Origin of the sequence: Psychrobacter sp. TB67, from assembly GCF_000511065.1 — a bacterium.
GTDB classification, from domain to species: Bacteria; Pseudomonadota; Gammaproteobacteria; order Pseudomonadales; family Moraxellaceae; genus Psychrobacter; species Psychrobacter okhotskensis.
In genome coordinates, this window is the sequence record NZ_AYYA01000015.1 from 1 (window position 1) to 57,671 (window position 57,671).

Below are 57,671 nucleotides of genomic sequence, written 5' to 3' on the forward strand. Positions count from 1 at the left end.
GCAAAGTTGTGAATAGCTCACAGATCAGCCGCTTTGGCTGGTGCTATATTGATCATCTACTCAGCAAGCACTACTCACCTGAGCAAATCACAGGGCGACTGAGAATGCTGGGTTGGCAAGAGGTCCCAAGCCATGAATCGATATATCAACACATCTATACTGACAAAAAGGCAGGGGGTAACTTACATAGCGCCCTTAGATGTCAAAAGCGCTATAGGAAACGCCGTCTGCAAGGTTATGATAGGCGCGGAAAGATAGCGAACCGCTGTGATATCAATGACCGTCCCAGTATCATTGAAGCGCGCAGTCGTATGGGCGATTATGAAGGGGATACGGTGGTTGGTCGTGGACATCAAGGTGTGCTTGTCACTCTAGTGGATAGAACAACTCGAGAGACTAAGATCAAAGCGCTACCCAATCGCAAGGCAGTAGCCGTCACACAAGCTTGTATTGGCATGCTAAAAGGTGAACAGGCGTTAAGTATCACCTTTGATAACGGTAAAGAGTTTGCTGACCATGAAACGATGGCAACAGCGTTGAAGGCTGATATTTACTTTGCTCAGCCTTATCATTCTTGGGAGCGTGGAACGAATGAGAATACCAATGGGTTAATTCGTCAGTTTCTACCGAAGTCAATGCGTCTGGATAACCTATGCATGCACTTAGTTCAGTCGATTGAAGACAGTTTTAGCAGATATTTTGCAAACCTTGATTCCAGTGACGTCTCAGCATAAGCCACTTAGAGAATTATTAAAAATGGATCAACAATCGCAAATTGTATTTGGCGAGGTAATGAGCTTGTCAGACAATTGGTCGGGGCAGGTACATATCGAGCGCGGTTTTGAGAATGCCAGTGTGATAATCAACATAGCGGAACAAGATTAGGGATATCGTCGTTTAAAGTGAAAAACTACCGAATGCATTTATAACAGTATCAACAAATACAAAAAACCCGCTAAGGCAATAAGTCTTAGCGGGTTTATTTTATAAAGCTATTTTCTATTGTTTAATAGCGTTAGACATTCTTACCGTGTTGCTTTTGCTGAATGTCTTTTGCAAGCTTGTAGCACTCATTGATATGGTCATTGGCGATTTTTTTGAAAATCATATAGCCCATGGTGGCTGCAACCATTTGACCACCCAGCGGGATGAACTTCGTCACTTGCTTGGCAGCGATACGACCACCGAAACCTTGTACCGTCTTTTTGACGATACCGCGTGTCGCCATTAAGCCTGCAAAATCGACAGTACGATCTTTCAGCGCGCCCCAGTGAATCGCGCGCGACTCTAGATCAACTGCTGATTGACGGCCTTCAATCAAACCAAAGCGTTCACTGATTTCTGGCAATAGCTGAGTAAGCATGCCTGCATCCACAGCGACATCAAAGAAGGGTACAGGAACGATGGCGACACCAGCAGAATATTTGGCACGTTTTTTGACCAGCTTTTGGCAGTCTTTCTTTACTTTTTCCAAGTCTAAGCTAGGATCGATGGTATTTGGTAGTTTTTCAGCCAGTGGTGTGGTTTTCATAACGCATCCTTATAAATAGTTAAAATAAAAAAATCAGATTAAAAGTCTCAATAGATAACAAGTCTCTCAGTTGGTTACTATTTTATGGATTTATAAGCGGCATACAATCATTGCTTTGTAGCAAAATGCAGAAAAATACGGTCACTATGCACCGTTTTTGTAAATGCGCAGTTATGTGCGCTAGACAGGTAAGCATGGATAACTTGGTTTATGCAGGCAGTAGAGTATGATTTATTGCAATGTAATGCAATAAAAAATGATAAACCAAGCCGCTAAATTTTATCATTGTGACCCTCTGCCAAAGCCAGTAGAATAGCACCATGCTAAATTTAACCCCCCGTTATACCAGCACTCGCACTGACGAGCTGCCCACCGCGTTGCAACCACTTGCCGCCCAATCATTAACGCTCGCTCGCTTGTATGCCGCTCGCGGTATTACCCAGCCTGATGAGCTTGAGACTGGGCTTTCTGGTCTTCTGCCCGCTGAGATGTTGCACGGTGTCACTGAGGCGGTGCGGCTATTAGATGTCGCTATTGATAGGGGTCAGCGTATCCTAATCGTTGGTGATTTTGATTGTGATGGCGCGACCAGTACCGCGCTGATGATGCGTGCACTCACGAAAATGGGTGCAGTCGTCGATTTTTTAGTACCTGATCGCTTTAAGTACGGCTATGGTTTGACGCCAGAAATTGTCGAATTAGGCATTAAGACGTATCAGCCAGAGTTGATCGTCACAGTAGATAATGGTATCTCAAGTCATGAAGGCGTGGCGCGTGCGCAGGCCGACGGCATCACTGTCATCATTACGGATCATCATCTGACGACCAAAGAGACACCACCTGCAGAAGCGGTGGTCAATCCCAATCAACTCGATTGCAGTTTTACTAGTAAAGCGCTCGTAGGGGTCGGTGTGGCTTTTTATGTGCTCGGACGTTTAGCCAAGCTGCGCCGTGAAGCCAATAAATCTACCGTGCAAGTCAGCCAATATTTGGATTTGGTGGCGCTCGGAACGATTGCGGACGTTGGAGTGCTTGATAAGAACAATCGCATCTTGGTGCATCATGGACTGACGGCTATCCGCCAAGGGCGCTGCTGTCTGGGTATCTTGGCATTGCTTGAGCAAGCGGGCCGTGATCCCAAAAAAATGCAGGCGCAAGATTTTGGTTTTGTGTTAGGACCTCGTATCAATGCTGCCGGACGTATGGACAATATGCGCATTGGTATCGAGTGTTTATTGACCGAAGACTGGAGTACGGCGCAGCGCTTGGCGCAAGAGCTTGAGCAGCTAAACCGTACCCGTCGTCACGTAGAAGGCGAGATGCGCGCGCAAGCAGATAATATTGTGCAAGCATTAGCTACTGTTGCAAATGAAAACGATGAGAATACTGCTACTGACGAGAGCGATGAAATCCTTATTCAGTCTAAAACTGATAAAGAGACTGTGAATAATCAAACCCGCAGCATTGTTTTATATCAAGATGACTGGCATCAAGGCGTTATCGGTATCGTCGCTGGACGTTTGAAAGAAAGTCATTATTTGCCCAGTATCGTTTTTGCACCAGCAGATACAGAGCGTACAGGTGACGACGATGCCATTAAAGGTTCGGCGCGGTCTATCGCTGGCGTGCATATTCGTGATGCGATTGAGCAAGTTGCTGAACGCTATCCTGATCTAATCAGCCATTTCGGTGGTCATGCGATGGCTGCTGGGCTAACCTTGAAGCGTCGCAACTTTGACGCCTTCGTGACGGCTTTCGATGCTGTTATGGCAGAGATGGAGGATGAGGTTTTTGCCGAGCAAAAATTCACCGATGGCCCCTTGCAAGCAGGCGACTTTAGCTTATGGTTTGCTGAGCATTTGGCCAATGCCAGTATTTGGGGTCATGGCTTTGCACCGCCGATATTTGATGGGGTGTTCGAAGTATTGAGCTTTAAGATACTAAAGGACAAGCACCTCAAATTATCACTGCGTTATCCTGATGTGCAGTATCCGATTGAAGCGATTTATTTTAACTTCGATAGCGAGGTATGGGATTATCGTGCCGAAAAAGTGCACGTATTGTTTCAGCTAGACATCAACGAGTGGAACGGCAAACAAAGCTTACAGCTGATGGTAAGGGATTTAGCTGTGGTCAGTGAATAAGCATATTGCTTTATTATAAGACCACGAACAGACAATAATAAGGCGTCAACTGAGTTTAAAGTTGACGCTTTTTTAATATTTGCATTCTAGGGCGTGTCTTCATTTCAGAAATGGCGATAAAAATGAGATAAATTGCCGTCAAACAAGAAAAATAGCGTAGATAATATCGGGATATTAACAAGCTATTCGACGATATTTGGCCATTTTTAGCCCATTTAGATGACTATCGAATGAATTGAAGACACACCCTAGGGTTTAGTATTTCCATTCAAGAGCAGGAAATTGCCAATCGTAGCGAATGGCGAGCATTCTTATCGTAAAAATCGTCATCATGGCAGAGATGTCAGCAACCCAATCAGTCACGCCTAGGTTGTGCAGGGCAAAGTAGAGAATGCCGCCCGTCAAAGCCGCCGTGATATAAATCTCTTGCTGCAATACCAGCGGAATCTCGTTGCAGATCATATCGCGGATGATACCGCCGACAATAATCGTAATCACCCCAAGTAATAATGCCACGGGTACATTGGTGCCCATGCTATCAGCAACCTTGATACCAATTAGGGTAAAGGCAGACAGACCGATGGTATCGGAGAGCTTGAGGAACTTATCAACGCGCCTTGAGTTGGGATGAAAAAATATTTGCGTTGCTAATGAGCAGAAGGTAATGACGGTCAGATAGCTCATATCTACCATCCAAAACAGCGGATGACGATCCAAAATCACATCACGGACGGTGCCGCCGCCGATAGCAGTGACGATCGACACCAATAAACAGCCAAAGACGTCGAACTTTTTATGTTTTGCCAGTATCGTCCCTGAAATACTACAGGCCACAATGCCAATCATGTCAAACAAGTAGAGCAAAGAACGCGGGTCGAACGTCGTGATCAGTTCCGTAGGATCCAATGCGATAGTCAACATGAGCGAGTCTCAGTAAGTTTTTATGATAATTATATAATCATTGTAAATCAGGGTCTGTTGAACATTCAAATATTAGGACTGCTGATTGCTAAAATCGTCCCAAACCTTTTATCAAATCAGGCGTAAACCGACGATAATGTCGAGACCTTAGCTAGGTTTACAACAACGTTTGGGGTGATTTTAGTATCAGCCTTTCAGGGCAGGGCTATTTTTTGCCAATACATGGCGAAATTATCTAACCTAGAATGACTAGGCGTCAAAAATTTCACTGCGTATTGTCTAAAAAATAGCCACTGCCAGTGCCACATTTGAATGTTCAACAGACCCCAATACAACAGCGCTTACTTTTTAAACCCTATAAACTGGTCTTATTTAACCAAGCGAATAGAAGGAAGATGCCAATCAAAGCGCAGCGCTAACATCCGTACGGCAAAGATAACGCCCAGCATCACAAATTCATTCAATCCAGCATCCATGCCCAAACTGTCAAGCAGCAGATAAGTGACCGAGCCTGCGATACTGGCAGAGATATAAATCTCGCGCTGCAGCACCAACGGTATCTCATTACAAATAATATCACGCAGCATACCACCAATAATGGCTGTCCAAACGCCCATCATAATGGCAATCACTGGTGACATATCTTGGGTCAATGCTATCTTAAAACCGATGACACTAAAGGCTGCTAGCCCAATAGCATCAAAGAGTTTGAGGGCGTTATCAATCTTATGATAGAGATGAAAAAAGATCTGCAGGATAAGGGAGGTGATAGTGATGACAATCACATAGTTGAGATCTGACATCCAAAATAGCGGATGACGATCTAGCGCCATATCACGTAGCGTACCACCGCCAATGGCATTGACCATTGAAACTAAGATGCAGCCAGCAATATCAAAGCCTTTATGCTGAGCGAGCAAAGTACCGGCGATAGCACAAGCAATCACGCCAACCATATCGAGCAAATACAGCAGAATATCAGGAAAAATAAAATTATTCATCATAGCGTTATTTTGGTCTCACCCATCTTTGGCAAATAGTACCAATCCCAACATAATCAATCCAATACCTACCAACCCCAGTGCCGAAGGTATCTCGTTATTGAGTAATAATATACCGCCAATCAAGGCAAATATCACCTCGCTGGCTTGGGTAGAATCAACGCCCGCCACTTCACTGGAGGTGACGGCTTGTTCGCGCGCATATAAAAAAATACTGGTTGCTGCTACCCCTGCTAACAGAGCCACGAGCAAAGTATTGAACAGCTGTGTGCTTTCGGGTAACTCAGGACGCACTATAATGCCTAAAACCAGCCAAAATGGCAAACTACCTAGAGTCATTAGCCATACTTTATTAAAGGCATTTTGCAGCAGCACCGTTTCGATAGCGGGGATACGAGCAATCAAGGTTTGTAAGGGTGAGTGCGTTTCAGCCGCCGTTTTGGCTTTTAGCTTTTCAGGGTCAATATCAGTGTCGGTTTTGATACTAGAACTATCAGCATCCGCTGAGTGAGTGCTATCGACAGGTAAAGCGTAGGCTTCTGTGACGAGTGGTTGGTTATGAGTGTCAATAGTACTTTGCAGAAGGCTGTTTTCTCTGACCTTATGCAGCGCAGCGCTATGCTTGCGAGCGTTGTGAGATACCTGCCAGACCAACTGATTGCCGATTGGATAGCTAAAAGCGGCTATCAGTGCAGGCAGCGCACCATACAGTAGCATCTCTGCCATTGGGGTGGCATTTGTACCTCCGAGCGCAGCAGCGCGCAGACCTTCGCTGACATTGACCAGTATCACTCCGATGAATACCAGTATGGCGTAAAAAATGAATTTTTTGTCAAAGCGTTGCCCAAATGCCAGTAGGACGAGGAGGCTAGTCACCACGGTAAACATAAATGTCGCCGCCACCACCCAACCGGCGACATGATCACCGGCATAACAGATGCCCGTGTAAAAGATACCAAAACCAATACTGCCAGTGATACACCAAAAGCGCCAATGCTGACGAAAGATAATCGCCAATTCTTTGATACGACTAAAACCATGCTGCATAACGATAATAGCGGTGATAATCAGCCACATAAAGACATAGCGGAGACTGGCTGACCAAAACCAGTGACCACCTGCATCACTCATCAGCTCGTTTAAAATAAAAGTGGAACTAAAGAACGCACCCGCCAACAAGCCGAGTAAAATGAGTTTGACCATCCTTGAATCCTTACCGTCGGCTATATGTCGGTTCGTTTAGCGGTTTTTACCTGCTTTTTTATGTGCTTTTCTATTTGCCTTTGGCATCTGCCCAGATGATTTTGTGCAGTTGTAATTGAAAGCGCACGGGCAGGGCATCGGCCAATATCCATTCAGCCAACTCGCGCGCCAATACTGGCACATCGGGGCTGGCCTCTTCGTCAATATCGTCTGCGACATTAAACATCGGAGAAAACCAAACGGTGCTGACCAATTCATTTAGCTTATGCTCGATCAACATAGCTTTTGCCCACTCATAATCGGCATGGTTCATGATGACGAACTTAAGCTGATCATGCTGAGTCAGATAGTCCAGATTTGACCATAGGTTTTTATCGACTTCGCCTGAGCTTGGCGTTTTGAGATCCATCACTTTACTGACTGCTGGCGGTACGTTTTCTACCGTGAGCGCGCCTGCAGTTTCAAGCGAGATTTCATAATCATCACTCAGTAAGCGCTTCATCAGTTCAATGGCATTCGGCTGTGCTAATGGTTCGCCACCCGTCAGACAAATACGCTTGCAAGGATAGCTTTTGATGGTCTCTATAATGGCTTCTAGCGACTGACGTTCGCCGCCCGTAAAGGCATATTCGGTATCACAATAAACACAGCGCAGCGGGCAGCCGGTCAAGCGTACGAATATCGTCGGCAAGCCTGAGGTCAGTGCTTCACCTTGCAAAGAATAGAAGATTTCTGTCAAACGTAGACCTGCTTCAGGATCAGTGACAGGAATGGCGGCGGTGCGTAATAGTGATTCACTCATAATATGTCAAATACAGTTAAAGATTGATAATGAGATTAAGCATTTATCAATCGTAATAAAAAGGCAGGTTCTGGTATGGGAGTTTTGCGTTTGGATAAAGCCAAATCAAAAAAATGGATTATAACGCAACAGCCTATATTAAGCTGCAAAAAAGATGCTGGAGGATGACTCCAGCATCTTTATGTAAAACAATGATTGTACGTGCTAAATGATTATACGCTGTACATATTTAGGCTAAACGTAATAACTCATTTACTGATGTTTTAGCACGGGTTTGTGCATCGACTTTTTTGACGATGATAGCAGCATATAAGCTGTGTGTGCCATCTTCTGATGGTAGGCTACCTGGTACGACAACTGAGCCTGCTGGTACACGGCCACGATGAATCTCGCCCGTTTCGCGATCATAAATACGCGTTGACTGACCGATAAATACACCCATCGAGATGACTGAGCCTTCTTCAACGATAACGCCTTCAACGATTTCAGAACGCGCACCGATAAAGCAGTTGTCCTCAATAATCGTTGGATTGGCTTGTAATGGCTCTAATACACCGCCGATACCAACACCACCTGACAGATGCACGTTTTTGCCGATTTGAGCACATGAACCTACGGTCGCCCACGTATCTACCATCGCGCCTTGATCGACATACGCGCCAATATTAACATACGACGGCATCAATACCGCACCGGCTGCGATGTATGAGCCTTTACGGGCCACGGCTGGTGGCACTACGCGTACGCCAGCTTCTTTGAACTGTGCTTCGGTCCAGTTGGCAAACTTAGTTGGCACCTTGTCATAAAACTGTATGTGCTCACCAGCGGCTTGCACGTAATTATCGTTTAAGCGGAACGATAGTAAGACGGCTTTTTTTGCCCACTGATTGACGACCCACTCGCCATCCTTTTTTTCTGCAACTCGCAGTGTACCGTTATCTAACTGCTCAAGCACTTGCTCGATAGCATCACGCACATCTTGTGGCATAGTAGATGGGCTGTATTCGTTGCGGTTTTCAAAGGCTTGTTCGATGGTTTGTTGTAATGACATGGATAAAAATTCCTAAGATGAATGAAAAGTAAATAAATGAATCTTATAGTTAAAGATAGCGTCAAAAATCGACTAAAAATATTGCCTGCCACATTGTCGCTAATTTGACGACTTTTAGCAAATAAGTTGGGCGCAAAGGTCTGTATTGATAATAAGTAATGCCATTTAGACAGATGGGCTATTGCGCTCTATCCATTCTAATATATCGTGATACACCACCTTGTTCGCCTGCTCGTGAAGGGGCTCATGGCGCATGTTTGGGTAGAGCTTTACTTCCACATTATTGAAGTTTTGTTTCTTTAGGCGACTGACAATGTTGCGAATGCCGCTGCCCATATCACCGATGGGATCACTTTTGCCACTGACAAAGAACAGGGGAAAGTCTTTTGCAATCGTCGCAGCCCAGCCTTTATGGAGACCTGTTGTCATCAAGGTGAATAGCGTCATAAAACCATTGTTAGTAAAGTCAAAACCGGTGAGTGGATCGGCTTCATAAGCGGCGATATTGGCGGGATTTTCACTGATCCACGCAAACTGCGAGTCAGAAATACGGTTATCAAGTTTGCTATTCAGTACTTTGTTCATTACTTTAGCAAATACAGTATTTGGTTTTTTTGGTGCCGCTTTGGCCAATAGTTTATTAATAGGTAATAGTACTTTGGTCAATGGGTTGGCGTCTGCAGTGCCCATTAAGATGGCCCCAGCAAAGTCTTGTGCGTGATGTTTGAGTACATTACGGACGATAAACGAGCCCATAGAGTGACCCATAACAAAGTGCGGCACATGAGGATGACGCGATTTTAGGCTATCAGCCATAACGATGACGTCTTGTAATAAAGACTGCACTGGATGCTCATTGCCAAAAAATCCCAAATCAGCCTTTGTTTTTACCGTTTGACCATGACCGAGCTGATCGTAGGTTGCTACTGCAATACCATTATCAGCCAAAAACTGAGCAAAGTCCGCATAGCGACCGCTGTGTTCTGACATGCCGTGGACGATTAGTAAAGTGGCCTTAATTTTTTTATCACTATCACGCGGCTCAAAAAATGTATGATTCAGATAGTGGGTATTGTCAGAAGAGGTGATCTGGTCAGAGGTACTCATATCAGAGGTACTCATAAGCGTAGAATCCTTGCATGGTTAGAGAATGAAAACAGACTGTTTCTAAATTTTTTAAGCATTGAGCGATGGGTGCTAAATGCATGGTCAATATGACTTATTTACAAATTAAGCAGCCAGTCAGGTTTTATAATTGGGATGAATGATTGCTACCATCAATTTAATCATAAAGCCTTATCAGGTCAATATTATTTACTGCGGCGTCGTTATCGTACAATAGTCTTGCTTTAAATGCTTTTAACTTATGTTTTAATTTCGATAGCGTTTTTATCTTTCCTAAGTTTCCAGCGTTGGTACACCCTAGTAAACCAGTCAAAACTATTTAAAAGTATCAAAAACATTGAGCGATAAAATGCCCATAAAAAATATACCTATAAAAATAATGCCCTTAAAAAAGTTGCTCTTGGTAGGTGCTGGTCATGCGCATATTGGTCTGTTGCGTCGAATCCGTGGGACGCCTCTAATAAATGCGGATATCACATTAATCAGCGAGCAACCGCAGTCGATCTATTCAGGTATGTTGCCTGGCTGGATGGCGGGGCACTATATACTAGATGATATCCGTATAGATATTGCGGCACAATGCAAGCAGGCTGGCGTGCATTTCATTCAGCAGCCAATCGTAAAGATAGACGCCAAATCACAGCGAGTCATGACCGCTGACGACTATGATCATAGCTATGAGGTAGTGTCGTTAAACACTGGCGCGGATACGGATATGCACTGGTTAAATAATGCTGACACTAATAATGCTGAAACTAATAATGCTGACACTAATAGTGTCATTGCGATTCGTCCGTTACATAGCTTTGTGAATCAGTGGTCGCAAGTGCTTGCTACCGCTCAGCGCTCAGCACATTATCAATTGGCTATTATCGGGGCTGGCGCAGCGGCAATCGAGCTGGTTATGGCTGCCCAAGTCGCCTTGCAGCGTATTCACCCGAATCATCAAGTGTTTTTAATCTGCGGTGATGTGCTATTGGCTGGTTTTAATCAAAAGTTTAGACATCGTGTTATCAAGCAGCTTAATCGTCTGAGTATTGAAGTTATCTACGAGCGCGCCATCGCCTATCAGAGTGGGACATTGATTACTGAGAGAGCGTCATTGCAGCAATCCTTTTTAATGGATGCGGTTATCGCTGCCACTGGCGTGACTGGTGCAGCGTGGACAGCCAGTACGGATATTGCCACAGTTGACAACGGCTTTATCGCAGTAAATGCGCTGCAGCAAAGTGTCTCTCATAATAATGTATTCGCCGTCGGTGATGTGGCAACGCGCGTGGATAAAGATGTCGCGCACTCAGGGGTTCATGCCGTACATGGCGGTGCAGTCGCAGCAGATAATTTATTAACTTTTATGGTAGATCAAAATAAACCCTTACAAAGCTATCAGCCCAAAAATCGCACTTTGTATTTATTATCTTGTGGCGATAAGTATGCCATTGCCAGTTGGGGCAGTGTGAGTTTGCAAGGTCGCTGGGTTTGGTATCTTAAACGCTATATTGATAAGCGTTTCGTCAATGCAAATTAAGCTATAGTCAAATCCATATAAATCCGCCACACCGTTATCCTCGCTAAGCGTGCTCATGTATCGCTTACACCCAGCTTTCTTGTATCGTAATAATTTGAATTCAACTATGACTGGCACTAATACTGCGAGCTATTCTCTCAACATATTTTCGATAGCTTATAAAGATTGAATATATTTATTGAATACACAATGATTAAAAATGCTAGTGACATAATAGGGTATCATTGATTAGATAAACTTGATCTTAACTGCAAATCGATTAGAAGAATAGTAAACAGACCCTAAGCAGTTGAGTAAATATCACAACACGGATTCTATAATTTTATGAAATCTACCATTGAACTACTCGAATTTACTGACTTTCCAGCCATCAAACGTCGTGAGTCAACTACGCTACAAGTGAACATGGGCTATTTGTGCAATATGTCCTGCGTACATTGCCACGTGGCAGCCAGTCCTTATCGTACGGAGATGATGTCGCGTGAGCTGGTCGAGCTGATACTGGACGTACTAAAAGTACAAGATATGGATACGCTTGATTTAACCGGTGGCGCGCCTGAGATGCATGAAGACTTTAAGTATCTGGTTACCGCCGCGCGCGCTTTGGGTGTCAAAGTGATTGATCGCTGTAATTTAACGATTCTGATGGCAGAAGGCTATGAGGATATGGCGCAGTTTTTGGCAGACAATGAAGTCGACGTGGTGGCATCAATGCCTTGTTATTCATTAGAAAACGTCGATAAGCAGCGCGGCAAGGGTGCGTTTGACGACAGTATATTGGGACTGCATAAGCTCAATGCCTTAGGTTATGGCAAAGCTGGCTCAAACTTAACGCTGAACCTCGTTTATAACCCGCAAGGCGCCACGCTACCGCCCAATCAGCAACAGCTAGAGGCGGACTATAAACGTGAGCTAAAAGAACATTTCGATATCGAATTTCATCAGTTATTTGCTTTGACCAATATGCCGATTCAGCGCTTTGGTGCGGTGCTATTGGCCAAAAAACAATTCCATCTCTATATGGACTTGCTCAAGGCCAATTACGTGGCTGGCAATTTAGCCGAAGTCATGTGCCGCTCGACGATCAGTGTCAATTGGCTGGGAGAGTTATTTGATTGTGACTTTAACCAGCAGTTAGAGATTCCAGTACCCAACAAGTCCCGTCGGCATCTGAGCGATTTATTAACGCAAAATCCTACTGGCGATGATATTGCGATTGCAGATCACTGCTATGGCTGTACAGCAGGACAGGGAAGTAGCTGCGGTGGCGCGCTGGAAGAAGAGACAGCAGGGCAGACAATAGCAAAAACATCCTCGATCTAAACAGAGTTAATTATGAACATCTTTAATAACATAAGTAAGAGTACAGGTAGTTTTTCAAGCAAGCGTTTACTGATTAAGACAGCAGTAGCTACTTCTGTGCTATTGGCTAGTATAGCAAGTTATGCTGATTTTAATCATAGTACTTGGGATAGCTTGCTGAGTAAAAATGTCACTATGACCAATGGTGGTAAAGCCTCGGTCGTTAATTATAACGGTATGAAAGCGGATCAAAGCAAGCTTGATAGCTATATGGCAGCAACTAGCAAAGTCAGTCAATCAGAGTTCAATGGTTGGAGTAAAGATGAGCAGTTGGCATTTTTGATTAACGTCTACAATGCTGGCACGGTAGAGTTGATACTGACTAAGTATCCGAATCTCAAATCGATCAAAGATATCGGTGGGATATTTGGCTCGCCATGGAAACAAGATTTTGTCACGCTATTAGGCAAAAAGCGTTCACTTGATGACATCGAGCACAATCTAATCCGTGGCTCTAAACGCTATAATGAACCGCGCATTCACTTTGCGGTGAATTGTGCTAGCATCGGCTGTCCTGCGCTATTAAATGATGCTTTTACCGGTAGCAAACTGGATAAGCAATTAGAGCAAGTCACAAGTAAATTCCTCGCAGATAGTAGTCGTAACCGTCTTAAAGGCGGCACGCTTGAGGTTTCTCCCATTTTTAAATGGTATAAAGAAGACTTTGAGTCGAATTGGCGCGGTACCAAAGATTTGGAAGGATTCTTAGCTCGTTATAGCTCATCTTTAGGGCTTAATAAATCGCAAAGCGCTGATTTAAAAAGTGGCAAAACTAAGATCGACTATACTAGCTATAATTGGAATCTGAATAAGAAATAATACTGATAAAACATAACAGCGAGCACTGCCAATTATGACCGCTATAGCTACGGTTTCTATTATTATTCCAGTAATAAATGAGGCGAATAATTTGCCTCATTTGTTTGCCAATATTAACAGTCTAAAGCCAATGCCACAGCAAGTTATCTTGGTCGATGGGGGCTCAAACGATGATTCTATTGGCATCGTTCGAAGTTTTATTAATGAGTTAGTGCTTGGCAGTGAGTGTAAAATTGATTGGCAAGTTATTACGTCCAAAGCAGGGCGTGCGCGGCAAATGAATGCGGGTGCAGCATTAGCCACTGGCGATGTTTTGCTATTTTTACATGCCGATACGCGGTTGCCAATTGACGCTATCGATAGTATTTCTAGGGCGATGACACTAGCAAACTGGGGACGTTTTGATGTGCAGCTAAATAGTCGTCAGCCGATGCTTTGGGTGGTCAGTGCCATGATTAATTGGCGCTCACGTTTAACTCATATCGCTACAGGCGACCAAGCTATTTTTATCAGTCAATCTTTATTTGCGCAAATGGGCGGCTATCCTAATCAAGCGTTGATGGAAGATGTTGAATTATGCAAGCAACTAAAAGGTATTGCTAAACCTGCTTGTCTGAAAAATAAAGTCATCACATCAGCAAGACGTTGGCAGCAGTATGGCACATGGCGGACGATTGTCTTAATGTGGCAGTTACGTTTTGATTATTGGCGTGGCGTGTCGGCTGATAACATTAACGCGCGTTATTATAAATAATAGAAAAATTTCAATATGACTCAAAATCAAAAAACCTGAATTATTATTTTTGCAAAATTCCCTGCACAGGGCATGGCAAAGACCCGTTTGCAACCTGCGCTTGGCATTGATGGTGCAGCGAGAATGGCACGGCAATTACTTTTACATAGTATCGAGCAAGCTGTGGCTACGGGCTTTAGCATTGAGCTGTGTGTCAGCCCTGCGCCAAGCGATCCATGCTGGCAAACGCTTGGTTTGCCTGACTCGCTGCGATGGTCAGAGCAAGCAGATGGTGATTTGGGTTTGCGTATGTTCACGGCGAGTCAACAAGCATTAGCGCGTTTTAAGCAAGTGATTTTGATAGGCACAGATTGTCCTAGCCTTAGTTCTATCATCATTCAACGGGCTGCACAGCGATTAGACACTCAGGATAGCGTGATGATACCAGCCTTTGATGGCGGTTATGTGCTGTTTGGCTTTAAACAAGTTGCTGCTCGTTTATTTAATGATATCCAATGGAGCACGCCGAGCGTAGCAAAGATTACTCAACAGCGCTTGGCAGAATTAAACTGGTCATTGGCCTTTTTAGACTCTTTGCCTGATATTGATGAGCCTGAAGATTTGCAGTATTTGCCTAAAGGCTGGCTTGATGGTGACGAAATTGCTAATTTTTGACTTATTTTTCCTTCTCTTGCTTAAACCAAAAAAGCCATCAAACAGTTTGATGGCTTTTTTATGCGAATAGAATTAATACTACTTTTTATATTATTTTTGATATTACCTTTAATTTTACTCGGGCAACAGCGCTGCAAGTTTAGTTTTAACCTCAATACTCATCGCTTCAATAGGTGTCACTAACGCTTGAGCAAGCGCATGATGAGCAATTGATTTAGGTTGTTCAACGGCTAACAAAGCAACCGCTTCTTTAATGACTGATTGAGCATTATCGGCATTTTTCATGAGGTTTTGAATCGCATAATCGGCGCTGACGTCTTCTTCAGTAGGATGCCAGCTATCAAAATCTGTGACCAAAGCTAAAGTTGCGTAAGCGATGCTAGCTTCCCGCGCCAGCTTGGCTTCTGGCATATTCGTCATGCCGATGATGTCAGCGTTCATTTGGCGATACCAGTGTGACTCTGCACGAGTCGAGAATTGCGGGCCTTCGATACACACATAAGTCGCTTGTGCATGACATTGCCCTTCATTGATATTCGCTTGAGTGTAAGCGCGATTCAGAATATCAGCGACTTTCGGGCATAAAGGATCCGCCATCGAGACATGCGCAACTGCACCTTTACCAAAAAATGTGCTGGCACGATGTTTAGTCATGTCGATCATTTGATCAGGGACGACCATGTCTAACGGTTTAAGCTCTTCTTGCAATGAACCCACCGCTGATACTGAAATGATATAGCGCACGCCTAGAGTTTTTAGCGCATAAATATTGGCGCGATAAGGTACTTTAGAAGGTGTAAATTTATGCCCTTGACCATGACGGGTCAAAAAAGCAACGGTCACACCATTCAATTCCCCTAAGACGATATCGTCAGAAGGTTTGCCATAAGGGGTTGCGACACTAATGCTGCGTTTATTCGTTAAGTCCTGCATTTGATACAGACCGCTACCGCCAATAATAGCGATGTCAGCAGAGTGTTTTACAGTGTCTTCTTCTTTTAAAGTCATAAAACGTTTCCAGATGTTTGACAATAGGTATTTAACTAAAAAAACTTAATAAGGAAGATAACTAGTCTTTTGAACGGATACTGCTAGCGCTTAGTGACTCTCTTATACATTCCTTGAGCCAGCTCCTTAACCGCCATTGTCTGACTTTGCACAACACCGTTATATTTAGGCAGATTATCATCCACATCTTTAACGCGGCGATTGTAAAACAGATGCATCGTCGGTTCAGGTAGAGCGGCTGCATTAGGATAGTTATCGGTAGGAATGAAGACCAGAGCACCGCCCACAGCCATCTCTATACTGGGCTTATGACAGCGCTTACACAGTCCACGGCTGATATTCGGTGGCATTTTCCAACGACGAAAACGCGTTTTATTGATGTCCATTTCGCTGAGATCTGACTTAAACAAAACCGTGACATCGTTATAAGCCTTACCCGTATAGTCCTGACAGATAGTGCAGTGACAAATAAAGCGAGCTATCGGAGTATGGTTAATCGTATAAGTGTTGCTATAACAAGCGCAAGAGCCTTCTTGCGGCGTAAATTCGGTGCTCATCGGTCAATCCTTTTTTTATAAGAGAGATATCATTATTTTCGATTCTAAACTATGGTTTCAAAATATAGCACGATAGTCAGTTCTATATAACTTGGAGACTATTAAGACGAGTGAAAGTACTCGCAATAGTAGATTAATCGAGCCTGACAGCGTATATAACTTATATGGTATTGACCATATCCTAGCTTGCTAGTGTAGCCGCTTTCGATAAGGGTAGTATTATTATTCGTTGATTTTCAGTTATTTAGAATGTTTTTCTAAGGTACAGTTAATCCTAAGAGACTATCTATTACAGACACAAAATAAATGCAGAAATATAGTTTAAAGCGTGTCTTCATTTCAAAAATGGTAGTAAAAATGAGATAAATTGCCGTCAAACAAGCAAAATAATGCAGACAATATCGGGATACTAACTAGCTATTTGACGATGTTTGGCAAGATTTAGCCATTTTTAACCCATTTAGATGACTATCGAGTGAACTGAAGACACGCCCTATTCATTCTTGGTAAGCATTTTTTGACTCCGTAATAAATAACCTTGATGCTATTAAGACGATGATAAAGGTTTACACTGTGCTTAATTTTTGTTTAAATAGCTTGAATAATGAAACTTTGTTTCGCATAGCAGAACTTTACTAAACAAATATCAATACTCCGAATCGCTATTTTTAACTCAAGTTGCTTTATCTACAAGGTTTTGAGACATAAAAGGCTTTGGTTTATTTATGGTGGGAATTGCTATACTATTACAGGTCTGTAACGCATTAATATTTATATAGTGATGCCGTTAGAGGTATTAAATCGATTATTTCAAGGATGAATGCAATGTTCAACTCTCTAAAATCTCCGTTATTTTTATCAGCGATGCTAAGCGCCACTTTAGGCCTAACCGCATGCTCATCACCAAGTTCAGAAAATACTGACAGTACGGCAACAGATAGCGCTGCTACTGACACTGCCGCCGACAAGCTGGATACCAAGTTTCTTACCATCGCTACTGGCGGAGCATCTGGCCCTTACAACATCATTGGTACTTCATTATCAGAAGTCTATGTCAAAACCTTTGGGGTGAACTCAAAGACGCAAACCACCGGCGCTTCAGTCGAAAACGTCAATCTATTGACCCAAGGTAAAGTCGACATGGTATTGGCGCTCAGTGATGTGGTCACCGACGCGGTCGAAGGCAAAAACAACTTTGATAAGCCAATTACCAACATCCAACAAATTGCGGTCTTGTACCCTAATGTGGTGCAAATCGTCACCACCAAAAAATCTGGCATCAAAAATATTGAAGACTTACGTGGTAAGCGTATCGCTGTGGGCGATCAAGGCTCTGGCACAGAAGTCAATGCTCGAACGTTATTAGAAGGTTTCGGTATCACGTACGATGATATCACTGTCGATTATTTGGGTTTTTCTGAAGCGGCGGATGGCATGAAAGCGGGTAAAATTGAAGCAGCTTTCTTTAGTAGTGGTCTACCGAACTCTTCATTGATGGAGCTAGAGCAGGGCTTGGACTTACAGTTAATCACCATTAATCAAGACAAGCTAAAAGAAATCATTGCAAGTAAGCCTTACTTTAAAACCTTTGAGATTCCTGCTGGCACTTATGGCAATGACGCCGCGATTCCAACCGCAGCGATTATGAATGCTCTATTGGTAAGCTCTGAGTTGTCTGAAGCAGATGGTTACAAGTTGACCAAAGCGTTATTTGATAATTTAGACGGCCTAAAAACAGCACACCAAGCGGCCAATGATATTAGCTTAGAGACGGCTCGTGAAGGCATGGTTGCACCTATCCATCCTGGCGCCAAAAAATACTATGATGAACAAGCCGCTAAATAAGCAGTTATGGTTACTAAAAATAAGACATTATGGTTAATAGCTGGCGCAGTGCTCATTGCTGCGCTGGTTTTTTTTATGCTGTGGCATCTCTTTGTCCGTCAGCCTGTGGTGGAAGTTCGCGTCGCAGGTGTTGACGGTGCTAATGACAAGGTTTGCTATTTCGTCGAGCCTGACTTTCAATTGCGCTGGATACATTCTGTAGAAAAACAATGGTGGGAAGAACAGTATCAGCGTATAGACGGCAGCAGTACAGAAGACGCTGAACTGCTGCTGACCACCACTTATTTTGAAGCTTTTGGCGCAGGTACACCCTCTACTGAGGCGCTTGCTCCCATACAAAAACCTGGCTATCTGGGTTATCAAATCAATGAGAAACTGCCCAAGCTTAATTGGGTGGTCTCACGGCTTACCAAAGGTGAGATTGACTATGGTAACTATCGGATACGCATTCACCGCTGGGTGCCAGACTATTCTGAAGTAACGATCATGCCGACAGCGTATGGTTTCATTGATAGATTTAACAAGGACTTGTGTCATGAACTCCCAAGTGACGGATCACGATAATTTGACAACGATGTCAGATAACCATATCAATAACGATAGCGACTCGCCTATACATTCTCATCCTGACGTTGAGACTAATGTCGACGCTGAGCTTGAGGCGCAAGCCCATAATAAAGCCATATTAGAAAAGTACGACCGAGAGTCCATCACGCGCCATATCACTCAAGGACCAGTGAAGTATTTTATCGCTGCAATTTGCATTTTTTATTCTCTTTTTCATTTGTATATCACTTTTAATCCCATGCCTGCGCTGTTACAACGCTCTGTGCATGTTGGTGTTGGATTTGCTTTAATATTTCTTATTTTTCCAGCCAGTAAAAAAAGCAGCCGACAGCGGGTGGCTTGGTATGACTGGATTTGGTTTGCGCTGTCCTTATCTGGGATGGCCTATCTCATATACGAGTACCAAGACATTGTGACCTCGCGTGGTGGCATGGCCAATCAGGTTGATGTGATATTTTCTATTATCACCGTTATCTGTGTACTTGAAGGCAGTCGGCGTATCACTGGTTGGATTTTGCCTATATTAGCATCGATATTTTTGGCCTATCCATTTGTCAGTCATTTGGATTTTATGCCAGACCGGCTACTGACTCGTCCTTATGACATGGGTGATATTTTTGGTCAATTATTTCTAAAAACCGAAGGTTTATATTCTGTTGCGATTGGTGCATCGGTCACTTTTATCTTCTTATTCATTCTTTTTGGTGCATTTTTAGCACGTTCTGGAATGGGACAGCTATTTAATGATTTGGCATTGGCCATTGCAGGTCATAAAAAAGGAGGTCCGGCAAAAGTGGCGGTCATCTCCAGTGGCTTTATGGGTAGTATTAATGGCTCTGCTTTATCGAACGTGGTCAGCACTGGTGCCTTTACCATCCCTCTGATGAAAAAGGTTGGCTATCATAAAGACTTTGCAGGTGCAGTAGAGGCGAGCGCTTCTGTGGGTGGGCAGATATTGCCACCGATTATGGGTGCCAGTGCCTTTATCATGGCAGAGACGACAGGGTTACCGTACAGTACGATTGCGCTAGCGGCATTATTACCAGCGATATTATATTATCTTGGCGTTATCGCGCAGGTGCATTTTCGCGCTGGTCGTCGTGACTTAAAAGGCATTGCCAAAGAAAACTTACCAGCAGTCAAAGAAGTCTTAAAAGCACGCGGTCATATGCTGCTACCGATTGTCTTTTTGGTCTTCTTATTAATCAAAAACGTGCCCGTCGGCTATGCAGCGGCATATACCATTGGTTTTACCGTCGTGGTTAGTATGCTGCGCAAAGAGACCAGAATGGGTTTTTCTGATATTTTGGGTGCGCTAGAAGATGGTGCTCGTCAGTCGCTCGCCGTGATGGCTGCCTGTGCGGTCGTCGGTATCATCATCGGAGTTGTGAGTTTGACCAGCTTTGGAACGGTGATGACCTCATCAATTGTCACACTTGGTGCAGGGTCGCTATTTTTCACGCTGATTTTAACGATGCTTGCCTCGATGGTATTGGGCATGGGACTACCGTCTATTCCTGCTTATATCATTACGGCAACGATGGCAGCACCAGCTTTAGCAGGGTTTGATATTCCGATTTTGTCAGCGCATATGTTCGTCTTTTACTTTGGTATTTTTGCCAATATTACGCCGCCTGTGTGTTTGGCTGCTTTTGCCGGTGCAGGCATATCCGGCGGTGATCCGATGAAAACAGGGTTTTTGTCGCTCAAACTGGCACTTGCCGGATTTATCGTGCCGTTTATGTTTATTTATAATCCGACGATGTTGATGATAGATCCTACGGGTCTGGCAGTCACAGCGAAAGATTTCCCATTGCCGCCTATTATCGCTATCATCACGGTCGTAGTCACTTCGATCACGGGTGTTATTGCCTTAAGCTCGGCGCTGGAGGGGTATTTTAAAGGTACTATGAATTCGGTGACGCGTATTATATTGGCTATTGGCGCTTTATTACTGATTTATCCTGAGATTACCACGGGATTATTAGGCGGCGTCATTGTCCTTAGTATTGCTATATTCAATATAAAAACAGCTGGCAAGCCAACGCCAACTTTAACCGTGTAAAGCGTTGGGTTTGGAGGCTTTACAGGTTCATTAAAGTTAAAAAAAAGGGTGAATAACATAAATTGTTATTCACCCTTTTTACATGCTTAGCTTAATGTTTAAGCTTTAGCTCATTAAAACCTGACACTTAACAACCAAGTTTGCCTTCGGCTTCTAAGGCTTTTTTGCTACGGATAGGCGCTGGGCAATCTTCACCATAGTATTGACGATCGGCAAAGTAGCTTGAGCGTACCATCGGGCCTGCCCAAATGTTAAAGAAACCAATCTTTTTGCCGTAGTCCATATAACGCTGGAACTCGTCTGGATGGACATAACGATCAACTGGCGCGTGGTTTTTACTAGGTTGTAGATACTGGCCAACCGTAATCATATCGACGTTATGTGCTTTTAGATCATCAAGCAGTGCATAGATTTCTTCTTCCGTCTCACCAAGGCCAACCATAAAACCGCACTTGGTCGCGATATCAGGGCGACGCTCTTTATAGAGCTTGAGCAAATCTAATGAATGTTGATAGTCAGAGCCTGGGCGGAAGGCTTTGTACAGACGCGGAACCGTTTCAATGTTGTGGTTAAAGACATCTGGTGGGGTTTCTGTCAGTAGGTCTAAAGCCACTTCCATACGCCCACGGAAATCTGGCACCAATATTTCAATGAGGCAATTCGGGCTAAGCGCTCTTGATTCATTAAGTACTTCAACGAAATGCGCCGCGCCGCCATCTTTTAAATCGTCACGATCCACAGAGGTGATTACTGCATATTTTAGCTGCAAGCCTAAAATGGTCTCGGCAGTGTGGCGCGGCTCATCTGCATCTAGCTCATTCGGACGACCATGGCCGACGTCACAGAACGGGCAGCGACGGGTACAGATATCACCCATAATCATAAAGGTCGCCGTACCATCAGCGAAGCACTGCGGCAGGTTAGGGCAAGCGGCTTCTTCACAGACGGTATAGAGCTTTTGCTCACGCAAGGTGGCTTTGATACGTGCCACTTCAGCAGGCGAGGACATCTTAACCCGAATCCAATCTGGCTTTTTCTTCGCCTCGACGGTCGGAATCACTTTAATTGGGATACGCGCAACTTTATCATAGCCACGTAGCTTTTCGCCTTGGATGGCTTTTCTAGGTTTGGCCTTAGCTGCAGGCACATGTGTTTGTACGGCAGTTGTCATAATAAATTATCTCTTAACCCTCTATATAGTAAGGGTTTATGGAATTATCAGTATATTTTATGAGTTGAACTATTATAGCAGAAATTTAGAGGTCGATTTTTAATCAATATTGTTTAACTGACCTTTTAAGGTTACTGATTCAAAGTACTGTTTTAAAATTACTGGTTTAAGACTACTGTTTTAAGACTACTGTTTTAAGACTACTACGATTGCGCTTGCAACCATAGTTTTAAATATCTATATCAATATCCAACTCATTCAGGATATCTATGGCGGCACGAAATGCTTCTTGGGTGGCAGGTGCACCGCAGTAAGGTAAACTGTGCATCAATACTTCTCGAATCTCAGCGACAGTTGCGCCATTATTAATCGCACCTCGAATGTGCCCTTTCAGCTCAGTCGGGCTTTTTTGTGCAATTAAAAAGGCGATGGTGATTAAGGAGCGATATTTGCGCGGTAATACTGAATCATCTTGCCAAGTGCTACCCCAAGCATGTTCAATAATCCAGTCTTGTAACGGTTGGGTAAATCCAGTCGCCGCATCAAGCGAGCGTTTAACATGTGCCTCGCCCATTACTTCAGTACGAACCTTAAGGCCGTTTTGATAATTAGCGTTATTCTTCATATCATTGTTTTCTATGTCGTGGTTTTCCATATTGCTATCGTCCATGTCGTCATCCCTAATATTTATTTAAGGCATGTCCTCAATTCAATTGACAGTCATCTAAATGGGCTAAAAATAGCTAAATTTTGCCAAACAGCGTCAAATAGCTGATTAATATCTCGATATTATCTGCGCTATTTTTCTTGTTTGACTACAATGTATCTTATTTTTATCACCATTCTTAAAATGAGGGCATGCCTTAGTATATGGTTAATAAAAGCTGTTTTTTCAAGCGCTATTTTTTTAATTGATATTTTCTCTAAGCTATCGTAGCAAGATAACATTTTATCAAATAATATCCTGAAAAATGTCTAGTAGTCTCGATGTATTAATTTGATTATGAATCGAGCTATGCTTGACGAGAGTGACACGCAGCATATTGGTTGCGAAAGGCTGTCCAATCATATTATTGATGGTACTATTTTTATAATAAATGTCCAATATGGCCCTATATTGAGCCTTTTAAAGGCTGAGCCATTAACATTTAGAGCGTTTTAAGCTATGATTGCACGGATAATTATTCCATCTAGTATATAGACGCAGGCTGTCATACTGACTACCCACGTAATGTGCTAATACCCCCAACTGACGAGGACGACTATTGTGTTAGAAGCTTATCGTAAACATGTCGAAGAACGTGCTGAGCTAGGAACGGTTCCGCTACCACTGAACGAAAAACAAGTAGCAGAGTTGGTTGAAATATTAAAAACCCCACCAGCAGGCGAAGACGCATTCTTAATGAACCTGCTAGAAAACCGTATTCCTGCTGGCGTTGACCAAGCTGCTTACGTTAAAGCTGCATTTTTAGCTGCTATCCTTAAGGGTGAAGCATCATCACCACTTATCAGCAAGCAAAAAGCCGTCGAAATCCTAGGCACTATGCAAGGTGGCTACAACGTGCAGCCATTGGTTGCTGCACTAGATGACGCCGATGTTGCACAAGACGCAGCAGAAGCATTGAAGAAGACATTGCTCGTATTTGACGCGTTCAATGACGTGACTGAAAAAGCCGAAGCTGGTAATGACATCGCAAAAGAAGTTGTGCAGTCTTGGGCTGACGCTGAATGGTTCTTGAACCGTGCTGCCGTACCAGAAAAGACCACTTACACGACGTTTAAAGTGACTGGCGAAACCAACACTGATGACTTGTCTCCTGCGCAAGATGCGTGGAGCCGTCCTGATATCCCATTGCATTCATTAGCCATGCACAAAAACTCTCGCGACGGCATCACTGCTGACGAAGAGGGCGTTGTCGGTCCAATGAAGCAGATCGAAGCGCTAAAAGAAAAAGGCCATCCACTCGCTTATGTTGGTGACGTGGTTGGTACGGGTTCTAGCCGTAAGTCTGCGACCAACTCAGTACTGTGGCTCATGGGTGAAGACATTCCTAACGTGCCAAACAAACGTGGTGGCGGTTTAGTATTAGGTAACAACATCGCTCCTATCTTCTTCAATACTATGGAAGATTCTGGCGCATTACCAATCGAAAAAGTAGCGGTTGATAACCTAAACATGGGTGATGTTTTTGACATCTATCCGTACGAAGGCAAAATCACTAAGCATGACTCTGATGAAGTATTGTCAACGTTCAAGCTAAATTCACCAACATTGCTTGATGAAGTCCGTGCTGGTGGCCGTATTCCATTAATCGTTGGTCGTGGTTTGACCAATCGTGCCCGCGAGTACATGGGTCTTGGTCATTCAGACGTATTTGCTAAGCCAGAAGAGCCAGCCGATACTGGTAAAGGCTTTACCCTTGCACAAAAAATGGTTGGTAAAGCTTGTGGCCTGCAAGGCGTACGTCCGGGTATGTACTGTGAGCCGAAGATGACTACAGTTGGTAGTCAGGACACCACTGGTCCGATGACTCGTGATGAGCTAAAAGATTTGGCATGTTTGGGCTTCCAAGCAGATCTAGTTATGCAGTCATTCTGTCATACGGCTGCTTATCCAAAGCCCGTTGACGTTGAGACGCAGCACACACTACCTGACTTCATCATGAACCGTGGCGGCGTCAGCTTACGTCCAGGTGACGGTATCATTCACTCATGGTTGAACCGTATGCTACTTCCGGATACCGTTGGTACTGGTGGTGACTCGCATACTCGTTTCCCAATGGGTATCTCGTTCCCAGCTGGTTCTGGCCTAGTTGCATTCGCAGCCGCGACTGGTGTGATGCCACTTGATATGCCTGAGTCTGTCCGTGTCCGCTTCGTTGGCGAACGTCAGCCTGGTATCACGCTACGTGACCTAGTCCATGCGATTCCTTATCAAGCGATCAAAGAAGGTCTATTGACCGTTGATAAGAAAGGCAAAATCAACGAATTCAATGGTCGTATTCTTGAAATCGAAGGTCTAGAAGACTTGACCGCTGAGCAAGCGTTTGAGCTATCTGATGCCTCAGCTGAGCGTAGCGCTGCTGGTTGTACCATTACTCTATCTGAAGAGTCAGTGACTGAGTACCTGAACTCAAACATCACGCTACTTAAGTGGATGATCTCAGAAGGCTATGGCGATGCGCGTACTATCAGCCGTCGTATCGAGCAAATGCAAGAGTGGTTGGCTAATCCAAGCCTCATGCGTGCTGATGCCGATGCAGAATATGCAATCGATATGACCATCGATATGAGCACGATTAAAGAGCCGATTCTTTGCTGCCCGAACGATCCAGACGATGCAAAAACATTGGCTGACGTCGCTGGTGATACCATTGATGAAGTATTCATTGGTTCATGTATGACCAACATCGGTCATTTCCGTGCTGCGGGTAAACTGCTACAAGACGTACCAGCAGGTAGTCTGAAAACTCGTCTATGGATTGCGCCACCAACGAAGATGGATGCGCGTCAATTAATGGAAGAAGGCTATTACAACATTTATGCTCAAGCCGGCGCTCGTACTGAGATGCCAGGTTGTTCACTATGTATGGGTAACCAAGCCCGTATCGCACCGAACTCTACTGCGGTATCAACGTCAACCCGTAACTTCCCGAACCGTCTAGGTCAAGGCGCTAACGTATACCTTGCTTCTGCAGAGCTTGCAGCCGTAGCAGCGGTACTTGGTAAATTGCCAACCAACGACGAATATCAGCAGTATGCTGGTATGCTAAACAGCATGGGTGATGAAGTATATCAGTACATGAACTTTGACCGTATGACTGATTATACTGAAGAAGCGGATAAAATTAACGTTGCTCAGTTGACCTAATATTGGTTTTAAAGCTAATTAGTAAGATAAAAATAAACCCCGCATCGTCATGATGCGGGGTTTTTTGCTATAAGCACCGACTGGTTTCTCTCGTTATCTTATGTATAATATAAGGGCAGGCGGAAACCGTGGCTCTGCACTCAATCTATCTTTTTTCTCTCGGGACGGACCGATACTTTGATAGGCACTTTTTTGTTTACACTCAAGTGCTTTGGAGTCTTGGTTGATTACTTTATCCCCACTCAAACGTCGTATTCTCTATGTGACTGTTTTTGAGCTTATCGCTATTATTGCTTCTACTCTTGTATTGATGAAACTCAGCGGTGGTGATGCGGCAGAGTCTTTACCGGTCGCTGTGATGGTGTCATTGGCAGCGGTGATTTGGAACTTTCTCTACAATACGGTTTTTGAAGCGTGGGAACGGCGCAAGCAGGTGACAAAGCGCACATTATTCATTCGCAGTATTCATGCTTTAGGGTTTGAAGGTGGCTTAGTGTTGATTTGCTTACCAATTTATATAATTTGGTACGATGTTGGTTTAATCACCGCCTTTATGATGGAAGCCGCGTTACTGTTATTTTTCTTGGTTTATACCTTTGTTTTTACCTTAGGTTTTGACAAGATATTTACCTTACCGCATCACTATAAGACTGCCTCTGATTCTTAAGAAATAAAGATATTATCAATACGGCATTTTGTTGATATTGTATGACCTAAAAATAAAAGGCTGCCTAATGGCAGCCTTTTTGATGATAGTGTAAAACAAAATATTATCAGGCTTTTATTTACCTTGATAAACAGGCTTACGCTTTTCCATGAAAGCGGTAATGCCTTCCTTAAAATCATCGGTGACGGCCATCATGTTTTGTTGTTCAACTTCCATATCTAGCGCCTCGTTTAAGCCAGAAAAGGCATGGACATTAATCATATGCTTCATTGAAGCCAGTGCTTTGCCCGGTAAGTTGCTTAGGCGTGTTGCTAACGCTTGTACGCTTGCATCTAACTCGTCCGCGCTTACTACGTCATTCACCAAATTTAAACGCGCGACATCGTCTGCTTTGAGCTTATCACCGAGCATTACAAGCTCAGTCGTTTTTGCCGCACCGATTAATTGATTTAATAGGTAAATACCACCTGCATCTGGAATCAAACCAATATTGACAAAGGCTTGCACAAACTTTGCATTATCAGCGGCGATACGGAAATCACAGGTCAGTGCCAAATTCATGCCTGCACCAGCGACAGCACCTTCTAATTTAGCAATGATAGGCTTATGGATATTACGCAGCTTTAAGCTCACTTCTGCGACTTCACGTAGCATAAAATCAAGCTTTGCGACCAATGCCTCAGACTCCATACCGTTCTCTAGCATTTCACCGATATGACCGCCACTAGAGAAATTATGACCGCTGCCTTGCAAGACAATCACACGTACGTCTGCATCGCTATCTGCTTTATCAAGCGCATCCATAATGGCGTTTTTTAATGGCGTGCTAAAGGCATTCAGCGTTTTTGGATCGTTCATAGTAATGGTGGCAATGTGGTTTTCGCTTTGGTACTCGACGAGAGACGGTGACATCTTGGCTTTCCTTAGTTAAATTAGTTAGGTAATAGGCGATTCAAAATAAAGGCTGAGCAGGTTTTGTAACAAATCATTCACTATTGATTACTATAGCAGCTTGCTATGATTATAAAAGCAAGTTTTGTGGGCGCTTAGGACAAATCGCCAGTGTGGTTTAATCTGTCTCGCTGTGTTAATTTCTTAGGATGCACCGATAAAAACGGCTCATTCAGAAATAAGACTGTCAACTGAGTGGCTGGTGAATTATGCTAAAAGATCAGTGGAAGAAGTAAAGCGTTAGAAAGGCAGGGCTAAAAAGAAAAAGCAGTCATATGCTTAATTTTTTAATCGATTATACAAGGAAGTTGTTATGCCAACTATTGAAGTCAATAATGCTAATATCAATTACGAAGACAGCGCACCAAACGATACGCAGAAACCTGTCATGGTCTTTGCTCATGGGCTACTTTGGAATACGAGAATCTATGACAAACAAGTCGAGCACTTTCAGGACCGCTATCGCTGCATCGCTTTTGACTTTCGCGGACAAGGCCAGTCGCAAATTACTAAAGACGGCTACGACATGGACACCTTGGCAGATGATGCTATTGCTCTCCTAGCAGCGCTCGATATAGACAGCTGCCATTATGTCGGACTATCGATGGGCGGCTTCGTTGGACAACGCATCGCTATCAATAGACCAGAGCTGCTAAAATCCTTGACCCTAATAGACACTTCGGCTGATGCGGAAGACCCTGACAATATTCCCGGCTACAAAAAGCTCATGACGGCTATTCGCTGGTTGGGGATGAAAAGGGTGAGTAAAAAAGTCATGCCTATTATGTTTGGTAGTACTTTTTTAGAAGATAAATCGCGTAAAGCGGATCAAAAAGAATGGTTGGCAATGCTCAATGGTAATCGCAAAGGTGGGGTCGTCAAAGCCACGATGGGAGTCATCGAACGCGACGCTATTTATGATCAAATCGATCGCATCACGACGCCTACTCTAATCATCGTGGGCGATGAGGATGTCGCCACTCCTTATGCCAAAGCTGAGCGTATGCACTTCGCCATCGATGGCTCTAAGCTTGCAATAATCAAAGGCTCTGGACATACTTCGACGGTAGAAGAGCCTGAACAGGTCAATAAAGTGCTGAGTCAATTTTTGACGAGCTGTGTATCATAAATATGACTAGGGCGTGTCCTCAATTCAATTGATCATATCTAAACGGGCTAAAAATGGCTAAATTTTGCCAAACATCGTTAAATAGCTGGTTAATATCCCGATATTATCTGCGTTATTTTCCTTGTTTGACTGCAATTTATCTCATTTTTATCACCATTTTTAAAATGAGGACACGCCCTAATTAGGGCATGCCCCTATATAGTCATTCCACTATAAAAATATTACTGCGTTGACCTCGCTTGAAGTATCACCTATACATCTACACTCGGTTGCCTTGTACTACTTTTAAATTGAATCGACTATACTAAAAAGACGCCGTTATCATTGCTATGATAACGGCGTCTTTGGTTTTGGTATAAGAGGTGATTACAATCGTGATGTATAGTCACTATTGCCGTCATCGATAGTGCCAAAGGCATCGGCACGATTGACGATTTCGGTCGCCCATGCGCGATGTGTGGCAGGCTCTAGCATCGTATTATTATATTTAAATACCGCTTTGGCTTCGCTATGTAATATGGCTTGCGCCTCATCTAATGTGCTCATTGGCACGCAGTAGGCTTGCTGAACTAAAGCGATTTGGCTAGGATGAATAACTGTTTTGCCGACTAAGCCCAAACTGACGTCGCGAGTCAGCTCTTGCATAAACAGCGTTGGCTGATCTAAATACTCAAAGACCGGTGCGGTGAGATAAAAGCCGTGCGGCACAAAGCAGCCGAGCAGCTGATAAGCAAGCGTGCCGATAGGGGTATCATAGACGATACTGTTCTTCGGACGGCGCAGACGCAGCGCGGCAAACAGATCATTGCCGCCGATGCGCAGCGCAAAGACTGGCTGGCTAAAAGCTTCTTTAAAACCAATGGCCAGTTCTTGATTGTGATGTGGGTTAAATAATGCTGCGGTCTCAAGCGTCGGCATTAATAAATGATCGATGCTGAGATTCTGGCAGGCCATGCGCCAATTGGATAAGCTATACATATCGACTTTGGGCATGACGAAGCCGTCGATGAGATCGATATGAGCATAGTCTGCCAGTTGTTGCAGCATCATCGGATTACGCGGACGTATAAAGACCAAGGGCCGCGTGGGATGCTGGTTTTTTTGCTCTGATTGCTGATTCGATTGCTGATTCGATTGAAAGCCAGATTCTCTTGACGGATCATTGATACTATCGACGTGTATCGCCCAAGTATGAAGCAGGGTTTGCAGCCGTGTCAGCGCCAGCTCGACATCATTGTGGCTAACGGCATCTTCTAAGCAGATGATAATGCTATTAATCGTTGGTAATTTATCGCGCTTGATGACTTGCCAGATATCTTGGCGAGTAGCAGGCATATAAAGGCTTGCACCCAGCTGATACGGATGATGGGTATTGGGCCTAACCATCGCATGACGCTCAGTGATGAGATGCGCATAAGACTGGGTATGGCTATAAATGTTTGATTCGTTATTTGGCATATCTGGCATAATCGGCATCGTAAATAGTGATAAATTGAATGGTCGTAAAGGGTTATAAAAGACAGAACGTATGAATTGATCAGCAATAATAGCTTAGCTGTCTTTGCTACGCTGCTTGATCAGCGTGATGGCTTGATAGGGTAGTATTTTAGCACCTAATACCTTGATATTGATATTTCGTTCGGTACATAAATGGCGCAATAATACGGTATCGGGATGATCAGCAGTGGCCAGTAGAATGCGCTCGGGATCGCGGCGTAATATGGCGCGTGTCGCCTCTGCAATCGTCGGCTTAATGCGGTTACGATTGGTGATTTGATAGGTTTTTGCCAATTCATTAATTAAATCAGCAGTCTGATAGCGTGGTTGTTTAAAAGTTGGCAAACGTTGCAAAGGTATCGTTAATGCACGTCGTGCAGTATCGATGTGATCGATAAACGTCAAGCTATGATCTGCCTCTACTAAATTATCATAAAAAACACTGCGATGTAGACCTGATTGCGGCTCAGTATAAAGACTACGTGAAATCAGTCCCGACACCGTGCTATTTAATAAACCTGATGGGATCAACCAGTCTTCTTCACTAGCAGCTAGCCATGCTACGCCCGCTGGATCAGCAAGTGTCAGTAGCGGGATTACGTCTTTTCCTTGATGAAAAATATTGGCAAAATTGGGATGGCTAGGGTCACTAAAGACTTCTAAGCTATGAGCAAGCTCTTGATAGATGGCACCTTTACCTGTCCAGCCATCAACGAATACGATGGGGCTGTCTGGGTAAGCGTCCAATATCATCTGTAAAGCGACTGGATCAAGACCGCGGTCACGAATGATACTGATACCATAATGCACACTTGGCAAGTTATAGTCGCTATCGGTATCTGACCTTTCATTATCTGACCCTTTCTTATCTGATAAGGCACGCTGCAACAATACGCCAACTGGTAAACCTGCTCGTACTAAGCTGACCAATACTAATGGGCGCTCAGCACTAACCGTTTGCTCGAAAGTATGGTGTAACGTATGCGCTAAATTAGTAATATCAGTCGCGGTTCTCGTTGTGCCTTGCCCTAGTGCTTGCTGATATAGCTGCTCGTGCATCGCCGTTGGTGCAGCCTCTAAGGTCAGCATGTCTGAATAGTGGCGCTGACCACTTTGGATCAGTGCTTCTTTTTGGCTAACCGGCACGTCTGCAACCGCGTCTTTATCAACGATATCGAGCAATACGGTCACATCGCTGGCAAGGTAACTGCCTGAGCCGTATTTATCGAGTTTTTGAATATTGGGAGTGGTCATAGGAGGTTTTTTACTCGTATAGGCTGCTGTCGTTATTATAATTATTGATATTTGAGAGTTGTTAAGAGCTGAGAATTACTAAGAACTAAGATTGTCGTGCAGTTGACCATGATTGGGCATACCGTACCAGTCAAGCAGTTGCAGAAACGGCAAATCTGCCAGGCTGTCACCAAAGCCAAAACTTGGACGCTGACTGTCTAAATGATGGTCTAATAAAAACTGTACCGCATGATGCTTATGAACCGCATGTGGCAGTATCGCTAGATTGTTAGCGTTAACATGGACATAGAAATCCTGATCAAAATCACGTATTAGATTGGGTAACTGTGCAGCTAATTCTGCCAATGCTTGATGATCTTTTTGCGCGTGTTTAATAGCCAGATAAATGGTTAGCTCTTCATTAACAGAACCATTATTAAAACTATCAATATGCGGTGTAAATACTAGCTGACTGTTATCGTTTCTACTGTGACTCGCGAATAATTGGCTCAGTTGGTTAAGTTTGTCTTGCAAAGGACTCAACTGTTCATACATACGCTGTTGCCATGCGCTTAACAGCTCGCCATTAGCTGTCAAAATAATTGCACCGTGAGTCAAAACTTGCCAACTGTCAAAAGGCAGCTTTACACGTTTGATTTCGCTACGGTCGCGTGCAGTGACCACTATCAATTCGGTACTAGCAAGCAACCAATTAAAGAACGATGCTTGCCGTTGGCTCATAAAGCTTAATGGTTCGGCTTGTTTGTTTACCGTGGCGCAGACTAAGCTTTCAGATTCAGCGGTAGGTAAATCCCAAGCGTCGATCTTACGCTGCGTTTGAAATAGGGTATCGTCTAAATCCATCAGCGCGTAGGGCTTGATAATATCGTTATTGGTTTGTAAGAATGGGGTGGTCATAGTATTTGCCATAAAAGCGTGCGTAAATGTTAAATATGAGAATCAAAGTAGAATTTAAAGGATAGTTTTAATAGGGCGGCTTTTATAAGATAGCCTTTGTAAGCCAGCTTTAATAAAACAGCTTAAAGCGTTGGACTCACCACCAACACATTATCCAAACCTTGCCACATGTCATCCACGCTATCAGAAGCCGTTTCTACACAAAGCACAATCAAATCCCAATCGCTAGGCTCAACATTATAAGCAAAGTTGGTCATACCAAGCCCATAGTTATCGCTAAAACTTAGCATAGTGGTAATCGCGCCACCAAGGGCAATCGGTGAACGTGTTAACGCACTAAAGTTAACGGTAGCGTTTTGAGTTTTCGCCTCAAGCCATTCCGCCAATAAAAATGGCAACCATACAAACTCATTACTGCCCAATACTAAAATACGCTCAGGCAACTGCACTTCATTAAACTTTGCTTGTTCATTAAAATTGGTAAATGCTGCTTGAAACTTCGCTAAATAATTATTAAATCCATCTGTGCTATCTAGCGTTGGGAAGCGTCCCCAATTACCAGTATTGCCTAGTGGTTGACTGCCAGCCTCAGTCGTATCGACCGACGGCATAGTAATCGGCTCAGGGTTGGGCACATCCGCCCATTGCCACGCACCAGATAATAGGTGATGACGATGAAAGTCAATGTTAGGCAAACGTGCAGATATATTGTCGTCTACGTCAGCTTGAGCTTGGTTCTGATTTAGAGACCAATCAACCAAAGTGGTCAGATGTACTTGCTCTAATTGATCAAGCCCTGCGTTACGAAGGGCGGTAACTACATTGACGCAAGTATTGCCCGTTGATGCTTCGTCATCAACCATAATCAATGTTTTGCTCGCTAGTAGCTGTGCTTGGATAGCTTTATCTGCACTTTGATAAATCAGATGCTGGCTAGCGTGACTGTGATCTTCGCTAAAAGTTGTTAGCAAGGTTTCAGAATTATCGTCGTTATGTTGTGCGTGACGGGTAGAGTTCAGTAGTAAGGCATTGGGATAACGCGTTTGTAGCGCTTGATGCACCCCAGCAGATAACCCAACGGCAGTCTCTGCCATACCGATGACCAAAATAGGTTCAGGCAAATCATCTGGTACTAGGTTTGCCAAATCAGTAAAAGCGTGACGCATGGTGCTAGGCGCGACTGGAATATGGCGACCTAAGACTTTTGAGACAAACAAAAATGCGCGTTTAGGATTAATGCGCTGCGCAAATCCAAGCAAGTCTTCTAATTGATAGTGATTGCTTTGTTCTGTTCCATCTTTTGCAGTGGCTGAATTGGTTTGATAGGTGAGATCAAGGGTACCGCGTGGTAGGGTGATGCTGCGTTTATACATAGTATTAGATATCATGGTATTAAGTATTGTGTTATTTTTAAGATCAGTCATCGCTTATTTCTATCCCATATTTTTCACAAAGATAACGTAGGTCGCCATCTATATTTTGATGCCTTGGCATAAATTGCCATTGTTTGCCTGCTCGGTTTAATGTAAATAGAATCAAACTTTTGCCTGACTTATCTTTTATGTCAAATTCACCTGAAAATAATAATGCATTCTGTTGCTTGTCAAGGATGCTCAGCTGAATAGGTGTTTGTGGAGGATCAGTCGCTAAGTTCTCAAGCTCACTTGATAAAGCAAAGTTAAGTTGTTCAATATTGGCAGGCTGAAGGTTTAGATCACAACTAAATTCAGATATGGACTTCTCAGATTCAAGTTGTTGATCCAGTTCGACTGCACCATCTTCACTATGGGTCTGTCCGTAAAATATCATGTCTTCATCGCCCCGTACTTTTGCAGTGGCATCTACTCTAAACAATACAGCATTGATAGTAGGTGCCGTTGTTATTTTGACAATAATGGGCGCAGCGGCAAAGAGGTTGGATGCTGATTTAGAAATTTGTTTTTCATGAATGGTATTATTAGTTTGTAAGTCTAACGCTGATTTACTGTTAGTCATCACAGGAGATTGTGTAATTTTTTTACTTTTTAATTTAATTAACATAACCTTATTTTCACGGCGCACATCGTATAGACGTAGTGTCGTAATAAGATCAGAGAATTTTTTATAGCCATATTTATCTAGTTTGATATTTTCATGGTTTTTATGAATTTGGCTAGCAATATAAGATAGGTTTGACCAACCATCTTTAGCATTAGGATTTTCATTGATTAGTTTATTTATTACGCCAATAAGATGATTTTGGGTATGTAATTGCTTAGTCGTCCAACGTTCTGATGCAATGTTTGAAGATGGGGTATCATTCTTATTCGGTGTAGGAATGACTGTAATGGAGTCGTTTTTAGCAGTTAATAAATCCTCTACATAAAAGAATTTATCACAAGCCTGTGAAAACGCGCTAACCGTATTACGCTTTCCAAAGCCAAATACTTTTACATGGTTTTTGCGGATACGTAGCGCTAATGAAGTAAAATCACTATCACTTGAGATCAAACAAAACCCATCGTAATTATCACTGTATAGCAAGTCCATTGCTTCTATAACCATGCCGATATCAGTGGCGTTTTTGCCTTTCACATAAGCGAAATGTTGCATAGGGTCGATGGCGTATTTAAGCAATGCTTCTTGCCAACTCTGGATATGCGCATTGCCCCAGTCGCCATAGATTTTTTTACAAGTGACATGTCCAATATTCTCTATCTCTTGCAGAATATGACCAATATTTTTTGCTGAGGCGTTATCGGCATCAATAAGTACGGCTATACTTTTGAGTTTAGCGGTCATCTATTTTCCTTAACACACTTTGTTAAAGTGGCTATTTTTATATTAACTTGCGTTGCTTAGATATTTTAACCCTGACAGCCGACCAGCCAAAGCGATCCGCGACTTTGTTTACTAAGCTGCGGGGTAGTCAGTGCAGCAGTTGTAGAGCTAGATGTGGTAGACGAGCTAGCCAAACTAATGCCAGCGCTCGCGAGTAGGGCAGATAATAACTGGAACTTCACCGCATAATTCATGTTTTGCGCATGCTCATGGACGAGGCTAGCAGTCACCATGCCGATGACTTCACCTGTCGGCAAGAGCAGCGGACTGCCACTAGAGCCGGGCTGAATCGGTGCGGTAAATTGCATATAACGAATATCATCACTTAAGCCTGTTAATCCTGAGATACAGCCTTGTGTGACTTGTAGCTGGCTACTGAGTCCTGATAGCGGAAAGCCCAAAGTGGTAATGGTCTCGCCCAAGATATCCGAACACTGCTGCGCTAATGGTAGGTGGCAAGCCAAAGGCTCGTTTACTCTGATAATGGCAGAATCGCTACCGATATCACTAAGTACCACTTGCGCCTCACGGTCAGGCTGGCCCTGCTGGCGCACACCAATCATCGCCGCCGACTCAATGACATGATAGCAAGTCAATAGATGATAAGGGTCAATAGCAAAAGCCGTGCCTGTCCATGTTTCACCAGCTTGGACTTGGCGGGGCGGGCGAGAGTCGCTATCTGGGTAACCACGCTGCTGCTGCTGCGCCGCTTGAATGAGTGCATGAGTATCTGGCGGACGAATATCAAGACTGACTTGCACTCGTTGCTCAAGGCTTGTCAGTCCTTGGGTCGAGCTTTCACCAAGAGCGCGACATTTAAACTGCCCATTACGCTTGTAAATCTCAAAAACAATAGCGGCTTTGACATGGCGCTCGCTTGCTATGAAGTCATAGTGAATAGCACCATTGTTTAAAGTTAGGCTTATATTTTTTAATTCGACAGCGGGCAAATTAAGTGTCGGCTCCTGATAAGTATAAGCGATTAGTTGTAAGAAGCTCACCCCTTGCGTGTCAAATAACGTGAGTAAATCCAGCTGCCATTCGCTGGGACTGTCATCATCGTCTAGCTTTGCCCAGTCTTTAGGCTCATGCAAATAGGCGGGGCTACAGACTGCCTTGCGCTGCTCATTTAAAGGTAGCCATAATAGTCCAAGCTGCTGCCCAAACCTAAGCGAATTTGAGGTCGTAAAAGCAACAATACAGCGCTCTTGAGTGATCACCGTGTTTGCGCCTAATACTAATGTGGTCTGTGCTGTCATCACCCGCCCCCTCATTGACTTTATAATGGCTCAGTATATTTTTATTATCCTAAGATATTTTACTTATTCAACGATGTCTTCTTCAATTTTTACACTTACCATCAGCGAGCGCACCTGACAAGGTTTAATTTTTTGAGCAATGTTTTCTAACTGTGGCTTGTCCGTTAAGCCCAGCCAATAGGCAAACCCCAGTTGTGTGAGATCGATCCCGCTATGCGCCGTATAACCGATGCCACCAGAAGGGCGACTGTTAATTTCAAGCACACGGTGCTGACCATCATCATCTGCTTTAGTTTGAACACTGACAATACCATCGCAGCCAAAGACTTTGATTAATGGTATCACCACCTCCATGACGTCCTGCTCGTAACCGACATGCTGGATTTTTCCCGTTTTATGACGAGTAACGGCTGCCAGTACTTCACCATATTCACAGACCACATCGATAGAGTATTCTTGTCCTGATAGATAAGGCATCAGCAGCATAGGAATAGGGCGCTCACGTATCATTTGGCTGTTTGTGTAAGCATTGACAAACTGCGCTGTATTAATTTTTTTCTCTTCGGTAAAGTATAAATGCTCAAAGCTATCGTACTGCTCGCCATCGTCTTTGGCCAAATCAAGCCGCCAAAAGCCTTGTGCAAAAATACCCGTGACCGGTTTGACACATAAAGGCTGATGACCATGCTCGCTAAGTAGGGCCTCAAGCTCAGCAGTATTGTCAAAGCGCCACGCGTCTGCCACTGGAATATCGTGGCGATGACATTGCTGCATAAAGGCAAATTTGTCATCGATACACTCTAGGGCTGCGACGCTGGTTGCTCCTGTTAATAAGCGAATACCAACAGCATCAAATGCTTCACGCTGTGCTTCATAATCGATACCATTACGACCAGTCAATAATACTTTTACATTGTGTTGCTTGGCTTGCTCCAGTACAAACTGCCAACGCGGTGTGACGGGTTCAGATATGACTTGCTCATCGCTGTCGAGCGCCGTTGCAGACGGCTCAATATATACGCTGTCGGCAAATTCAAAAATCTCGGGTCTGTCATGGCGGTGTGAGGCGATGATATTAAAGGGTGAGTGCGTTTGTGCTTTTAGGGCTTGCAAGCTGGCTAACATATCGCGTTGGCTAGACTGACCTTCGGCCAACCAAGCAGCTGGCGTTATAAGGTTGTCATTGGCAAGGCTATCGTTAGCAAGGTTACTCATAATTCTCTCAGCATTGTTATCAATGTTATAGATAAGGGTTATAGGTATTGGATAACTGGGTGTGATTGTCGCACGTTTCATATCAAGATGGTCAATACTTATCTGTTGCCAAAAAAGCCACGCTGCGCCGCCGTTGATAGCAAAGTCTATTATATAGAAATGCTACGCTCTAGGGCGTGTCCGCATTTAAAAAATGGCGATAAAAATGAGATAAGTTGTAGTCAGACAAGGAAAACAGCGCAGATGATATCGAGATATTAGTCAACTATTTGATATTGTTTGGCAAGATTTAGCCATTTTTAACCCCTTTAGATGACCATCGATTGAATTGAGAGCACGCCTTAGTGTGCTGATTAAAAGTCTGGCATTATCCATGCTACTATATAACGATAGTGAACATAAAAAACGCTAATATAATAAATTTAAAGGACATATGATGAGCCAGAACCAACCTCAAAAACTGATTGCTGGTGCCAATGCGCCACTACCGACTGACAATATCAGCATCCGAATTTTAAGTCAAAACGCCATCGATTGTGCCGCTTATCGTCTGACTACTGATGGTAAAGTGCGCGGTGATGGCGATATGATATTTTATGGGCAGACGCGTAGTGATGACGGCAATGTCAGCTTCCGAGGTCACGACAGTGATGGGTTTTTCGACATTAATTTAGCAGCGCAACCGGCGAATATTGATAAAATTGCCTTGGCATTTTCTAGTACGCAGACATTGGCGCAAGTTGGCGATGTAGATATCCAAGTATTGCAAGGCAGCCAAGTGCTGATGACTTGTCAGCTTAGTAGTGCTGGGCGTAATGAAAAAGCCATTATTTTAGCAGAATGCTATCGTCGGCAGGGCAGCTGGAAGTTTCGCTTTATTGCCCAAGGTTTTGAAGGTGGCTTAAAGCCTTTGTCCGAACATTTCGGTGTAGAGATTGCCGATGAAGCACCAGCGCAGCCCCCATCTCAAAATAGCAATCAGGCTCAACCTATCAATACTCAACGTCCAATCAATACGCAAAAGGCGGGCAGTGCCACTCAAGCAAGCGCGCCGCCACCGATTCCAGCCAGCCCTTCGATCAACTTGAGCAAAATTACCTTAACCAAAAACCAATCCAGTATCAATCTAAAGAAACGTGATGACTTTGGCAAAATCTCGGTCAACCTAAACTGGAACCAACGTCCAGATATGGATAAGCAAGCACCGAAAAAAGGTTTGTTGGGTGACCTGTTCAAACAGCATAAAGCGGGCGGTATTGACCTTGACGTCGGGGCAATGATTCATCTAAAAAACGGCGAAAAAACTTTGATTCAAGCCTTGGGCAATCGCTTTGGTAGTTTGCAGTCAGCACCTTACGTCTGTCTGCGTGCTGATGATAGGACAGGACAAGTGAGTGGCGGGGAGTGGCTCGATATCAATGGTCAGCAGTGGTCGCAAATTGAGGAAGTATTTATCTTTGCTTTCATCTACGAAGGTGCGCCGAATTGGGCAAAAACGGATGGGGTAGTGACCATTCATGTGCCCGATCAGTCGCCGATTGAGACGCGTTTAACAGAAGGCACAGGCAACTTGCCAATGTGTGCCATTGCGCGTTTGGTCAACCAACAAGGCAGTATCAATGTTGAACGTATCAATCAATACTTTAAAGGCCATCAAGAAATGGATAAAGCCTTTAATTGGGGCTTTAGCTGGAAACGTGGTAGTAAGTAAGTGCTTGAATAGCATCCATTAATACAAAAAATCAGCCCGTCTATTATTAATAATAGACGGGCTGATTGCTTTTAAGTGTTAACGTTTTAAAGCGTTACAAGTAAAAACTGTTTAGACTTTATAGGCCTTTAAGCATGTGGCGTAATAGCAGGCATCAAGTCATGGAAAGTACGACCTGAAGCGGTTTCGCCAATGGCATGCATTTTCCATTCATTGTTATGACGATAGACTTTTGCCATCACCATCGCTGTATGACTGCCTTGCGCTGATAGGTTATAGCGTGCGACCTCTTGGTTATTATTGGCGTTCACGATACGGCAAAAAGCGTTTTCTACTGTTTCAAACGTTTGACCAGTGAAGCTATTGACGGTAAATACCAGCGAGACGACATCAGCAGGGATTCTTGAAAGATCGACGTTGATAACTTCGTCATCGCCATCACCGTCGCCAGTACGGTTATCGCCAGTGTGGACGATACTGCCATCTTTTGATTTAAGCTGGTTGAACCAAATGGCATCGACTGCTTGTTTATTGGCATCAAACATGATGCACGAAGCGTCTAAATCGATAGAATCGCCGCCGCTGCCACCTCCAAACAACTTGCCTAAGAAGCCCCCTTTTTTCTCTTGCGGTCCTTGTGCTACGTCCCAACCTAAACCCAATTTTACTTGAGTCAGATCGCCACCGGCTTCTTTGCTTAGGGATATCTTTTGTCCCTTTTGTAAACTAACTGCCATGATAAAATCCTTATATCACTCTCAAAAAATACGGTTAGTGGTGTCAAACTAGCTTAGTCTACAGAGCGTAGTACTTGCACTTGTTTTACTTGCTACTCGAATTTTCGTAAATGATATGATAATAATTGTGAGTGGAATACTGCAACGTTCAGTGATATTTTCAGTTGTTCATTTTGGTTAAAAATCGAGCTATAAAATATTATCTAAAAAGCCGCCACCGCCACCACGACCTCCGGAGCTACTGCCCAAGATGCTTTGTAGCCAGCCTTGATAGCTGTCACGATTGCGCGAACAGATAATGACTTTACCAGTGCCAGAGAAGTTCAACACCATACCTTCGCCACTGGTGACCGAGTTAATGATGCTGCTCATGATACCTTTCTTCTTGCTGGTTGAGACCGACAGCTTGTACTCAAGATTTGAGTCCCAGCAGACCACATGACCATTATCGATGATGACGTCTTTGTCTGGGGTGACATCAATCTCAAACAACGAGCCAAAGCCAGATACCACGACCTGACCTTGACCTTGCGTCTGCATAACCATAAAGCCACCAGTATCACCAAACACCGCGCCGCCGAGGTTACGCTGAATATTGGCTCTGATATCGACACCCGTTTGTGCAGCAACGAAAGCGCCATCGCTCAAGGTATATTGCTGAGCGCCGCAATCGATAATTTGCATATCACCATCGAGCGTTGGTGCTAGCAAACAATCGCCTTCACCGCCCGTCGCCTCAATCTGCTGCTGAAACAGTGATTCGTCATTAGCAAAGCGGCGCATCAATGACTGCATAAGGCCACCTTGCAGCTTACCTTTTAGCTCAAGGTTAGATTCCATCATGACCATGGCATTGGCTTCACAATAGATCGAGTCACCCTTTTTGAGGTTGCAATGTAAAAAAGGCTCAATGGTACCGATTAAGCTAAATGTTGCGGCCATGGGTGCAAATCCTTATTCTAATGCTTTGACATATACTTTGAAATTCGATAGATATTCTTTTGATACGTTGTTTTTCGATTTTAGAGGAGCCATTAAATTTAAAGCCATCAAATGCTTTAAAAAGGCACACTTGATAGCTTATATAGCGGGCAATCAGCTAGCTGACTGCCGCTGTTAACGATCTAAACGATTTAAATTAGACGTTTACGCCATATTAGACGTTTACGCCATAAGAGGCAGCTAATGGTCCAAGACCACCACTGAAGCCTTGACCAACGGCGCGGAATTTCCAATCGCCGCTATGACGATACAATTCGCCAAAGATCATTGCTGTTTCAGTGCTACCGTCTTCTGATAGGTCATAACGAGCAATTTCAGTATCGCCATTGTCGTTTACGACACGGATATAAGCTTCGCCTACTTGACCGAAGTTTTGGTTACGGCTTTGACCTTCATAAATGATGGCGCAAATAGCGACTTTGCTGACGTCAGCTGGGATGCTAGCAAGGTTGATTTTGATTTTTTCATCATCGCCATCACCTTCACCAGTGCGGTTATCGCCAGTATGCTCGACCGCGCCATTGTCTGACTTTAGATTGTTAAAAAAGATAAAATCTTGATCGTTACGTACTTTGCCGGCTTCATTGACCAAAAAGCCAATCGCGTCTAAGTCAAACTCTTGACCGTCAGTGGCGCGTGGATCCCAGCCAAGACCGACCGTAATATTGGTTAAACCAGGCGCTTCTTTTGATAAGTTTACGTTGCCGCCTTTCGTTAAGCTAATAGCCATATAGATATCCTTTAGATTAATAATTAAGTGGATTGGGTTTTCGAACGAATGAATTAAAAATTATGCAGTTATGGTAGTGTTGGTATAAAAGTTAAATGAATATACCTGTATGCCACGTCCTGCATATCATTACGTTTTACTATACTAAGCGAGTGCTCACTAAGCAAGGTCTATTTTGTGCGCTTACTATATGGTTACTAAGGGACATATCAGTGCTGTAACTCTGATACTTTTTAACAAACTGAGCAACAGTGGTTAAGATATTGTTATCGCAAAGTATTTTACCAATCGCCAGTAATTAACCAAAGAGCAGGGCGATAAGCAGCTAAAATACTTTGTAAAAGTTGCATGCCGTAAATAAAAAATGCTCATAAACGAAAACAGGTTATACCAACTTTTTGGTATAACCTGTCATTAAAACAATATGATGCTTACTACGCTTCAAACTTGCAGTTTATCAGCTAATCGATTTTGCTTCTTGCTTGCGATAATTGAGTGAGGCCACGAACGCCCAACCAATAAAGGCAATACCAATCAGACCAGTGATAATTTCTGGCACATGGAATTTCACTGACAATAGCATGATAATCGCTAAAGCACCGATAGCATAATGCGCGCCATGCTCAAGGTAAACAAACTCATCAAGCGTGCCTTTATCGACTAAGAATATCGTCATCGAACGCACAAACATCGCACCGATTGCTAGACCCAGCATAATAACGATAACGTCATTGGTAATCGCAAATGCGCCAATCACACCATCGAAACTGAATGAAGCATCAAGAACTTCTAGATATAAGAAGCCGATAATACCGCCTTTCATAATCGCGCTGGTCGCCGCAGCGCCCGAGCCACTTTCTTCATTTTCTAAATCTGCTTCAAGGTCACCTTCAAGCATACCCGAAACCACTTGTACGCCAAGGTATACCAAGATACCCCATACGCCTGCAATCAATACCGCTGCTGACTGCTCAGGGTTAGCAAATGATACCGCAATCATCAACACGATAAGCGCCACAAACACACTCATGGCATCGACTTTACCCAGTTTTGCCAAACGGCTCTCAAGCCAATCAAACCAATGTACTTCTTTATCGTCAAAGATAAAGTTCAAGAACACCAGTAATAAGAAGATACCACCAAATGCTGAGATTTCAGCATGATGCGCCAATAATCTGGCTGAATATTCTTTAGGATCGTTTAACGCTAGGTCGACCACTTGCATAATACCCAAGTCAGCAGTAACCGCAACGATAACGATAGGGAATACCAAGCGCATACCAAATACAGCAACTAAAATACCAACCGTTAAAAATATCTTTTTCCAAAACTCATCCCAGCCTTTGAGGACTGAGGCGTTGACCACCGCATTATCAAATGATAATGAAATCTCCATGACGGCCAAAATAGCAGTAATAGATAGGGTGGTTATCAAGCCGCCCATACCACCATGTGAATATCCCCACCACGCCGCGACCGCTAAGGCAATGGCCGTGAAGATAAAGTCTAAATAAAAATGTCTCATGACACATCCTGTCTGGTTGCGTAAAGCTAAGGTCGGTCTATTATAGACTCAAACCACAAAAAAAGTGGCTATTGCTAACCACTTCTTAGTGCATAATTTTAAACGAAACATAAAGCATTATTGGTCGTTTGGCTATCAATAATTGTGGCTATTTTGCAACTAAAAGTACGTTGTAAAGTTACTCGATAATTCGCCCATAAAATTATTTTGTATAACTGGCTAATAAAGCTGCTTTAAACGCTGGTTTTAGTCGTGCTAATCATCCCAACCATGATGACGATACCAACCTAAATACGGCTTTAGATATCAACGCCGTATTGCTGACACATGGCTTGCAAGCCACCAGAGTAGCCTTGACCAACGGCGCGGAATTTCCACTCACCGTTATGGCGATAGACTTCACCAAATACCATCGCGGTCTCAACAGAGTAATCTTCTGCCAAATCAAAACGTACCACTTCGGTGCCGGTTTCTTCATTAACGACGCGAATAAAAGCGTTGGCTACTTGACCAAAGTTTTGACTGCGAGCCGCTGCATCATGGATAGTGACAGTGACGACGATTTTGTCGACATCAGCAGGTACTTGGGTGAGGTTTACTTTGACGACTTCATCATCACCGTCGCCTTCGCCCGTACGGTTATCACCAGTATGCTCAACCGCGCCATTGTCAGATTTGAGTTGGTTGTAAAAGATAAAGTCATGATCGCCGCGCACTTTGCCTGCGGTGCTAAGCAAAAATACACTGGCATCAAGATCAAACTCAGCACCAGAGGTTGCGCGCTCATCCCAACCAAGACCAATAAGCAACTTGGTTAAATTTGGGTCAGTTTTCGTTAGCGATAAGTTACCGCCTTTATTAAGTGATAAAGCCATGGGGCTGTCCTTGTTATTAGAGTAAATTAAAGTTATTAGAGTAAATTAAACGTTTTTTTTGAAAGTTTGATATTAGGGTTTGTTGAACATTCAAATGTGGTACTGGCAGTGGCTATTTTTTAGACAATACGCAGTGAAATTTTTGACGCCTAGTCATTCTAGGTTAGATAATTTCGCCATGTATTGGCAAAAAATAGCCCTGCCCTGAAAGGCTGATACTGAAATCACCCCAAACGTTGTTGTAAACCTAGCTAAGGTCTCGACATTATCGTCGGTTTACGCCTGATTTGATAAAAGGTTTGGGACGATTTTAGCGATCAGCAGTCCTAATATTTGAATGTTCAACAAACCCTAATTTTATAGAAGTAAAAGCGTTACTAGAGTCAGAATTATCCCGAGACCAACGCTTAATCACGCTCTATCATAACAACAAAAAATGACCCAATCAAAGTAGATTGAGTCATTATTGTTTTTAAATAAAATTTGGTCATTTTACTGAGCGTTAGAAGGGTGGCAAGGCTTTCATTTACCCTTGACGATGACGAATCTCAAAACTTTGATGAATCGGCTTTTTGATATTAAAATCGAAGCCAATGGTTTTTTGTGTGATATCAACGATGTCATAGCGCTCGATTAATTGCTCATCGAGCTCAAAACGGGTAAAGTTGTTTGAGAAATATAAGACGCCATCAGCGGTTAAGCGATTCATCGCGCGATTAATAATAGCAGCATGATCTCGCTGCACATCAAAAGTACCTTGGAACTTTTTCGAGTTTGAAAAGGTCGGTGGATCGATAAAGATAATATCGAATTGCTCGGTATTTTCCTTAATCCACTCAAAGATATCGGCAGCAACGAATTGATATTTATTGCGGCTGACGTCCAAACCGTTGAGCACAAAGTTTTGCTTACCCCAATCGAGATAGTTCTGTGACAAGTCAACGCTGGTGACTTTTTTGGCACCCGCCAATGCCGCATGCACACTTGCCGTACAGGTATAAGCAAATAAATTCAGTACTGATTTATTACGACTGTTGTCTTTAATCCGTGCGCGCATATTACGATGGTCAATAAACAAACCGGTATCGAGATAATCGGTAAAGTTGACGTAGAAATATGCACCATCTTCGCGAGCGACATGAAACTTGCCGCGCCTTTCTGTGGTGTTCTGTTTGCTATATTGATCATTACCAGATTGGCGTGCCCGAGTTTTGATAAAGATTTGTTCGCGGTTAATATCGAACACTTCACGAATACCCATCAAAGCTAGATTAAAGCGTTTTTTGGCGGTCTCGGGTGGTATGGTTTTCGGCGGTGCATATTCTTGCACGTGCGCGTAGTCACCATATAAGTCGATAGCCACTTTAAAATCTGGCAGGTCAGCGTCATAGACACGGATATTACTGACATTGTCTTTTTTAGCCAGTTTTTTTAGCTTGGCAAGATTTTTTTGTAGGCGGTTAATAAAATCTTGACCGTCTTCTACTTCAATCTCACGCTTTTCAAAACGGCTCACAAGATTGCCTGTTTGCCCAGCAATCAACGTGCCATAGCGGAAATAAACGGTAATGGCACCATTATGACAGCGTAAGGTTTTTGGCTCTTTAATCGGCAAGATATCGACTTGCTCGACATGAGAGGCCAATATACCAAGCATCGGATCAATGCCGCTACCGGCAAAGCTGTCTTGCAGAATAAGCCCAATCGCTTGATACAATGGCTTAATCATCTCTTCATCACCCAAACGCTCACCATAAGGTGGGTTGGTGATAATTAGAGGGTTGCTCAATCGACCATCATCGACCAACGGCTTTAGCACACTGCTTAGACGGTCAAGTGCGCGTGTTTCGATGTCGAGTAGCGGTAGCAAGTCTTGTAGGCCAGCGGCAATCAGGTTTTTTTCTGTGGCGAGTATCGCGCCACTATCCGCATCATAACCCAAGATTAGTGGTAGGGTATCTGGCTGCTCGTTAGCAATTGCTAAGGCTTCGCGGAAACGTATCTGTGCATCATCAATCATCTGTTGCCATAACGCATCATCATGATGCTGCCATTGATAAAAGCCAAATTGATTGGCGGCTTTATCAATACCCACTGCGTAATCACAATGCATGAGTAGTGCTTCAATAATAAAGGTGCCTGAGCCACACATTGGATCGATTAACGCATTATAAAAAGGTGCATCGCCAGCGTCGTTCTTCTTATGCCAACCTGCACTATAGAGCAAAGCTGCTGCCAAGTTTTCTTTGAGGGGCGCTTCAGTCATTGCCACGCGATAACCACGGCGATGCAAGCTAGTACCTGATAAATCTAAATACAATTCGGCTTGCTTGTCATTAACGGTCGCGAAAATAGCAAAATCTGGGTGCTTGCTATCGACGTTAGGGCGGCTGTCATAAACTTCATTAAAGGTATCAGCAATCGCATCTTTGATACGTAGCATGGCAAACTGCTGGCTGACAGCGACGCGTTTGTCGACAGACAGACGAATGGCAAAGGTTTGCTCAAGTTTAAACTGCTCCGTCCAATTGACCGACTTCGCTAAGCCATAAAGCTGCTCTGCCACATCATACTCGGCATTAATATTTCTGCGTTTAATCAGCATCAATACCCGCGATGCCACTCGCGACCACAGACAAATCGTATAGAGATCACGCAATGTACCCGTAACGGTCAGACGGCCGGTACTTTTGATGTCACTTGCAATACCAAAACTCGTCAGCTCAGTCTGTAGCGGTGCCTCAAGCCCATCAGCACAAGTGATAATCAGCTCAAGTGACAACTCTGCTGAGAGCGCTGGTGAAAGTGCTTCTGACAACGCTGGTGAAGATGCGGCGGCAAGGGCTGGCGCGGTTGTTTCGGTCATACGGATACCTGTGGGCTAAATTGATAAATATTGATAAATAAGGCACATCATAAGATAAGATGTTTAACCGTCAATTTTACCATAATTACGCTATGGATGGTTTAAGTGGCTTTGATTAAAAGATGGTGTTTAAAATTTTGGCGTTAAGGCGTTATTAAAATCAGTACTATAGTCAAGGAGTTTTAGAATCGCTATAAGGCGACTGACCGCAGATAGTACATCGAGTACATCTAGGGCGGATAACACCGTAGCGGTTTAAAAGTGCTCTGACTATATCTATAGTGAGTGAAAAGTCATACAGATACATCATGCACTGCTGATATCCATTTTTCTTGCTTGCTGTGCCTGCGCCGACAGAGGCTACAAAAAATTGATATCAGCAATACCGTCGTGTTTTTAGGATATTTTGGCTATAGCGTCAGACTAAAAAAAATGGCTCATTATTGGTTTTTAATCTGAAGCATGTTCTCATTTTGAAAATGGTAATAAATATGAGATAAATTGCAGTCAAATGAGGAAAATAACACCGCTCAGCGATAGAGGTTCTTGTAAAGAACCATAAAAAAACTGCGTAGCCCTTATGTTCAAGGACTACGCAGTTCGACAGTATTCGAGCCTTAGTATTTGAGCCTTTATAGACGCCTGATAATACTATTCAAGAGCCAATGTACTTAAGTGTTGTGATTAAGCATTACTTTTTAAATAATCTAACATGGTGTCTGCATCTGATACTTCAAATGGGTCTATTGGGCAGTTGTCACCAAAATTAGGTTCCTTAAACACTTTTTTGATGGCTTTGTTGTCGACAAGCATCGAATAACGCCATGAGCGCATACCAAAGCCAAGATTACTCTTATCAACAAGCATGCCCATTTTACGAGTGAACTCACCATTACCATCAGGCAGCAAAAAAACGTTTTCACGGTTTTGCTTTAGGCCCCATTGATACATGACAAAGGCGTCATTGACAGAAATGCAAACGATTTCATCTACGCCTAACGCCTTAAACTCATCGTAAAGCGCTTCATAACGAGGTAGATGGCTGGTCGAACAGGTTGGCGTAAAGGCACCTGGTAGTGAGAACACGACCACTTTTTTATTGGCAAATAGCTCATCTGTGGTTAAGTCTTGCCATTTAAATGGGTTGTCTCCTTCGATAGATTCATCACGAACACGGGTTTTGAAAGTCACATCAGGTACATGGGTAATCATTATTTACTCCTATTTAGGTTATTGTGTTTTTTTCAAAATTCTGCATATATATGATAATAGTTATAGCAATCCATAAGCAAATCTTTAAGCTGATATTTGCTATATAAGGTATCAAACTATATGAGATTTTTTTAGACCTTACAAGCTACGTTAGCTGCTTTGGCCCTATCCTAGAGAGCTATGTTTGAAGTAGTCTCTGTCGTTTAAGGCTTTTGCACTTACTGTTCTACATTAGGGACATCCCTAATAAACGTTATTTATCATTCTTTTTTAACGATACTGCTTCTGTAACCAATTGGGTAGTGGTAGCAAAAGGTTTGGTCGCGATAGGATAATCCACGTCTTTTGGCATGAGCAGGCGCATATGCGGATAAGGGGTGGATATATTGGCCGCATCAAAGGCACGCTTGATATCTTCTCTTAGACCTTCTTTAATCTTGGGCATACGCGCAACAGCGGCTGGTTTTACCCAAAAACGCACGATAAAAAATACCCCATATTCGCCAATTTCATCGACGGTTGCTGAGGTTTCAGGACGATTAAGCACCATATCATTGCCGGCAAGTACCTGCAAAATCTCTTTGCGGGCGTTATCAATGTCATCTTCAAACGCAATACGCACACGAACATCAAAGCGGATAAAGTTTTTGGAGGTTAGGTTGGTTACCTCAGAGGAGGCGACGTTGGAGTTTGGAATAATGACAGTGATGTTGTCTCGAGTCAAAACGTGAGTAGTACGTAGGGCAATCACCACCACACGACCTTCATTATCGTTGATATTGACCCAGTCGCCTACTTGAAAGGACTGCTCAAGCAAGATCGTAATACCAGCAATAAAGTTGGCGAGCGTCGATTGGGCAGCAAAGCCAACTGCTAAACCAGCGATACCCAAACCTGCCACTAAAGACACAATATCAAAGCCAAACTGCGCCATGACACTGGCAAGCCCCAATACCAACAATAATACCGACAAAATATTTTTAAGCAGCTGCTCAATAGAGGCATTGAGTCCGTAATGCTGTAGGATCTTGTGAATGATTTGTCCAGAAGACGTCCACAGCACGTAATAGATGCCCGCCCAAGTACTGGCCTTAGCCGTGGCTTTGATCGTCTCTGGTTCAAAGCTAATCTGACTCATAATGGCAATCAAGCTGGCAACGATCCAAATATAACGCAAAACTGAGCGTACTATTTTTGACCGGCGTTCATTCAGACGGATTCGGGATTTGCTTTTTTTGACAATATAAATAGCCAACCAATAAAAAAACCCTAATACCGCAAGCAGTATCAGGATTTTAATACCCGTGCTGGTCAGCTCTACCGCTTGCGACGTCCAATCGAATGACTCCTCATCGATTGAGCCGCCGAGAGCAAGGTAAAGGCTAGTATGTAAGTCACGAATGATCTCTTGAAAAAACTCGGTAATACTAGCGATTGCCATTGTGTCGTCCATGCAAAGTGTTTTTAGATGACCTCAAGTCGTGACAATCAATACAACACGACATGAGCGAAGATTGGTACTAAGCATAATGTTTAAAAGCGCTACTGTTTTGGGCATTAAGAAGTGCTTTCTTGAGTGTCCTGAGACTGAAAAGGTATCTTCATTTTGTGTTGGACATCGCGTAGCGCGGTACGCAAACCTTCTAGGATAGTCGGATGATAAAAAGGCGTGTCCAGTAATTGCTTAATACTTAAGTCATTGGTGATAGCAACCGCCAATATATGACCGATATATTCGGCATCGGGACCGACCATGCTCGCACCTAGGATTCTGTCTGTTTTTTTGCAGCCATAGATATGTAGCAGGCCACAGTTGACGCCCATGACTCGGCTGCGTCCTTGATTGTCGAAGCTCACGCTGCCAATCACGTGTTCGAGCTCTTCATCTTCCTCTATTTCGGGGAGAGACTTACCGACGTTGATGATTTGTGGCGAACAAAATACGATAGAGAAGGGTACGGCTGGTGGGCGAATATGAGCATTTTTTACATTGTCGCAGACCATATTGCCCGCACTAAATCCTTCATCACTGGCCACATGCAGCAGTGGAATATGGGCATTGGCATCGCCAACGATAAAGACATTTAAATCACCAATTTGACCGGTCTTTTTACTCAGATTCTTTGGGCGATTTTTGTCATCAAGCTCAACCCCTAGGTTTTCAACGCCTAGCTGCTCAATATTATTACGGCGACCCGTCGCGACCAGTACATATTCACCTTGCCACTGCTGTGTCTCACCTGCGCTGTCTTCATAATCAATAAAGGCGAGTGCTCCTTGACTACCTTCAGCCGCCTGCGTGCCAATATCTTTGATTTTACTGCCCAAATGCATCGTCAGCTCACGGCTTAAACAGTCGATGGCTTTATTGCTAATGTCTGAGTCTTTCAGTCCGGCTACTTTTTTAACACGGTTAAATAGTGTCACCTCTACACCCAAGCGATTAAATGCTTGTGCAAGCTCTAAACCAATAGCACCAGCGCCAACCACCGCCATAGATTTTGGTAAATCTGGTAGCTCAAAAACCGTATCAGACGTCAGTAAAGTGTCGCCCAACTTATCATTCCAACCTTCTGGAATAAAAGGAGAGCTGCCAGTAGCCACGATGATTTTATCTGCTTCAATCACCTCGTCATTGACCTCAATGAGACCTTGCTCATTGATATGAGCACGACCCGATATTTTTTTGTGGTCAGGCCAGCTATCGACTTGCTTTTCAATATAGCTTTCAAAATGACTGCGTTCAGTGCGGACGCGTTCCATGACTTGTTTGCCATTTATCTGAGCGCTGCCATGAATCCCAAATTCTGCAGAGTGATTGGCATCATGAGCGCGGTCGGCTGCGGCAATAAGCAGTTTGCTGGGCATACAACCGACCGCAATACAGGTGGTCGTCCAAAAGCCATCATTAATAATGACGATATCATCTTTGGTTTTACTGGCTTGGCGAAAGGCATTCTGTCCTGCTGTCCCTGCGCCAATGACGGCAACCGATACCTTGCGCGTGACTTGATGGTTTGTACTAGCGGCAGTGCTGTCTGACTGGTTATTCATATTATTCTCAAATGGTTATATTTTATATGATGTGAGTGACTGATAAAATGTTGGCTTTTAATCGTTTGTGCTTAGCGTCTCAATAGGCGCTATTCTATGACGATGTTAGTGCCAATAACCATAATAAAAGTTATGGCGCTAACATCGTCAGTAAGCGCTCAGTATAGTCTTTAGCACGTAGATTACGCTGCGCATGAGTAAGATTGCCGTCTTTGTCAAATACGAAGGCCGAGCGTACCAGACCTAACGTAATCTTACCGTACATGTTTTTTTCTTTAATGACGTCAAAGTACTGGCATAGCTTTTCGTCGTTATCACTGATTAGTGGAATCTGTAAATCATATTTTGCGATAAATTTTTCATGAGATTCGACACTATCGCGGGACACCCCAACGATATCATAGCCTAAGCCATCAAAATCATTAATGTGCGCTGTGAACTCTGTCGCTTGTGTGGTGCAACCTGGAGTATTGTCTTTTGGATAAAAATAAAGGATCAGTCCTTTGTTAGTATGCGCAACCAAGTCTTTTAAGCTAATATCGTCATGAATAAAATGACCATCTAGCTCACGTACCATCGTCACTGGAAAGTCGGGCAGGGCAATAGTCTCTGTGGTTGGCTTAGCCATGGTAAAATCCTTAGTTGTTTTATGGTTTTTTTAGATTATGGTGGTCTTATTATAGGCAGATTAGCAGAAATAAATACTCAGTTTTACACTTCACTTATTCATTCGCAACAAAAAAGACTGGTCATTGCCAGTCTTTTTTGTATTAACCCATTTATTGCTTATGCAGGTTTTTGTGGTTGCTTTAAGTCTAGGCCAACAGTGCATTGCTGCAAGTCTTTTTGCATTTTCTTTACATAGGGTAGGCCTGACGGGTCTTTTTTGTCTTGGGCATAGCTCTCAATTTCCCACATTTGACCGATTGTCATGTTGCTACGGACATCAATAGTGCAATTGCATAGCTTAGTCGCGTTGCTCTTGTCAGCGACTTTATACTTGACGGCACCGCTCACGCAAGTATTGATATTGTTTTGCTTAATATCGATAGCATTGGCTTGTGGCATGGCAAACAGCGCAGCGAGGGCTAGGGGTAATACGGGCAATAACTTCATAAATATCCTCTCAAAGGTGGCAGCAATTTTGTAGATTTTTACGCAGAGCAAAATAAAATGACGGTAGATAAAAAATGGAGATAAATAGCACTTTTTCTCTACCATTTGTCTATTTAATGACAAATATAATCGTTCATACCATAGCAAGTATCACAATTAAAATACAACGGCGGCGTGCTGTGTTAATGCAAGCGAATGTTTCGCTAATGTTTAGTCATGGCGTCCGCTGCTATAGTCGAGGCAATTTTAAGTCAGTACAAAGCAACTGAGCACAGATATGACAATAGTAAATCATGCGAGGTTATCACCGTACCAATTTACAAATGCTTTGGTTATATATAGTCGATACTAAATAGAGTAGAGACACAACATGAAGGTGCGTGACTGATATAAATTTTTCTTGCTTGCTGTGCCTACGCAGACAGAGGCGGCAAAAAATTTATATCAGTCACGCTGTATCTTTTTTATATTGACCTGACTATAACCCATATAACCAATCCAAGCGCTAAGATTGATAATGGGTGGGATCAGCGACACCTGCTTGGGCAAACCCTTGACGACGTAAGGTGCAGCTGTCGCAAACGCCGCAGGCAAGACCGTTGGCATCGGCTTGGTAGCAAGAAATCGTCTGGCCATAATCGACACCCAATGACAGCCCAAGCTCAATGGTCTTCGCTTTGGATAACTGCTGCAATGGCGTCTGAATGGTTAGATGATGACCAGTCACACCCGCTTTAGTCGCTAGATTCGCCATGTGCTCAAAAGCGGCGATGTATTCAGGGCGACAATCTGGATAGCCAGAATAGTCGACTGAGCTGACGCCAATGACGATATGGTTGGCATCGATGACTTCAGCGACGGCTAGGGCATAAGATAAGAATATGGTATTGCGTGCAGGCACATAAGTGTTTGGAATGGCATCGTTATCAATCTCATCGCGTTTCTTATTAGGGAACTTCTCTGCATCTCCGTCAGGAACGATCATGCTGTGATCGGTCAATGATGAGCCGCCCAGCTGAGCGATATCAATATCGATAATACGATGATTGACCGCGGCTGTTTCTGCGATACTTTTTGCGGCGACAAGCTCACTATTGTGACGCTGACCATAGTTGAAGCTGACCGCAGTAACCGACGCATAACGCGCCTTGGCCCAATATAAGCAAGTCACTGAATCGAGACCACCAGACAGTAGCACAACAGCATTTTGGCTTTTATGCAGTGTTGTTAAGCGCTCATCGGCTGTTTGATTTTGGGCGTTGGCTGGTGTGGTAGCGTTAGTCATAGTGTTGTCTATTATTGATTGGCGAAAAACGGCTATTTTAGCAAAAATACGGCTATTACAGAACCATAAAGGCGATAAGATTTTGTTCCTCGCATCGATTTTCACTACATTCTATGATTGTTTGCCCACAACGATAGCATTTATGCTAATAATTTAGCCTCATCTTTTCAATACCTTAGTGATTTTTGTTATAATCGCTGCGGCTTTTAGCGTCTCACTCGTGTGTCACTATTAATATTGAGACGCCTTCTGTTTTATAGCTTGCTTTATAGTCACATCATCCTTGCAAAGATATTGAGTAATTTATGACCGCAGCGACCTTGTTTACACCAACATTCCCTCCTCAATTTAACGAGTTGTCTACCAATGCTGACTTCGATAATCATTCTTTAGAGACTGATAGACATAGTATGGAATACGATGAGGTGAACGACGAGCTCAATGATGCTATGGACGTGGCAGCTGATAGTGAGCATGCTGGTGTTGACTATGGCAGTGCTGAGCAATTGGCTGACGAACAAGCACTGACAGAAACAGCGATATTTCGCAAACTACAAAAAAAGCTGCGCCGCCAAGTATCTTGGGCGATTCGTGACTTCAATATGATTGAAGATGGCGATGTGGTGATGGTTTGCGTGTCAGGTGGTAAGGACAGTTATACATTGCTAGATATTTTATTGCTGCTAAAACGTATTGCGCCGATCAACTTTGATATCGTCGCGGTCAACCTTGATCAAAAGCAGCCCGGTTATCCTGAGGATATTTTGCCAGCGTATCTGAACGAGCAGGGCATTGCTCATTATATTTTAGAAAAAGATACTTATAGTATCGTCAAAAGCGTGGTGCCAGAAGGCAAGACTTATTGCTCAGCATGTTCGCGTTTGCGTCGTGGCTCGTTATACGGTTTTGCCAAGCAGATTGGCGCGACCAAAATTGCCCTTGGTCATCACCGTGACGACATGCTCGCGACCTTCTTTTTGAACTTATTTCATGGCGGCGCGCTAAAATCGATGCCGCCAAAATTGCTCAGCGACGACAAGCAAAACATGCTCATTCGCCCTTTGGCATACGTTGAAGAAAAAGACATCATTGAATACGCACGCCTCAAAGCGTTTCCGATTATCCCGTGCAACTTATGTGGTAGCCAGACCAATCTACAGCGCGCTATTATTAATGACATGCTACGCGAATGGGATAATGCTCATCCGCAGCGTTTGGCCTCTATCTTTAAGGCCATGCAAAACGTTGCTCCTTCACAATTAGCAGACCGTGAGTTATTCGATTTTGAACACTTAAGTCTCGACCGTGATAACGATGAGCGTTTATTTGAAGGGGATAATATTCAAGCAGGGCAGACAGATAGCTTGGCTGACATCGGCCTACCAGTCGCGCCAAAAACGCAAACTTTTAATCCAAAGTTTGCTAGTAAGCAACAGACAGACAAAGCGATAGAAAGCAGTCGACCAACACAGAAGATTCCAACGATCAACCCTGTTATCTAGTGGTCTGTTTTATTGAAGGGAATTTGGAAAGATTGCTGACTATGGTCAAAATATCCTAAAAGCGCGAAGATATTGCTGATATCAGTGTTTCGTAGCCTCTATCTGCGCAGGCACAGCAAGTCAGAAAAATGGATATCAGCAGTGCGTTATGGTTCGATATTACTTTTCATTGACTATAGCTAAATGATAACAATAAAAAAACCAGCTCATTATTGATTGATGGCTGGTTTTTTTATGTCTTGATAAGTTGATTATTCGCTGAATATACGAAATCTAATTTATATAAATTAACTTTCTGCAAAGACCGGTAGCGGGTCAAAACTAACCTCTGAACGTGGTAATTTCGCCACATCTTGCATACGCCAATCGTCTTTGCCTTCATTACTCACTTGCAAATAATACTTGGCTTTTACCGGATCAATATCTGCTTTGGCAGTGTATTTATTGCCTTCTTGATGCTGTAGCACCACATCACGATCTTTTTTAATGTCGGTGGCATGCGAAATCGATAAATCCAAGGTATCTGGATAAGTAATTGGTGTGCCATTAAGCAACTTACCTGACTGCAGGCTCTGTTCAGGATAATTTAAATAAAACACAATATTGCCATTATCGGCAAATTGCATTTGTCCATGCAAGTCTAAATCATACGTGAGCTTGTCACGAGAGACATCATGATAGAGCGTTTTGCCATCCATATACCAGTCGTCACGTACCACGCTATCACGGATCTGGTAAGAGTAATAAACAAACCAAATACAAGCGATCACGACCGCAGCAGGCATGCCAATCACAAAGATAACGACCATGTAATTCTTGTACCATGGCTGAGTATCTTGATGTTTAAAGTTCGGTGCTGGAGTAGACATAAAATACCTATGCATCAGATACGCAATCAATAGATAGCTGTTCATTAGACATCTACAAATGGTATCAACGGATAATTTGGCGGCTAAGCGCTACCAGTTTAATGGTAAAACATTTATTCGATAGTCTTTGACTCTCAAAGTCGCTGACTACCGAATGACATAAAGGAAACTAAATAATCAGTTCAGTGATGAATTACTGACCTTGAGTCGTAAAGACGTTTTGCTTACTGACATTGTACTTACCGTCTTCACTGGTCACATTTAACGTCACTGGCGTTTGACCAAATTCAATCACATCAGGATCACCATAAATACTGACAGGCATATCGAAGCTTTCGCCTGCTTCTAAGGGTACATCGTTGAAGCGCAGCTCTAAACTCAGACCCTCTTGCGGGGCGAGCGTTATTTTATAACTGTGAGGCTCTTGGGTTTTGTTGGTTAGCTTGACGATATAGCTGTTTTCGATCATGCCTTGGGTATTGATAGATGATAACTGGTTACGATCACGACGTATATCAATCTCTAGCGGCACGCGATCGGTTAACGCATATATCACACCGCCACATAGTACGGCTAATAATGTCAAATAAGCAAATAGTCGTGGGCGCAGTACGCGGCTTGGCTCTTTTTCTGCTAGCTGACGTTCGGTCGTATAACGAATCAGGCCACGCGGATAGCCGACCTTGTCCATCACTTCGTTACAGGCATCGATACAAGCCGCACACTGAATACAGCCGACTTGCAGGCCATCACGAATATCGATACCAGTAGGGCAGACCTGCACACACATGGTGCATTCAATGCAGTCGCCTAAGTGCTCTGGGTTTGTGCCTTTTTTACGGGCACCGCGCGGCTCACCGCGTTCATAATCATAAGATACGATTAATGTGTCTTTATCAAACATCACACTTTGAAAGCGGCCATAGGGACAAATCTGTACACACATCTGCTCACGCATATAGCCTGCATTGGCATAAGTAGCAAAGGTAAAGATAAACATTGAGACCCATACCCACGTTGGCCAGTCAGGGAAAGGAATCATTCCTATTGACTGCCAGCTATGATATAGAGAATCTGTCCCAGCTACATAACTAACAAAGGTCGCTGCTGTAATCACAGAAAGCAAAAACCAAATCGCATAGACGACAGTGCGTTTGAAGACTTTGCTCGCACTCATCGGCGATTTATCAAACTTCATACGCTTATTGCGATCGCCAATTACCCATTTTTCAACATATTGGTATAGATGGGTCCATATCGTTTGAGGACAGGCGTAACCACACCAAACGCGTCCTGCATATACCGTCACCATAAACAGCGTAAACGCGGCAATAATGGCAAATGCTGCAATAAAATAAAAATCTTGGGTCAAAAACGTCATGCCAAAAATATAGTAATGCTGCGAGGGCACATCAAACCATATTGCTTGTCTATCATTATAGCGCAGCCACGGCAGTAACAAAAACAGCGCCAAAAAGGCATACATACTAACGACGCGGATATTTTGATAAAAACCTGT

At 43.5% G+C, this 57,671-nt stretch carries 49 protein-coding genes (1 of these 49 running past the window's edge); 16 read left to right on the forward strand and 33 right to left on the reverse strand.

Going from position 1 to position 57,671, the window contains the following annotated elements; translation table 11 throughout:
* Positions 1-734 (forward strand): IS30 family transposase (locus W293_RS0102600; protein WP_025650960.1); only part of this gene is annotated, 734 nt, incomplete at its 5' end.
* Positions 735-756: 22 nt separating this feature from the next.
* A complete protein-coding gene (locus tag W293_RS17480) occupies positions 757-885 on the forward strand; it encodes a hypothetical protein (RefSeq protein ID WP_264673007.1) in 129 nt (42 codons plus the stop codon).
* A gap of 130 nt (positions 886-1,015) precedes the next feature.
* Here the strand turns inward: W293_RS17480 and W293_RS0102610 are convergent, their stop codons facing one another.
* Entirely contained in the window at positions 1,016-1,531 is a 516-nt protein-coding gene (locus tag W293_RS0102610) for a hypothetical protein (protein WP_025650961.1), read from the reverse strand.
* A 320-nt stretch (positions 1,532-1,851) separates the two neighbouring features.
* On the opposite strand from W293_RS0102610, the gene recJ reads away from it, so the two are divergent.
* The gene (recJ, locus tag W293_RS0102615) at positions 1,852-3,675 is read left to right on the forward strand and encodes a single-stranded-DNA-specific exonuclease RecJ (protein ID WP_025650962.1); all 1,824 of its coding nucleotides are present in this window, start codon (positions 1,852-1,854) and stop codon (positions 3,673-3,675) included.
* A gap of 255 nt (positions 3,676-3,930) precedes the next feature.
* Here the strand turns inward: recJ and W293_RS0102620 are convergent, their stop codons facing one another.
* The 6 genes from W293_RS0102620 to W293_RS0102645 form a co-directional block, all read right to left on the reverse strand.
* On the reverse strand, positions 3,931-4,596 hold the full coding sequence (locus tag W293_RS0102620; protein ID WP_025650963.1) for a trimeric intracellular cation channel family protein: 666 nt from the start codon (positions 4,594-4,596) through the stop codon (positions 3,931-3,933).
* Between the two features lie 368 nt (positions 4,597-4,964).
* On the reverse strand, positions 4,965-5,600 hold the full coding sequence (locus W293_RS0102625; RefSeq protein ID WP_025650964.1) for a trimeric intracellular cation channel family protein: 636 nt from the start codon (positions 5,598-5,600) through the stop codon (positions 4,965-4,967).
* Positions 5,601-5,615: 15 nt separating this feature from the next.
* Positions 5,616-6,800 (reverse strand): multidrug resistance efflux transporter family protein, encoded by a 1,185-nt coding sequence (locus tag W293_RS0102630; RefSeq protein WP_025650965.1) that lies wholly within the window; start codon positions 6,798-6,800, stop codon positions 5,616-5,618.
* A gap of 70 nt (positions 6,801-6,870) precedes the next feature.
* Positions 6,871-7,602: a 7-carboxy-7-deazaguanine synthase QueE gene (gene queE / locus W293_RS0102635; RefSeq protein ID WP_025650966.1), complete on the reverse strand. Its 732-nt coding sequence runs from the start codon at positions 7,600-7,602 to the stop codon at positions 6,871-6,873.
* 229 nt (positions 7,603-7,831) lie between these two features.
* Positions 7,832-8,653 carry a 2,3,4,5-tetrahydropyridine-2,6-dicarboxylate N-succinyltransferase gene (dapD, locus tag W293_RS0102640; protein WP_025650967.1) on the reverse strand — a complete coding sequence of 274 codons (822 nt, stop codon included), beginning with the start codon at positions 8,651-8,653 and terminating at the stop codon, positions 7,832-7,834.
* Positions 8,654-8,818: 165 nt separating this feature from the next.
* Complete coding sequence (locus W293_RS0102645; RefSeq protein WP_025650968.1) at positions 8,819-9,760, reverse strand: alpha/beta fold hydrolase; 942 nt, start codon at positions 9,758-9,760, stop codon at positions 8,819-8,821.
* A 367-nt stretch (positions 9,761-10,127) separates the two neighbouring features.
* Here W293_RS0102645 and W293_RS0102650 point away from each other — a divergent pair, with 367 nt between their 5' ends.
* From W293_RS0102650 to W293_RS15995, 5 genes are all read left to right on the forward strand, one after another.
* Complete coding sequence (locus W293_RS0102650; protein WP_025650969.1) at positions 10,128-11,306, forward strand: FAD-dependent oxidoreductase; 1,179 nt, start codon at positions 10,128-10,130, stop codon at positions 11,304-11,306.
* A gap of 324 nt (positions 11,307-11,630) precedes the next feature.
* Positions 11,631-12,629: an arsenosugar biosynthesis radical SAM (seleno)protein ArsS gene (gene arsS, locus W293_RS0102655; RefSeq protein WP_025650970.1), complete on the forward strand. Its 999-nt coding sequence runs from the start codon at positions 11,631-11,633 to the stop codon at positions 12,627-12,629.
* Positions 12,630-12,641: 12 nt separating this feature from the next.
* On the forward strand, positions 12,642-13,487 hold the full coding sequence (locus W293_RS0102660; RefSeq protein ID WP_025650971.1) for a DUF547 domain-containing protein: 846 nt from the start codon (positions 12,642-12,644) through the stop codon (positions 13,485-13,487).
* A gap of 34 nt (positions 13,488-13,521) precedes the next feature.
* Complete coding sequence (locus W293_RS0102665; protein ID WP_025650972.1) at positions 13,522-14,241, forward strand: TIGR04283 family arsenosugar biosynthesis glycosyltransferase; 720 nt, start codon at positions 13,522-13,524, stop codon at positions 14,239-14,241.
* A 45-nt stretch (positions 14,242-14,286) separates the two neighbouring features.
* Complete coding sequence (locus tag W293_RS15995) at positions 14,287-14,895, forward strand: TIGR04282 family arsenosugar biosynthesis glycosyltransferase (RefSeq protein ID WP_227502686.1); 609 nt, start codon at positions 14,287-14,289, stop codon at positions 14,893-14,895.
* Positions 14,896-15,009: 114 nt separating this feature from the next.
* Here the strand turns inward: W293_RS15995 and mtnP are convergent, their stop codons facing one another.
* Positions 15,010-15,903 carry an S-methyl-5'-thioadenosine phosphorylase gene (gene mtnP, locus W293_RS0102675; RefSeq protein ID WP_025650973.1) on the reverse strand — a complete coding sequence of 298 codons (894 nt, stop codon included), beginning with the start codon at positions 15,901-15,903 and terminating at the stop codon, positions 15,010-15,012.
* 83 nt (positions 15,904-15,986) lie between these two features.
* Positions 15,987-16,460, reverse strand: coding sequence for a GFA family protein (locus W293_RS0102680; RefSeq protein ID WP_025650974.1), 474 nt, complete (start codon positions 16,458-16,460; stop codon positions 15,987-15,989).
* 825 nt (positions 16,461-17,285) lie between these two features.
* Between W293_RS0102680 and W293_RS0102685 the strand changes: the two genes are divergently transcribed.
* Genes W293_RS0102685 through W293_RS0102695 form a run of 3 tightly spaced genes read left to right on the forward strand, consistent with a single transcriptional unit; the run spans position 17,286 to position 20,937 of the window.
* Entirely contained in the window at positions 17,286-18,305 is a 1,020-nt protein-coding gene (locus W293_RS0102685; protein ID WP_025650975.1) for a TAXI family TRAP transporter solute-binding subunit, read from the forward strand.
* A gap of 6 nt (positions 18,306-18,311) precedes the next feature.
* A complete protein-coding gene (locus W293_RS0102690) occupies positions 18,312-18,869 on the forward strand; it encodes a DUF1850 domain-containing protein (RefSeq protein ID WP_025650976.1) in 558 nt (185 codons plus the stop codon).
* A 10-nt stretch (positions 18,870-18,879) separates the two neighbouring features.
* Entirely contained in the window at positions 18,880-20,937 is a 2,058-nt protein-coding gene (locus tag W293_RS0102695) for a TRAP transporter permease (RefSeq protein ID WP_374190018.1), read from the forward strand.
* A 127-nt stretch (positions 20,938-21,064) separates the two neighbouring features.
* On the opposite strand, the gene lipA is transcribed toward W293_RS0102695, so the two are convergent.
* On the reverse strand, positions 21,065-22,108 hold the full coding sequence (gene lipA / locus W293_RS0102700) for a lipoyl synthase (RefSeq protein WP_025650978.1): 1,044 nt from the start codon (positions 22,106-22,108) through the stop codon (positions 21,065-21,067).
* Positions 22,109-22,337: 229 nt separating this feature from the next.
* Complete coding sequence (locus W293_RS0102705) at positions 22,338-22,733, reverse strand: carboxymuconolactone decarboxylase family protein (RefSeq protein WP_025650979.1); 396 nt, start codon at positions 22,731-22,733, stop codon at positions 22,338-22,340.
* Positions 22,734-23,375: 642 nt separating this feature from the next.
* Here W293_RS0102705 and acnB point away from each other — a divergent pair.
* Both acnB and W293_RS0102715 read left to right on the forward strand, forming a co-directional pair.
* A complete protein-coding gene (gene acnB / locus W293_RS0102710) occupies positions 23,376-25,979 on the forward strand; it encodes a bifunctional aconitate hydratase 2/2-methylisocitrate dehydratase (protein ID WP_025650980.1) in 2,604 nt (867 codons plus the stop codon).
* Positions 25,980-26,202: 223 nt separating this feature from the next.
* Entirely contained in the window at positions 26,203-26,646 is a 444-nt protein-coding gene (locus W293_RS0102715; RefSeq protein WP_051395114.1) for a PACE efflux transporter, read from the forward strand.
* 114 nt (positions 26,647-26,760) lie between these two features.
* On the opposite strand, the gene W293_RS0102720 is transcribed toward W293_RS0102715, so the two are convergent.
* Positions 26,761-27,558 (reverse strand): enoyl-CoA hydratase/isomerase family protein, encoded by a 798-nt coding sequence (locus tag W293_RS0102720; protein ID WP_025650982.1) that lies wholly within the window; start codon positions 27,556-27,558, stop codon positions 26,761-26,763.
* A gap of 352 nt (positions 27,559-27,910) precedes the next feature.
* Here W293_RS0102720 and W293_RS0102725 point away from each other — a divergent pair, with 352 nt between their 5' ends.
* Positions 27,911-28,726 carry an alpha/beta fold hydrolase gene (locus tag W293_RS0102725; protein WP_025650983.1) on the forward strand — a complete coding sequence of 272 codons (816 nt, stop codon included), beginning with the start codon at positions 27,911-27,913 and terminating at the stop codon, positions 28,724-28,726.
* Between the two features lie 366 nt (positions 28,727-29,092).
* Here W293_RS0102725 and W293_RS0102730 read toward each other — a convergent pair whose 3' ends face one another.
* The 7 genes from W293_RS0102730 to W293_RS0102760 all read right to left on the reverse strand — a co-directional run bounded on the left by W293_RS0102730 (position 29,093) and on the right by W293_RS0102760 (position 37,668).
* Positions 29,093-30,193: an HpcH/HpaI aldolase/citrate lyase family protein gene (locus W293_RS0102730; protein ID WP_025650984.1), complete on the reverse strand. Its 1,101-nt coding sequence runs from the start codon at positions 30,191-30,193 to the stop codon at positions 29,093-29,095.
* An 84-nt stretch (positions 30,194-30,277) separates the two neighbouring features.
* Complete coding sequence (locus W293_RS0102735; protein WP_025650985.1) at positions 30,278-31,477, reverse strand: cysteine protease StiP domain-containing protein; 1,200 nt, start codon at positions 31,475-31,477, stop codon at positions 30,278-30,280.
* A gap of 78 nt (positions 31,478-31,555) precedes the next feature.
* Positions 31,556-32,374 (reverse strand): HAD hydrolase family protein, encoded by an 819-nt coding sequence (locus W293_RS0102740; protein ID WP_025650986.1) that lies wholly within the window; start codon positions 32,372-32,374, stop codon positions 31,556-31,558.
* Between the two features lie 122 nt (positions 32,375-32,496).
* Positions 32,497-33,762 (reverse strand): phosphoribosyltransferase domain-containing protein, encoded by a 1,266-nt coding sequence (locus tag W293_RS0102745; protein ID WP_198015409.1) that lies wholly within the window; start codon positions 33,760-33,762, stop codon positions 32,497-32,499.
* 28 nt (positions 33,763-33,790) lie between these two features.
* Positions 33,791-35,155 carry an NYN domain-containing protein gene (locus tag W293_RS16690; RefSeq protein WP_025650988.1) on the reverse strand — a complete coding sequence of 455 codons (1,365 nt, stop codon included), beginning with the start codon at positions 35,153-35,155 and terminating at the stop codon, positions 33,791-33,793.
* Between the two features lie 65 nt (positions 35,156-35,220).
* Entirely contained in the window at positions 35,221-36,453 is a 1,233-nt protein-coding gene (locus tag W293_RS0102755; protein WP_025650989.1) for a S1 family peptidase, read from the reverse strand.
* Positions 36,454-36,516: 63 nt separating this feature from the next.
* A complete protein-coding gene (locus W293_RS0102760) occupies positions 36,517-37,668 on the reverse strand; it encodes an ATP-grasp domain-containing protein (RefSeq protein WP_025650990.1) in 1,152 nt (383 codons plus the stop codon).
* Positions 37,669-38,104: 436 nt separating this feature from the next.
* Here W293_RS0102760 and W293_RS0102765 point away from each other — a divergent pair, with 436 nt between their 5' ends.
* Positions 38,105-39,379 carry a TerD family protein gene (locus tag W293_RS0102765; RefSeq protein ID WP_037025639.1) on the forward strand — a complete coding sequence of 425 codons (1,275 nt, stop codon included), beginning with the start codon at positions 38,105-38,107 and terminating at the stop codon, positions 39,377-39,379.
* A gap of 128 nt (positions 39,380-39,507) precedes the next feature.
* On the opposite strand, the gene W293_RS0102770 is transcribed toward W293_RS0102765, so the two are convergent.
* The 12 genes from W293_RS0102770 to queC all read right to left on the reverse strand — a co-directional run bounded on the left by W293_RS0102770 (position 39,508) and on the right by queC (position 53,718).
* Entirely contained in the window at positions 39,508-40,116 is a 609-nt protein-coding gene (locus W293_RS0102770) for a TerD family protein (RefSeq protein ID WP_025650992.1), read from the reverse strand.
* Positions 40,117-40,305: 189 nt separating this feature from the next.
* Positions 40,306-41,058, reverse strand: a complete 753-nt coding sequence (locus W293_RS0102775) for a TIGR00266 family protein (RefSeq protein ID WP_025650993.1) — start codon at positions 41,056-41,058, stop codon at positions 40,306-40,308.
* A 214-nt stretch (positions 41,059-41,272) separates the two neighbouring features.
* Positions 41,273-41,848, reverse strand: a complete 576-nt coding sequence (locus W293_RS0102785) for a TerD family protein (protein WP_025650995.1) — start codon at positions 41,846-41,848, stop codon at positions 41,273-41,275.
* 457 nt (positions 41,849-42,305) lie between these two features.
* Positions 42,306-43,373: a DUF475 domain-containing protein gene (locus tag W293_RS0102790; RefSeq protein WP_025650996.1), complete on the reverse strand. Its 1,068-nt coding sequence runs from the start codon at positions 43,371-43,373 to the stop codon at positions 42,306-42,308.
* A 299-nt stretch (positions 43,374-43,672) separates the two neighbouring features.
* Entirely contained in the window at positions 43,673-44,248 is a 576-nt protein-coding gene (locus W293_RS0102795) for a TerD family protein (protein WP_025650997.1), read from the reverse strand.
* A 526-nt stretch (positions 44,249-44,774) separates the two neighbouring features.
* On the reverse strand, positions 44,775-47,114 hold the full coding sequence (rlmKL, locus tag W293_RS0102800) for a bifunctional 23S rRNA (guanine(2069)-N(7))-methyltransferase RlmK/23S rRNA (guanine(2445)-N(2))-methyltransferase RlmL (RefSeq protein ID WP_025650998.1): 2,340 nt from the start codon (positions 47,112-47,114) through the stop codon (positions 44,775-44,777).
* Positions 47,115-47,798: 684 nt separating this feature from the next.
* Positions 47,799-48,326, reverse strand: coding sequence for a peroxiredoxin (locus W293_RS0102805; RefSeq protein WP_025650999.1), 528 nt, complete (start codon positions 48,324-48,326; stop codon positions 47,799-47,801).
* Positions 48,327-48,579: 253 nt separating this feature from the next.
* On the reverse strand, positions 48,580-49,767 hold the full coding sequence (locus W293_RS0102810; RefSeq protein ID WP_025651000.1) for a mechanosensitive ion channel family protein: 1,188 nt from the start codon (positions 49,765-49,767) through the stop codon (positions 48,580-48,582).
* Between the two features lie 116 nt (positions 49,768-49,883).
* Complete coding sequence (locus W293_RS0102815) at positions 49,884-51,380, reverse strand: dihydrolipoyl dehydrogenase (RefSeq protein ID WP_025651001.1); 1,497 nt, start codon at positions 51,378-51,380, stop codon at positions 49,884-49,886.
* A 130-nt stretch (positions 51,381-51,510) separates the two neighbouring features.
* Positions 51,511-52,008, reverse strand: a complete 498-nt coding sequence (locus tag W293_RS0102820) for a peroxiredoxin (protein ID WP_025651002.1) — start codon at positions 52,006-52,008, stop codon at positions 51,511-51,513.
* Between the two features lie 158 nt (positions 52,009-52,166).
* On the reverse strand, positions 52,167-52,496 hold the full coding sequence (locus W293_RS0102825; RefSeq protein ID WP_025651003.1) for a hypothetical protein: 330 nt from the start codon (positions 52,494-52,496) through the stop codon (positions 52,167-52,169).
* Positions 52,497-53,001: 505 nt separating this feature from the next.
* Positions 53,002-53,718, reverse strand: a complete 717-nt coding sequence (queC, locus tag W293_RS0102830; protein ID WP_198015410.1) for a 7-cyano-7-deazaguanine synthase QueC — start codon at positions 53,716-53,718, stop codon at positions 53,002-53,004.
* Positions 53,719-54,191: 473 nt separating this feature from the next.
* Here queC and ttcA point away from each other — a divergent pair, with 473 nt between their 5' ends.
* Entirely contained in the window at positions 54,192-55,283 is a 1,092-nt protein-coding gene (ttcA, locus tag W293_RS0102835; RefSeq protein ID WP_413771501.1) for a tRNA 2-thiocytidine(32) synthetase TtcA, read from the forward strand.
* A gap of 287 nt (positions 55,284-55,570) precedes the next feature.
* On the opposite strand, the gene W293_RS0102840 is transcribed toward ttcA, so the two are convergent.
* Together W293_RS0102840 and ccoG are read right to left on the reverse strand one after the other, a co-directional pair.
* Positions 55,571-56,152, reverse strand: a complete 582-nt coding sequence (locus W293_RS0102840) for a FixH family protein (RefSeq protein WP_025651006.1) — start codon at positions 56,150-56,152, stop codon at positions 55,571-55,573.
* A gap of 193 nt (positions 56,153-56,345) precedes the next feature.
* Positions 56,346-57,671: the 3' portion of a cytochrome c oxidase accessory protein CcoG gene (gene ccoG, locus W293_RS0102845; RefSeq protein WP_025651007.1), read on the reverse strand. Its footprint extends 84 nt past the window's final position; only the last 1,326 of its 1,410 coding nucleotides appear in the window; its start codon lies beyond the right edge, outside the window — the gene reads right to left on this strand; the stop codon is at positions 56,346-56,348.

Excerpts from the sequence above, each read along its gene's own strand:
- queE (WP_025650966.1), bottom strand. The coding sequence starts at position 7,602 with ATGAGTGAATCACTATTACGCACCGCCGCCATTCCTGTCACTGATCCT.
- W293_RS0102770 (WP_025650992.1), bottom strand. The coding sequence starts at position 40,116 with ATGGCAGTTAGTTTACAAAAGGGACAAAAGATATCCCTAAGCAAAGAA.
- W293_RS0102685 (WP_025650975.1), top strand. The coding sequence starts at position 17,286 with ATGTTCAACTCTCTAAAATCTCCGTTATTTTTATCAGCGATGCTAAGC.
- W293_RS0102805 (WP_025650999.1), bottom strand. The coding sequence starts at position 48,326 with ATGATTACCCATGTACCTGATGTGACTTTCAAAACCCGTGTTCGTGAT.
- W293_RS0102820 (WP_025651002.1), bottom strand. The coding sequence starts at position 52,008 with ATGGCTAAGCCAACCACAGAGACTATTGCCCTGCCCGACTTTCCAGTG.
- W293_RS0102720 (WP_025650982.1), bottom strand. The coding sequence starts at position 27,558 with ATGTCACCGTCTCTCGTCGAGTACCAAAGCGAAAACCACATTGCCACC.
- recJ (WP_025650962.1), top strand. The coding sequence starts at position 1,852 with ATGCTAAATTTAACCCCCCGTTATACCAGCACTCGCACTGACGAGCTG.
- W293_RS0102680 (WP_025650974.1), bottom strand. The coding sequence starts at position 16,460 with ATGAGCACCGAATTTACGCCGCAAGAAGGCTCTTGCGCTTGTTATAGC.
- W293_RS0102785 (WP_025650995.1), bottom strand. The coding sequence starts at position 41,848 with ATGGCTATTAGCTTAACGAAAGGCGGCAACGTAAACTTATCAAAAGAA.
- W293_RS0102790 (WP_025650996.1), bottom strand. The coding sequence starts at position 43,373 with ATGAGACATTTTTATTTAGACTTTATCTTCACGGCCATTGCCTTAGCG.
- rlmKL (WP_025650998.1), bottom strand. The coding sequence starts at position 47,114 with ATGACCGAAACAACCGCGCCAGCCCTTGCCGCCGCATCTTCACCAGCG.
- W293_RS0102650 (WP_025650969.1), top strand. The coding sequence starts at position 10,128 with ATGCCCATAAAAAATATACCTATAAAAATAATGCCCTTAAAAAAGTTG.
- ttcA (WP_413771501.1), top strand. The coding sequence starts at position 54,192 with ATGGAATACGATGAGGTGAACGACGAGCTCAATGATGCTATGGACGTG.
- W293_RS0102610 (WP_025650961.1), bottom strand. The coding sequence starts at position 1,531 with ATGAAAACCACACCACTGGCTGAAAAACTACCAAATACCATCGATCCT.
- W293_RS0102765 (WP_037025639.1), top strand. The coding sequence starts at position 38,105 with ATGAGCCAGAACCAACCTCAAAAACTGATTGCTGGTGCCAATGCGCCA.
- W293_RS0102625 (WP_025650964.1), bottom strand. The coding sequence starts at position 5,600 with ATGATGAATAATTTTATTTTTCCTGATATTCTGCTGTATTTGCTCGAT.
- W293_RS17480 (WP_264673007.1), top strand. The coding sequence starts at position 757 with ATGGATCAACAATCGCAAATTGTATTTGGCGAGGTAATGAGCTTGTCA.
- W293_RS0102760 (WP_025650990.1), bottom strand. The coding sequence starts at position 37,668 with ATGAGTAACCTTGCTAACGATAGCCTTGCCAATGACAACCTTATAACG.
- W293_RS0102695 (WP_374190018.1), top strand. The coding sequence starts at position 18,880 with ATGTCAGATAACCATATCAATAACGATAGCGACTCGCCTATACATTCT.
- W293_RS0102730 (WP_025650984.1), bottom strand. The coding sequence starts at position 30,193 with ATGCCAGATATGCCAAATAACGAATCAAACATTTATAGCCATACCCAG.
- arsS (WP_025650970.1), top strand. The coding sequence starts at position 11,631 with ATGAAATCTACCATTGAACTACTCGAATTTACTGACTTTCCAGCCATC.
- W293_RS16690 (WP_025650988.1), bottom strand. The coding sequence starts at position 35,155 with ATGACCGCTAAACTCAAAAGTATAGCCGTACTTATTGATGCCGATAAC.
- W293_RS0102810 (WP_025651000.1), bottom strand. The coding sequence starts at position 49,767 with ATGGCAATCGCTAGTATTACCGAGTTTTTTCAAGAGATCATTCGTGAC.
- W293_RS0102725 (WP_025650983.1), top strand. The coding sequence starts at position 27,911 with ATGCCAACTATTGAAGTCAATAATGCTAATATCAATTACGAAGACAGC.
- dapD (WP_025650967.1), bottom strand. The coding sequence starts at position 8,653 with ATGTCATTACAACAAACCATCGAACAAGCCTTTGAAAACCGCAACGAA.
- W293_RS0102735 (WP_025650985.1), bottom strand. The coding sequence starts at position 31,477 with ATGACCACTCCCAATATTCAAAAACTCGATAAATACGGCTCAGGCAGT.
- W293_RS0102690 (WP_025650976.1), top strand. The coding sequence starts at position 18,312 with ATGGTTACTAAAAATAAGACATTATGGTTAATAGCTGGCGCAGTGCTC.
- W293_RS0102740 (WP_025650986.1), bottom strand. The coding sequence starts at position 32,374 with ATGACCACCCCATTCTTACAAACCAATAACGATATTATCAAGCCCTAC.
- W293_RS0102815 (WP_025651001.1), bottom strand. The coding sequence starts at position 51,380 with ATGAATAACCAGTCAGACAGCACTGCCGCTAGTACAAACCATCAAGTC.
- W293_RS0102775 (WP_025650993.1), bottom strand. The coding sequence starts at position 41,058 with ATGGCCGCAACATTTAGCTTAATCGGTACCATTGAGCCTTTTTTACAT.
- W293_RS0102840 (WP_025651006.1), bottom strand. The coding sequence starts at position 56,152 with ATGTCTACTCCAGCACCGAACTTTAAACATCAAGATACTCAGCCATGG.
- W293_RS0102620 (WP_025650963.1), bottom strand. The coding sequence starts at position 4,596 with ATGTTGACTATCGCATTGGATCCTACGGAACTGATCACGACGTTCGAC.
- W293_RS0102630 (WP_025650965.1), bottom strand. The coding sequence starts at position 6,800 with ATGGTCAAACTCATTTTACTCGGCTTGTTGGCGGGTGCGTTCTTTAGT.
- W293_RS0102795 (WP_025650997.1), bottom strand. The coding sequence starts at position 44,248 with ATGGCTTTATCACTTAATAAAGGCGGTAACTTATCGCTAACGAAAACT.
- W293_RS0102755 (WP_025650989.1), bottom strand. The coding sequence starts at position 36,453 with ATGACAGCACAGACCACATTAGTATTAGGCGCAAACACGGTGATCACT.
- W293_RS0102705 (WP_025650979.1), bottom strand. The coding sequence starts at position 22,733 with ATGAAGAATAACGCTAATTATCAAAACGGCCTTAAGGTTCGTACTGAA.
- W293_RS0102745 (WP_198015409.1), bottom strand. The coding sequence starts at position 33,762 with ATGATATCTAATACTATGTATAAACGCAGCATCACCCTACCACGCGGT.
- W293_RS0102660 (WP_025650971.1), top strand. The coding sequence starts at position 12,642 with ATGAACATCTTTAATAACATAAGTAAGAGTACAGGTAGTTTTTCAAGC.
- W293_RS0102645 (WP_025650968.1), bottom strand. The coding sequence starts at position 9,760 with ATGAGTACCTCTGACCAGATCACCTCTTCTGACAATACCCACTATCTG.
- lipA (WP_025650978.1), bottom strand. The coding sequence starts at position 22,108 with ATGACAACTGCCGTACAAACACATGTGCCTGCAGCTAAGGCCAAACCT.
- mtnP (WP_025650973.1), bottom strand. The coding sequence starts at position 15,903 with ATGACTTTAAAAGAAGAAGACACTGTAAAACACTCTGCTGACATCGCT.
- W293_RS0102665 (WP_025650972.1), top strand. The coding sequence starts at position 13,522 with ATGACCGCTATAGCTACGGTTTCTATTATTATTCCAGTAATAAATGAG.
- W293_RS0102825 (WP_025651003.1), bottom strand. The coding sequence starts at position 52,496 with ATGAAGTTATTGCCCGTATTACCCCTAGCCCTCGCTGCGCTGTTTGCC.